Source organism: Trinickia fusca, assembly GCF_003628145.1.
GTDB lineage: Bacteria > Pseudomonadota > Gammaproteobacteria > Burkholderiales > Burkholderiaceae > Trinickia > Trinickia fusca.
In genome coordinates this window covers 79049-136719 of sequence record NZ_RBZV01000004.1, presented here as the reverse complement: position 1 = coordinate 136719, position 57671 = coordinate 79049, and the positions used below count along the sequence as shown (strand labels likewise).

The window sequence follows — 57671 nt, the reverse complement described above, 5'->3', positions numbered from 1 at the left end:
GGGCTGCCGCGTCAGCCGCTACGCGGTACGCGCGAAGTCGCCCTCGAGCGCTGGCGGCTGCCTGCCGAATCGAACCTCTTTCTGCAAGTGCTGGCGGGCGTGTCTCCCGATCAGGCGCAAATGGCCGTTTATGCCGCGATGAACAACGAGGCGCGCACGACCGGTATGCTGCGTGCCGTGCAACTGTTGCTGGTGCGACAGGCGTTGCAGCAGCCCTTGCTGGTTTGCATAGAGGATCTGCATTGGGGCGACCCGCCCCTGTTCACGGCGCTGTGCAGCCTGATGATGGGAACAGACGAAGCCCCCATCGTGTGGGTACTGACCTCGCGCAACGAAGACGATCCCCTGGAAACCGCGCTGCGGCCGCATTTCTCGAACCCGCTGAGCCTGCTGGACGTGGCGCCCATGCGTGCGCGCGAGGCCGCTGCGTTGGCGGAGCAGTATCCCGAAGTCGACCTCGCCTACCGAGCGCATTGCGTCGAGCGGGCGCAAGGCAACCCGCTCTACCTCACGCAGTTGCTGTCCAGCCCCGACGTTGCGGTCCCTGAAAGCCTGAAGCACTTGGTTCAGGCGCGCCTTGACAAGTTGGGGCCATCGCATCGACACGCACTGTCGGTGGCGGCCGTGATCGGCAACCGCTTCGCGCTGAACTTATTGACCCGAGCGGTGGGTCAACTGGATGCGGTCTCCATGCGCGCGGATTATCAGCACATCGTCCGCGAAATCGAGCCGGGCCTTTACGAGTTCGTGCACGACCTCGTCATGCACTGCATCTACGACGTCATTCCGCTGCCGCTGCGCAATCACTTGCATCGCATCGTGGCGAACCTGGTACGAGAGTCGGACCCAGCCCTTTACGCCAGGCACCTCGTGCGGGCCCATGATCCCGCCGCGTTCGACGCGCTGCTCGATGTCATGCAGGCAAAACTGTGCGCCTATCAATACGAAGACGTGCTGGAACTGGCGCAGCTGTGCGAATCGTTCCCCGAGCAGGCAGAGGCGAACTTTGTCCTGGCCTTGCTGCGTGCCCAAGCCGCTGCTGGCTTGGGGCAGACTGCGTCGGCCCGCGAGTGTTTCGAGCGCGCCGTGGCGCTCGCCCTGCGACCAGCCGACCACATCGAGGCGGCACTTGGCCTGGCTGCGGTGCTCAACACACTGGACAGCCTGACCGAAGAGGAACAGCTGCTGGAAGCGACGCTGCCGCTTGCCAGAAACCTGCAAGCCGATCATGCGCTGGCGCGCCTGTTCCACCTGCGCGGTAACCTCTATTTCCCGCGCGGCGACTATCTGCGTTGCCGTGGCTACCATGAGGAGGCGTTGCACTTTGCACGCATGAGCGGGCAGCTGGAGATCGAGGCTTGCGCGCTGAGCGGCATTGCTGATTCCTACTATGCGGAAGGGCGCATGCAAACGGCGCACGACGTATTCGACCAGTGCGTGCGAATTTGCGAGAAAAAGGGGCTGCCCGGCGTCGAGGCCGCCAACCGCAGTGCGCGTGGGTCTACGCTGATCTATCTGGGCCAGCCGACACAGGCTCTGCAAGATGCGCTGGATTCCGTGCAGCGCAGCCGCGCCGTCTGCAACCGGCGCGCTGAGATATTTTCCCGCTTGACCGCCGCTTGGGTCTTATTGGCCACGGCCGAGGACCGACGCGCCGCGCAAGAGCTCGACACGGCACTCGAACTGGCCCGTAGCATGGGGGCCAGCCGTTTCGAAGCGATACTGCTCGAAGGCAAAGCGCGCCTCGCCAGTCGCGAGGGCGACCAGACGGCGGCCCAATCGATGATTCTCGAAGCTGCCGATCTGGTCGAACGCTTGCAACTCCAAAGCTACGTCGGTCCCTGGATATGGGGCACCTTGGCGTTGATTACCGACGATGCGCCGTCGCGCGAGCGCGCGTTGCGGCTAGGCGAAGCGCAACTGGCAAGTGGGTGCCTCGCGCACAACGCGCTTCGTTTTCACGTGGCGGCCGCGGAAGCGAGCCTGGTGATGGGGGACTACGGCCGGGCCAATCGATACGCACAGCAATTGTCGGCGTTCGTTCAAGTCGAGCCGTGCAGCTGGGCGAAACATCACGCGCAGTTCATTTTGCTGTCGCGTGATTGGCTGCAAACGCGTGATGCGTCGATGGGGAACGCGCTGCAAATCATGAAGCGCGAAGCGGAGCAGTTGGGATTCTCGGCGACCATGCCGAAATTGATGGAGGTGCTGGCGTCGGTTCAGCCGTGAGTTGGAATGTTCATATGTTTCGCGGGTGGTTGCAGTTGTAAGCGAAAGTGTCACAGCTGGTTACACAAGCCACAGCGTAGTTTCACCTTCTCCGAACCCCAGGCGCTAGCATGCTCGCCGTGTATGAAGGCAGTCGGTCTTGGGGTCAATTTCCAATTTCTATAAGAGAAGAGGGGAGATCATGAAACGCAATATCACCTTATTGGCAGTAGCGATCGCTGCTGCTTGCGCCTCTCTTGACGCGTCCGCACACGCCAATGTGGGCATTTACTTAGGTATCCCTGCTCCGGTCTACGAAGCGCCGCCGGTCGTCTATGAGGCACCTCCGGTTGTGTACGCGCCGGCACCGGCTGTCTATGGATACCCCTACTACGACGGGGACTATGGGCATCGGGAATGGCACGACAACGGCTGGCACCACGGGTGGCATCATCATCACCACCACGATGACGATGATGATTGATCCAGGGCCAAGCCCGAGCACACCGCTCGGGCTCAGCGCTTTGTCTCCACAGCTTTAACCGCTCGTAGCGCAGGCCAGCATAGGCAGCACGATCAGATTCTGCGCGGTGAGCGACGGATCTTGCTCGATCAGTGCGCGGGCACAGGGTAATTTTCTTCAATACGGGTCACTCGATCGCTCGATACATTCCGGTTCGATGTTTACCGAAACACGTATCGAGCGAAAACATGAGTGCTTACCTTTCAATGGCTGCCTTCGCTTTGGCGGCATCGATCACCCCCGGGCCAGTCAACATCGTCGCGCTGACCGCTGGCGCCCGGCATGGGCTTGGCGCCAGCATGCGGCACGTCACGGGGGCCACCGTCGGCTTTTCCATGTTGCTGCTGCTAATCGGGTTGGGGCTGCATGAACTGCTCGGCCGATGGCCGAATTTGACGACGTTGATCCAATGGGCCGGGGTAGCGTTTTTGCTTTATATGGCCTACAAGCTGGCCGTCGACAATGGGCAGCTCGGCGCCGACGACGCAACGCGCGGCCCGTCGATGCTCTCCGGAGCCACGATGCAATGGCTCAATCCGAAAGCGTGGCTTGCCTGTCTGGCCGGCATGGGTGCCTACGCGGCAAACGGCGATAGCCGGTTGGTCTGGCAGTTTGCGGCGATCTACTTCGTGATTTGCTATGCGTCGATTGGCTGCTGGGCTTACGTCGGAACGTTCTTGAATCAACACTTGCGCAACCCTGGGCGCGTGCGGCTATTCAATCGACTGATGGCCTTGCTGCTGGCTGGCAGCGCGGTCTATCTGGTGAAGGTGTAGCGAGTTTAGATGCCACTGCGGTATTGCCCTGGCGTGGCCGCCACGAGTTGCCTGAAGGCTCGCTGCAGGTGCGCCTGATCGGAGAATCCTGCCTCGATGGCCACGTCGGCGATCGCACGTCCACGCTTCAGCTGCGATCGGCTGTATTCGATGCGGCGATTGATCAGGTATGCGTGGGGCGTCATGCCGTAGTGCTCCTTGAACGCACGGATGAGGTGAGACGCTGAGAGCTCCGCCGCTGCGCAGATGTCTTCCAGTCGCAGCGCCTGCGTGCAGTTCTCCCGGATGTATTCGGCCGCGCGGACAACTTTCTGATTGGCCTCTCGTGCCGGCTTTGGCACGGGATTGAGCGTCCGGTGCGCCTCTGAAAAGAAGGTCACTGCCGCGCTGTGCTTGCGAAGATGATCTTCGTTCGGGTCCGTCAGTACCGTGTAGAGCTTATTCAGGTCGGTATGTAACGCAGGCTCGTTGACGGCTCTGGTCGAAAAGCCTCGATATCCCAGGTTCTGGCTAAAACCTAAGTCATGCTGAAGATCGGTGAGCCATGCGGCATCGACATAGAGCATGCGATATGCCCACGGCTGATCGCCGATCGGGTTGCATGCGTGGGTTTCCTCCGGGTTCATGACAACCACTGTCCCCGCGCCGACCTGTTCCGACGACTGTCCGTTGAGATAGGTGCTACGACCGCCCGTGATCGCGCCGATCGAGAACGTATCGTGCGTGTGCTTGCCGTAACTGACTTTACGGCCATCTTGAACGGAACGGGCTTCGACGAACGGCAACGTTTCATCGCGCCAGAACCTTGGGGCCGTCGCCGCTTCCACCAGCAATGTTCCGTTATTCGCTTTCGTCATCATGGAGGGTCGTCGTGACCGGCTGTCGCGGTACTTGACCGGGCGCAGGGGCGTCGGCCATTCTACGCAATTTCCTGCGTAGACGGAGTGCATTCAGTGATTCAACCCACCAGCGTATTCAAGGATAACCTCGCTCAGTTGCCAGCCATCGATGGCATCGAGCGTATCGATCTGATCGACGGAAAGGGCGCCGTGGTCGCAAGCATCGAGAACAAGCCGGGCAAGCAGGGCTCGCTGGCCGTGTATCACTATCTACAGCAAGCGTTCGGCACGCTCGACGCCGAGGCCGCCGAGCACGGCCTCGCGGTGTTCGCCGAGCACACGGCCGATGCGCGCAACCGTCCGGGGGCGCATCCGAACGTCGATCGTCTGCTCGAGATTGCGGCCGGTGGGGAAGCGTTGCGTATCGAGGTCGTTGCCAAGGTCTGAGCGTCTGCGCCGACGTCATTGCCGGCAAGCCTACAGTCGGGGGCAATAACAGGGAAGGCACGAGCCTGACGCGCCCCTACCGCCCGCCGACCATCGTCAAATGCTCGGCGACGGGCCCGAGCGCAAGTGCTGGCATGTAGGTAAGCAGCGTGACGAGCAGGATCGTGGCGATCAGCAGGATCACGAAGATCGGGCCGTGCGTGGGCAACGTGCCCGTTCCCGGCGCACGCCTGACCTTCGGCGCGAGCGAGCCGGCGATCGCGAGCACCGGCACGATTACGGCGAAGCGCCCGAACCACATCGCCACAGCGAGCATCCAGTTGTAATACGGCGTATTCGCCGATAGCCCCGCGAACGCGCTGCCGTTGTTGTTGGCTGCCGAGGTAAAGGCGTAGAGGATCTCGCTGAGCCCGTGCGCGCCCGGATTCGCGATTCCGGCCAGCCCGGCCGGCACGAGCACCGATGCGGCCGTGCCCAAGAGCACGAGCAGCGGCGTCACGAGCACTACGACGGCGACCATCTTCATTTCGAATGCGTCGATCTTCTTGCCGAGGTACTCGGGTGCCCGGCCGATCATCAATGCTGCGATGAACACCACGAGCATCGCGTGCACGAGCATGCTGAAGAGCCCTGAACCCGGTCCGCCGAACACCACTTCACCCGTTTGCATCAGCAGCAGCGGTGCCATGCCGCCGAGCGGCGTGAACGAATCGTGCATCGAATCGACGGCACCGTCTCCGCTCGCCGTCGAAACAGCCGCATAGAGCGCCGACGAGGTGACGCCGAAGCGCGTTTCCTTGCCTTCCATGTTGCCGCCCGGCGCGAGCGCCGAGATCTTCGTATCGACGCTGGCCGTGGCGAGCTGCATGCTGCCGGCCTGCTCCTCATGAATCGTGATGGCCGACATGACGACGAACATCAAGGTCATCGCCGCGTAGAGTGCCCACCCTTGCCGGCGATCGCCGGCCATCACGCCGAACGTGTAGCAAAGCCCCGCGGGGATCGACAGGATCGCGATCATCTGGAGGAAGTTGCAGAACGGCGTGGGGTTTTCGTACGGATGGGCAGAGTTGGCGTTGAAGAAGCCGCCCCCGTCGCCCGACATCAGCTTGATCGATTCCTGCGAAGCGACCGGACCCATCGCCAGCACCTGCTTTGTCGTGGTCTGCGTTTGCTGAACCACATTGCCGGCCGCATCCTTGACCGGGTTGCCGTGGGCGTCGAGCATCGGCTGTTGCCACGTGACGGGCTGCATGGTCGACACTTCGCGATAGCTGTCGAAGTTCTGGATCACGCCTTGGCCGATGAACGCGAGCGAGAACAGTATCGCCATCGGCACGAGCACATAGAGCGTGGCGCGCGTGAGGTCGACCCAGGCGTTGCCGATCGAGAGCGTACCTGCCGAGGCATTCTCCTTGGGCACCGCACCGCGTCTTGCGAGCGCGCGTATCAACGCGTACATGACCGCCATGCCGCTTGCCGCGGACAAAAAGCTTTGTGTCGTGATGCCGAGCATCTGGCTCAGATAGCTCAGTGTGGTTTCGCCGGCGTAGCCTTGCCAGCTCGTATTCGAAGCGAAGCTGACGGCCGTGTTCAGTGCGGAATCGGGGCTGACAGCCGGCAGGTGCTGGGGATTGAGCGGCAACCAAGCTTGAACGCGTTGCAGCGCATAGAGCCCGAGCGTACCGGCGAGGTTGAACAGGATCATGGCGACCGCGTAGGTCTTCCAATTCATGTCTTTCGCCGGGTCCACGCCCGCGAGCCGATAGATCGCCATTTCCAGAGGCCGCACCACGCGCGAGACGAACGGTATCTTGCCGTCGGCGGCACGCGCCATATAGAGCCCGAGCGGTTTTGTCAGCGCGGTCAATACGGCAAGAAAAAGCGCGATCTGAAGAGCTGAATTGGCGAACATGGTTTCTCCCGCGGCCGCCGCATCGAGGCTTGCGCCTCTTCTCCATGCGTTCTTGTCCGTATTGAAGACCATGCAAGGTCAATTCAACGACAAGAGACGTTGCAGCCGCGTAAAAATCGGGTTAACGCCGCGGGGGGCGTGGCGCGCGTTTTCGGTCGAGTCGGAGGGCTGGCGCTTGTCGCCGTGCGTCATGCAGTGCAGGCGGTAGACGGAAGGGCGTAGCGAGGTCGGGTATCGCTCGCGATTTCGGCGAGCGGGGCGGAGGCTATCGATGGCTTGCTGAGGACTGCGCTCTCGTAGCATCGTCCCGCAAAGCGCACGACGTCGACGAGGCGAAAGCCGCGCCGCAAATAGAAGGAAACCAGATGAGCTGCCGAATGGGGCGTATCGAGTGCGAGCCGTGCGAAACCGTGCATCGCGGCCCAGCGTTCGGCGAACGCTAGCAGGGCTTTGCCGATGCCGCGGCTCTGCCAGCGCGGATCGATGCCGAATTGGTGGATCGTTGCAACGTCGGAATTGCGGTAGTACGTACAAGGGGAGTCGGGCTTGCGCGCACAGAGCGTCAGGGTGCCGACTACCTGGCCATCGCAGACGGCGACGAAGCATTCGCCGGCTTGCGCGCGCGCTTGTGTCACGTCCGGAGGCTGACTCGCGCTCTTGCAGTTGAAACCCATCGCGACGAGCGGCGCGAACGCCCGATGCAGCAGCGTAGTCAGGCGATCGTATGAATCGCGTGCGGGATCGAAGCGCCTCAACACCACGCGGCTGACAGCGCGACGATGCGTCGCCTCGCGTGCGCATCGAGCGGTTCTCGAGACTTGTTTCGGCATGGCTTTCTCCAGACCTCGTCAGTTGCCCGCAGTCTAGAGGTGGGCCGTCGCGCGTCGCAAGGAAAAATGTCGTAAAAAAAACTCTGCTTTTGATGCCGCGCGAAAAGAGTCGTGCACCGTTCGACGCGCTTTCATAAGGGGAGGGCCGGGAAGCGTCGCGCACTGAGGTCGCGGCGAAAGGGGGCGTCGGCTTGTACGCCCCCGCACCCGGCTTCAAAAGATTTTCTTTACCCTTCGGCAAGTAATCGTCGTTTGTCAGTGATTTGAGATAGGGGGATATTCCGTCCCTACTCCGATCAACCGACATCTACAGAAGGGAATCCAAAAAGTGAAGCGTGGAACCAGACGCCTTATCACGACCGCTCTGTTTGCCGCATGCGTGGCCACGACGGCCAGCTGTGCGGCCGACGACCGGCAAGCCGACCTCAGACAAGCCGTAGACGCCACGATCCAGCCGGTGATCGCAAAGAACAGCATTGCGGGCATGGCGGTCGGCATCGTCGTGGGGGACAAGCATTACGTCTTCAACTACGGTGTGGCATCGACGGAAACGAAACAGCCGGTCACGGACGACACGCTGTTCGAACTCGGTTCCGTCAGCAAGACGCTGACGGCGACGCTCGCGTCGTATGCGCAGGTAAGCGGTGATCTTTCGCTATCGGACCCGACCGGCAAATATGTGCCGGCGCTGCGTGAGTCGAAGTTCGGTGCGGTCAGCTTGCTCGAGCTGGGCACGCACACGCCCGGAGGGTTTCCGCTGCAAGTACCCGATGACGTCAAGGATAACGAACAGCTGATCGGTTATCTCAAGCAGTGGCAGCCGACCTATGAGCCGGGAACGTATCGAACCTACTCGAACCTCGGAATCGGGATGCTCGGTTCGGTTACGGCGCGGAGCATGGGGCGCGACTTTACGTCGTCGATGGAACAACAACTGTTTCCGGCGCTCGGCATGAGGCACACCTATATCGACATCCCCGCGGCGAGGAAGCCTGATTACGCGCAAGGCTATACGAAGCAAGGCGCGCCGGTCCGCATGTCGCCGGGTGTTCTGTCGGCCGAAGCCTACGGCGTCAAAACGACGGCCGCCGACATGATCCGTTTCATGCAAGCGAACATGAGCATGATCGAGCTGGACGCGAAGCTTCAGCGTGCGGTCACGGCTACGCACACCGGCTACTTCACGGCGGGACCGATGACGCAGGACTTGATATGGGAGCAATACCCGTATCCGGTGGCGTTGAAGACGCTGCTTGAAGGAAATTCGCCGCACGTGATTTTCAACGCGATTCCTGCGACGCGAATCACACCGCCCAAGGCTCCAAGCAGCGATGCGTGGATCAACAAGACCGGCTCGACCAACGGTTTCGGGGCGTATGTCGCATTCGTTCCAGAAAAGCGGCTGGGCATCGTCATCCTCGCCAACAAGAATTTTCCGATCGAAGAACGCGTTGCCATGGCATACAAGATTCTTACCAACCTTACCGCAGGCGAACGGTAAAAGGAGGAAGAGTAGATATGAATCGTTATCGTAGCGTTGTTATTGGCTTGTTCGCCGCCCTGGTCGCGCACTCGGTCCAGGCTGCAGGAAAAGTGCCGGATGCCAAGGAGACCGTCGTTCTGCAAAGAGTTGCGGTACCAGGAGCGGGCCGGGAGATGGGCATGGGTATATCCGAATTTCCCCCTAATGCCGTAAAGCCCAAGCATAAGGCAACCGGCCCTGAGGTTTGCTATGTGCTCGAAGGCGAACTGAGCGTGCAGATAGAGGGGCAACCAGTGAAAGTCGTTCACGCAGGCGAGACGTACCAAATTCCGGCGAACGTCGTCCATGTCACGAGTGCAGGGCCTGCCGGGGCGAAAGTTGTTGCTTCCTGGGTGTGGGTGCCAGGGACGCAATTCAATATCGCCGTGCCGGGCTGACGCTAGAGAAAGATTTATCTGTGCGACGAGGCGCCCTGTATCTGAGCAAAGAAGGCTTGCGCAGTATGGAGTTCGCGGCCACGGCTTGGGGAGGGAGAGGTGGAGCGGCGTGAATTTTTGGACGACCTGCCGTTTGACGGCAGGTCGATTGCGTGATTGCCTACGAAGTAGGCGTGCCACTTACAGCTTTGCGCTGACGCGCACCCACGCGGTACGTCCCGGCTCGGTCACCGGCGTGTTCGCCGAGTAGCCGAAGCCGGCGTTGCCGGCGAGGTTCAAGTGCTCCGTATAGGCCTTGTTGAGCACGTTGTCGACGCCGACGGAAATCTGCACGGCCTTGCTGACGTTGTACTGCGCATGCAGCGACAGCACGCCGAAGCCCGCGCTCGAACCGAAGTCCTTGCCGACCACGTTGCCTTCGTTCAGCGCATAGCGATGCTGGGGCGCAACGACTCGCCATAGGCTGCCAGCCGACCATGCACCGCGCGTGTACTCGAGTCCGAAACGCGCTTCGAGCGGCGGGATTTGCGGTAGCGGATCACCGGTCGCCGTGTTGCGTCCCCACGCATAGGCAATCGATGTCTCGACGCGCAGCGGCGCGGCCGGCCGCCATGCCACACCAGCCTCCCCGCCCATGATCTGCGCGTTGACGTTGGTCGCCTGCGTCGTCTGGCCCATCATGCCGTTCATGTAGTTGAACAGAATGAAGTCCTGCACGTAGCCTGCATACGCCGAGACCCATGCATCGAGCTTGTCGGTCTTGTACTGCGCGCCGATGTCGAGCTGTGTGGTCTTCTCCGGCTGGAGCGCCGAAAACGCGTTGACCGATCCGGCCGGGCCACTGTCGGCCGAGAACAACTCCCAGTAATCGGGATAGCGCTCCGCATGACCGATACCAGCGTACCACGTGACCGGCAACGATGCGAGGTCATGCTCATAGCGGACGAAGCCGCTCGGCAGCACGCGCGAGCGGTCGTTATCGAACGTCGGATTCGTCCCGCCCATCATGTCGTCGGTCGTCTCCCGTTTGTCACGTGCACTCGCATAGTCGACGCGCGCGCCGCCGATCACGCGCGACGCTTCGGTCGCATACCAGGTCAACTCGCCGAACATGCCCATGTTCCACATCGTCGCCCGCGGATCCCAAGGCAGGTCCGCATAGTTCTGCGACCCCATCGCCGAGCGCGAAGCAAGCTGGTTCGATTGCGCGTCGACGCCTGCAACGAACTTGAAATCGTTGCCGAAGCGCAGCGTGGCCGCCGTGCGTGCGCCGAACGTTCGGCGGCGGACGTCCGACGCCATCGGCATCGGCATATCGCTCGTCGGATCGGGCTGCCTCAGCGTGTAGTTGTCCATCACATGATCGGCTTCGTTGTAGTACACGCGTGCCTCGATCCGGTCGAGGATCTTGCCGATGTGCTGCTTGTCGAACGACAGGCCGAAGGTTTCGCGGCGGAAGTGCACGCCGTCCATGCCGCGACCCGCGTAGCGCGCGTAGCCGTCGCCGGTACCGGCCGTCAATTCGACACGTGTGTTGGCGTCCGGCGTCCAACCCAATGCGGTGTCGGCGTTCCATTTGTCCCACTGTGACGGCACCGTGTGGCCGTTGCCGTCCTTGTAGTCCTGCTCGTGCGCATGATTCGCGGTTACGCGGCCGTAGAAGTCCGGCGTGCCGGCCGTCACGTCGACGTTCTGGTCGTTGCGGCCGAACGAGCCGCCGACGAGGCTTCCGTCGAAGCGCATGCCGGACTTGTCGAAGCGCTTCGTGTCGCGCTCGAAGAGAATCGTGCCCGCGGACGTGCCGGGCCCGTACAACACCGTTTGCGGCCCCTTGATGACGGTGACCTTGTCATAGCTTTCAGGTGCGATGTACGACGTCGGCGCGTCCATCCGGCCCGGACACGCGCCGAGCGTCGGCGCGCCGTTCGCGAGAATGTTCAGCCGCGAGCCGAACATGCCACGCAGTACCAGATCGCCATTCGTGCCGCCGCTGCGGATCGCCGCAAAACCGGGGATCGTCTTCAGATAGTCCGCGCCGTCGCTGGCGGGCAGCGGCTGGCGCGGTGTCTTCGGATCGGTGACGACGACGAGCGGCGTCCTCAGCGGCGACGCGACGACTTCGATCGGCGGCAGCGTCGTCACCGCGCCGGTTTGCGCTGCTGGCTCCGCATCGGCTGCGCGTGCAGCCTCTGGAGCGACACCGGCTGCGGTCAGCGCGCTCGCGGCCAACGTATGCACCGTCAGTTTCAACATTAGAAGCACACGCTTCTTGCTGTCATTGCGACGGGCGGAGCGTGCGTGCAGTTGGAGAGAATTCATGATTGATAGCCCGAGAAACGCCCTCCACGCGATCGACGGTGGATCGCACGGATAGGAGGCGAAAGACGAAACAGAGGAAAACGCGTCAGGCGTTTCCGGGCGGCGCGCGCGGATAGGCGCGCGTATAGCGTTCGACGCTCGCCGTAATGCCGGCAGGCATGACGGACGACGCGATCGGGAGTGACGCGGTGAGCTCCGGCACGGCGGACAAGCCGCCGATCGCCGGGCTGTGCGTGAAGAGGTTGCAGTAACCGCACGCGTCGAGATGCAGTGCGTGATGCCCGCTGCCTGAAGTGGGTGAGGTGGTCTCAGGCTCGCCGTGCTCTGCACTGCAGACGGCCGTATCGGGTGCGGCTGCCTGGGCGACCCGCCATTGCGACGCCACCGGCCCGACGATCGCGAGCCAGATCGCCAGCAGGCCCAGCCAGGCGGTCAGGGAGCGATGTCGATACAGCATGCGCGGCGTAGAGTAAGCGGAATGAAAACCAGGCCGAATGTTATAGAATATTTAGCGCAATAACCAGCTAGCTAACACCAGGAATTACGTGTGCGGCGATTTGAAGCAGCGAATTAGGCGTTGTCCGAATTTGCGCCGCCACTTCTCCGCGGCCGCCTTTTTCGAATTGAGCCAAGTACGATCGTCAATTTGAGGGAGACAACCAGCTAATGAAGAAGGCTTATATGTACAGCGCCGTCGGCGCACTCTTCGCTATTACCGCATCGTCCGCATTCGCACAAAGTTCAGTCACGCTGTACGGCATCATGGATACCGCAATCCGATACCAAACGAATGCCGGCCCGGATGGCAAAGACGTCCTCGGCATGACGAGCGGCCCGGTAACGACCAGCCGCTGGGGTCTGAAGGGCCAAGAAGATCTCGGTGGCGGACTGTCCGCGGTATTCCAGCTCGAAAACGGCTTCAACGTCAGCAATGGGAAAATGAGTTCTCCTAACACGCTGTTCAACCGAACGGCGTTCGTCGGTCTTTCGAGCAATCGATACGGCACGTTGACGTTCGGCAACAATCAGGCGCCGCTCCTTGACACGATGGGTAACGTGTTCGACCCGATGATGGTCGGCAACTACTGGCAGGACAGCTGGATGTGGAACGGCGTCGGCCAGTTCCTGTACGTCGACAACTCGGTCAAGTACAACGCGACATTCGGTGGGTTGAACATCGATGCCATGTACGGCTTCGGAAATCAGGCTGGCGCGCTGGGCCTCGGTTCGATGTACGCCGTACAGCTCACCTATGTGTACGGACCGGCCAGCATCAATGCCGGCTTTCAACAGAACGACGTAGCGTCCACCACGAGCGGCAGCCCGGTGAACGGAGCGAAGTTCAATCTGCTGAACATCAGCGGCAAGTATCAGCTCACCCCTACTGTGAGCCTCTTGGCCGGCTGGGTGCACTCGCAGGATCAGACCGGCATGACCGATGCCAACATGCAGCAGGCTGGCGCGCCGACATTGCCGGGGAGGAGTCCTAATCGAATCGACGATACCTTTTACGTGGGCACCCACTGGCAAGCGACCAACCCCCTGTTGATCACGGTGGCCGGTTACTACGGTCACACTCGCAACGCCGAACGGCTGGACGGCACGCTCGGCTCAGGGATCAACTACTCCGCTACCGTTCTGGCCGAATACTCGCTGTCCAAGCGCACGGAGATCTACGGCACGGCGGATTTCGCGCATGGCAATGGCGCATTTGCGGCAGACTACCCGGGTGTGACCAATCGAAACACCGGCGCGATCGACACGGTCGGTCGTACCAATAACGTCGGTGTCGCCATTGGTCTGCGCAACATGTTCTGATGCTCGGTGGGGCGAGGGTAGCGTAGAAGTCGGACGCTGCGGTCGCCCCGCGCCGCCCGGGCATGAGTTTCGGAAACGGCGTCTCGCCTGATCACGTGAGGCAATCGCGCGTCAGAGATCCGGCCGGATCTGCAATGCTTGCGCGTGCGACAGCGGATACGCGGTAATGACCATGCCGTTGTGGCCGAGCACGATCCTCACGTTGGAGATGACATAGTCGGCGTCGTCGCTGCGATAGATGAAGCGGCGATAAGTGCGCACGACATTGCCGTTGCGGGAGCGTTCCTGCCGGTACTCGGCATGGGCATCGGTCAAGGCCGCCATGATGACCCGGGCAAGCACATCCTGCGACGAGACCGACAAGCCCCGCAGGTGGAGCCAGTCGCCGCGATGGCCTGCGTTATCGCCGCCACCGGCCCCAGGCGCCAGGATATGGCTGACGCCGTAGGGGAAACGCCGTGTGCGAGCGCGATCGTCAGGATCGTTCAGATAGACGATGCCGAGATTGTCGCCCGACATCGCCCCGTCGTGCGCGATCGCATAGGTGAGATTCGCGAACTCCGCGGACGACATGCCGGGCGGCAAGCTCAGGCCGGCATTCCTCCACGCTCTGACGAGCCGATCGAACTCGAGCCCGCTGCCGCGCAAGGCATAAACACCGCCCCGCTGAAGCTGCGGCGTTACGGCAATGCGAGGGGTCGTGATGCCTCGCTTCGCTTTCGCCTTTTGTACGCACTCCCATCCTTCATCGATGGAATCGAGATGGACCTTGTACTCCGCGCAGCTCGCTTTGATCACTTTGTCGCGCCGCTTGCGCAGGTTGAGCGGCTCGCTCGGCTGCATCCTCGTGTCGGAGGCGCGAGCGATGGCGGCGGCGCTATCGAGCGCGTTACGCGCACGTTCGGGGCTTTCGTTGAGCCACGTGTCGAGCGTCGCGTTACCTGTGGTCAGCCGCAGTGCCGAGCCCGATGGCTGCGTGCCGCTGTCGTAGGTGTCGATACGTTCGATAAGCGAAGCCAGCGTGAGCGGGGACAACTCCCCGATCGCCTCGATGGCTTCGCGGTCGCGCAGCGTGCAAGCGTCGGGAGAAGTCGACGGAAGCGGCGACATGCCGCAGAACGTGAGGCCCATCGCGAGCTCGAAGTCGGCGATGTCCGTCCCGCCGATCTCGGTGCTTTCATAGACGGTCAGATCGACGTTGGGCGGCGGCTCGGGCGTGGGCGTGATCGGGATCTGCGGCGCGCTCAGTGCGTGGGCAGGCCCGCTTGCGCAAGCGCTCGGCGAGCCGTGCAGCCTTTCAAGGGCCCAGGCGCCGAGGCTGTACACACTTTGCAGCCAATCCTCGAAGCAGCGCCGCTCGCGGTGTTTATTCAGGTCCGACTCGTCGAACGCGATCGAGTGTTGCTCCGCGAGCGCAAGCTTGTCAGTGATTGGCTCGCCGCGATCGTCGCCGGTGACGAGAATGGGTGCAGTCTTCCATCGTGCCATCGCGGACGCGCTTATTTTGAGGGTGAACGGGCGGGCCAGCATCTTTCCGGCGACGATGTGTTGATCCAGCACTTGCGCTTCTGACACTGAGATGACGATGTCGTCATAGGACTTGCGAACCGGATCGTCGGCAACACGCGGCACGATAAAGGCCGTGACGAGCAGATACCCCGTCTTGGGGACCGGGTGCACCAGCGGCACGGCGTATGCCCAGTTCCGCGTCGGCCGGCTGCCAATGACGCCGAGGTCCGTTATTTTCAGCGCGTCGGCGTGTGGCGTGTCGTGGGGGAACGGGCCCCGATAGTTGAGTCGCAGTAGGTCACCATCGATCGCTCCATCGATCATGTAATTGGGGCCGGCGTCGAAGACGAAGAAGCCGTTGCTGTCGTTGTCGATCTTGACGAGCTCCCTGACGACGCGAAACGATGCCAGCTGGACGGGTGTCAGCGCCAATTTGGCCGAGCTCGGCGGTGTGCCTTCGAACTTGGGGAACACAGTCGTGCTGGCGATTTGCTCGACGACGTCCCCGCCTTCGCTCGTCTCGCTGCTAGCGAGAAATGTGGCTGCATGCGCGCTCGATAGGGACATCAGGCACGACACGACAGAAATGAGCCATATGACAGGCCTCTGTCGGAGACGGATATAGGTCGGCATTGATCCTTTCCAAGGAATGCTGAAACTGCGTGGATAGGCGTGCTCGTCGGCCGTGATCGAATTGCTCTCGGCTTCACGAAGCCGGCGACGACTCTATCGGTCGGTATGCCGAGTGAATTGGCTGCAGTCAGTATTGGGACCGAGTTACGCTTGCGTAGCTGTTAGCGGCGGCGGTGGGCAGCGAAAAAATGAAACATGTTTAATGTTTCGCACACCTGCACATAGGTGCTCGCTCGCTATCCTCGAAGGCATCTTCAACCCCCGATGCCTATAGCGAGCGCTAGATGAACCATGTCATTCGATTCGTGGCCGGGGTTGGCTTCGTGCTCGCAAGCGCCGGTGTATTCGCCACCCCGAAGCTGACGCCGCAGCAGTGTAACGACTACCCGTTCGTCAAGCCTCGCGGCTCACCGACGCACGACCAGGTCGTGAACGAGCAGGTGGAGTTGCAGGCATTCGGCTACGACTCCGATGAGGATCCGTATCCGAGCAATTTCGAAGCGGCTCGGCGCCGGCTATGGCAAGCCTACGCGGTCGATTGCAAGCCGTCCGCATCGTCCAGGCCTGCGGCCGAAGCACACTGAAACGTGCGGCAGCCGCCGCGCGTTTCGCTTTCATCCCACGTTGGCGCACCGCGATGCCGAAGGTGTTGCGGACATCACCGGCTCCCGCTCAAGAAATTCGTTCCGCCTCGTCCGCGCGGACTTTCGCTTCCGGGCATGGGCACGCCATGCCCGCGTGGATCGCCCAGCATCTCCGACTGGAACCCCAACATGCAGAAATTAGTCCGGTTAGCCCTGATCCGGCCCTACACCTTCATCGTGCTGGCGATGTTGATCGTCATCGCCGGCTTGCTTGCGATCCTGCGTGCGCCGACGGACATCTTCCCCGACATCCGCATTCCCGTCGTCAGCGTCGTGTGGAGCTATACGGGCCTCGAACCCGAGAGCATGTCGGGGCGCATCGTGACGTACTACGAGCGCGTGCTCGGCACGACGGTCAACGACGTGCAGCACATCGAATCGCAATCGTTCCGCGGCAGCGGGGTCGTCAAGATCTTCTTTCAGCCGACCGTCGATATCCGCACGGCAACCGCCCAGGTCACGTCCATTTCGCAGACCGTGCTGAAGCAAATGCCGCCCGGTACGACACCGCCGATGATTCTGAACTACAGCGCGTCGACCGTGCCGGTATTGCAGCTGGCCGTGACCAGCGACACGCTCGACGAGCAGAAGCTCGGCGACTACGCGACGAATTTCATCCGGCCGGCGTTGCTCAGCGTGCCGGGGGTCGGCATACCGTTCCCTTACGGCGGCAAGAACCGGCAGATCCAGATGGATCTGGATCCGCAGGCCTTGCAGGAGAAAGGCCTTTCCGCCCAGGACGTCGCGCAAGCGCTGGCCGCACAGAATCAGATCATTCCCGCGGGCACGCAGAAAATCGGCCGCTTCGAATACAACGTCGAGCTCAACAACAGCCCTCGCGCCGTCGAGGAGTTCAACGCGCTGCCGATCAAGACGGTCAACGGCGCGACCATTTACATGCGCGATGTTGCGCACGTGCGCGACGGCTATCCGCCGCAAATGAACGTCGTGCGCGTGGATGGTCACCGCGCCGTGCTCATGACCATTTTGAAGACCGGCTCGGCCTCGACGCTCGACATCATCAATGGCGTGAAGGCGCGGCTGCCGCGCATTCAGGAAACGCTGCCGCCGAGCGTCAAGATCGTCACGATGGGCGATCAGTCGACGTTCGTCAAAGGCGCCGTCAGCGGTGTCGCGCGCGAAGGCATCATCGCGGCCGCGCTCACATCGTTGATGATTTTGCTGTTTCTCGGCAGTGCGCGCTCGACGCTGATCATCGCATCGTCGATTCCCCTTGCGGTGCTCGCCGCGATTGCCGCGCTGGCGGCTCAGGGGGAGACGCTCAACGTGATGACGCTCGGCGGGCTCGCGCTGGCGGTCGGCATTCTCGTCGACGACGCGACCGTCACGATCGAGAACATCAATTGGCACCTCGAGCACGGTAAAGACGTGCATAGCGCGATCATCGACGGCGCGAAGCAGATCGTCATGCCGGCCTTCGTTTCGCTGCTGTGTATTTGCATCGTGTTCGTGCCCATGCTGTTCCTGCACGGTATCGCGAACTTTTTGTTCGTGCCGATGGCCAAGGCGGTCATCTACGCGATGGTGGCATCGTTCCTCCTGTCGCGCACGTTCGTGCCGATGATGGCGCATTACCTGCTGCGTCCGCACGTTCACCACGATCGCGCGCCGGGCGCGCCAGCGCCCTCGCGCAATCCGCTCGTGCGTTTTCAGCGAGCTTTCGAGGCGCGCTTCGAGCGTCTGCGACATGCCTACGTCGCGACGCTCTCGCATGCGCTCGCGCGTCGCAAGCCCGTCGTCACCGGCTTCATCATCGTCGTCGCGCTTTCGTCCTTGCTCGTGCCCTGGCTGGGCCAGGACTTCTTTCCGCAAATCGATGCCGGGGCCATCGTGATGCACGTGCGTGCGCCGATCGGTACGCGCATCGAGGAGACGGCCGCGCTGTTCGATCAGATCGAGCAGACGGTGCGACAGACGATCCCGCGTCAGCAGCTGGCGAGCATCGTCGACAACATCGGTCTGCCTTTCAGCGCTATCAACCAGAGCTACAACAACAGCGGCACCACCGGTGCGCAAGACGGCGACGTGACGATCTCGCTGACGCGCGATCACGCGCCGACGGCCGACTACGTGAGCCGGCTGCGGGAGACGCTGACGCGCGCGTTTCCGGGCGTCACGTTCGCCTTCCTGCCGGCGGACATGGTCAGTCAGATTCTGAATTTCGGTGCGCCCGCCCCGATCGATATTCAGGTTGCGGGCCCCGACCAAGGCGGCAACCGCCGGTACGCCACTGAGCTCCTGCGACGCATCAAGAGCGTGCCCGGTATCGCGGATGCGCGCATTCAACAGGTGCCCGCCTACCCGAACCTGACGGTCTCCGTAGACAGGTCCCGTGCCGATCAGCTCGGCATCACGGAGCAAGACGTCACCAACGCGCTCGTCGCGAGCCTGTCGGGCACGAGCCAGGTGTCGCCGACATTCTGGCTCGATCCCAAATCCGGCGTGTCGTATCCGGTCGTCGCGCAAACGCCGGAACACCGCGTGACGACGCTCTCCGAACTGCGCAATTTGCCCGTGACGGCCAAGAGCGGCGCGCGCCAGGTTCTTGGCGGCATTGCCTCCATCGAGCGGGGCGTCGGCAGCAACGTCATCTCGCACTACGACATCGCACCCGTCATCGACGTGTTCGCCACGACGCAAGGCCGCGATCTCGGCGCCGTTTCTGCCGATATCGAGCGTGCCATCCATGCGATGGCCAAGCAGGTGCCGAATGGGTCGACCGTGACCCTGCGCGGGCAAGTGCAAACGATGAACGACGCCTTCACCGGACTGCTGCTCGGCATCGTCGCCGCGATCGTGCTCGTCTACCTGCTGATCGTCGTCAACTTCCATTCCTGGGCGGATGCGTTCGTCATCGTCAGCGCGCTGCCCGCCGCGCTGGCGGGGATCGTCTGGATGCTGTTCACGACCCAGACGCCGCTTTCCGTTCCCGCGTTGACGGGCGCGATCCTGTGCATGGGCGTGGCCACGGCGAACAGCATCCTCGTCGTCAGCTTCGCGCGCGAACGGCTCGCCGTCACCTGCGACGCGTTGCAGGCCGCCATGGAAGCGGGCGCGACACGCTTTCGCCCGGTCTTGATGACCGCGCTCGCGATGATCATCGGCATGGCGCCGATGGCGCTCGGCCTCGGCGAAGGCGGCGAACAGAATGCGCCGCTCGGACGCGCCGTGATCGGCGGTCTCGTCTGCGCCACGATCGCCACGCTCGTCCTCGTTCCGATCGTCTTCAGCCTCGTGCATCGCAAGAGCGACGCCTCCCACTCATCGCCCGTTTCCGAACCAGGAGCTACTCATGTCCTCTGAAATCGACTTCGCTGCGCGCAAGCATCCTGCTCGCTTCAAGTACACCACCATCAGCGTCGTGGTCGTAGCTGCATTGATCGTTACCACAGGCATCGCTAGCCGGGTCCACGCCAAGAGCACACTCGCGGCCGCCGCCGCCGAGCTGGCCATTCCCACGGTCGCCGCGCACGTGCCCGTGCGCTCGGGCGCAGCGCAGCCGCTCGAATTGCCCGGACGGCTCGAAGCGTTCGTCAATGCGGCGATCTATGCGCGCGTGCCCGGCTATCTGAAGACGTGGTACGCCGATATCGGCGCGTCGGTGAAGCAAGGCCAGCTGCTCGCCGTCATCGACACGCCGGAGCTCGACCAGCAGTTCCAACAAGCCAGGGCCGATCTGCGCAACGCGGTTGCCAACGAGCAGCTTGCGGAGACGACGGCGCGGCGCTGGAAGCAACTGCTCGACACCGATTCGGTTTCGAAGCAAGAGGCTGACGAGAAGTGCGCAGACCTCGTCGCCAAGCGGGCGAACGTCGCAGCCAACGAGGCCAACGTGCGACGCCTCGAAGCGCTCGAGTCGTTCAAGCGCATCACCGCGCCGTTCGATGGCACGGTGACGGCTCGGCGAACCGATGTCGGCGCACTCATCGATACCGGCGCCGACCAAGGGCGTGAGCTGTTCACGGTATCCGACTCGCGTCGGCTGCGTCTCTATGTGAACGTGCCTCAGCAGCTCGCCACGTCGATCAAGCCGGGCATGACCGTGACGCTGACCGTGCCCGAGCGCCCCGGCAAGACATTCTCGGCGACGTTGACGTCCACCGATGGATCGATCGCTTCGTCATCGGGCACCTTGCTCGCCCAATTGCTCGTCGACAATGCCGCCGGCGAACTGCTGCCAGGCGAATACGCGAGCGTGCGCTTCTCGCTGCCGTCCGATGCGAACGCCATGCGTATTCCGGCGAGCGCGCTGATCTTCCGCAAAGCCGGCTTGCAAGTGGCGGTCGTCGGTAGCGACGACCGTGTCACGCTCAAGCCCGTCACCGTGGCCACCGACTTCGGCTCCCAGGTGGAAATCGCCTCCGGCCTCGATGCGCAGGACCGGGTCATCGACAACCCACCCGACTCGCTCGCGTCCGGCGATCGCGTGCAACTGGCGACGAAGGAGGAACGGGCTCATGTCTGATCCCCGCGCTCGTCTCGCGCTCGCTGTCCTGACGGTCTTCAGCTTGAGTGCGTGCTCATGGGCACCCACCTATCGGGTGCCGGACGTCTCGGTGCCCGCCACTTTCAAGGAGGGCGGTCAATGGCAAACGGCTCGGCCGGCGGACCGCATTGCGCGCGATGCCTGGTGGTCGATCTACGAGGACCCGGTGCTCGATGGCCTCGAAACTCGCGTTGGGACGGCCAACCCCGATCTGGCCGCGGCCCTCGCACGCCACGACGAGGCGCTGGCTTATTTGGCACAAGCTCGCTCAGGCTGGTATCCGAAGCTTGGCTCGGGCGCCGACGTGACGCTCAATCGTCAGTCCGCGGGTAAGCCGTTGCGCGGCACGGGCCAGCCGAATGTCTACGGCTCTCACACACTTGGGCTCGCGCTCTCCTATGACCTCGATCTGTGGGGCAAGGTGCGTAACGAAGTCGCGGCGGGGCGGGCAGACGCGGACGCGGCCGCCGCCGATCTTGCCTCGGTGCGGCTCAGCCTCCAGGCTACGCTGGCGAAGACGTATTTCACGCTGCGCGGGCTCGACGAGCAACAGTCCCTGCTCGAGGATACGGTCGCCGCATACGAGCGAGCGCTTCGATTGACGATGAACCGTCATGCTGCCGGCATCGACTCGGCACTGGACGTCTCTCGCGCCCAGGCACAGCTGGCATCGGCACGCGCGGCGGACGACGATCTGAAGGCCCGCCGTGCGCTCAGCGAGCACGCAATCGCTGCGCTCGTCGGCGAGACGGCTTCGACCTTCGCGGTCGAGCGCGCGGCCATCGAGGCTCGTTTGCCCGCGATTCCAGTCGGTGTCCCGGCCGCACTGCTCGAGCGACGGCCCGACATCGCCGCAGCCGAGCGTCGCGTCGCGGCCGCAAACGCACAGATCGGCGTCGCGCGGGCCGCGTTCTTTCCCGACCTGACGCTGGGCATCGCAGGCGGATTCCAAAGCGCCACGCTGTCTCCCTGGCTTGCGGCGCCCAACGAGCTGTGGTCGCTTGGGCCGCAGCTGGCGCTGACGTTGTTCGACGGCGGCCTGCGCAGCGCAGTCACGGATCGTGCGCGCGCCGAGCTCGCGGAGAATGGTGCCAAGTACAAGGCGACCGTCCTGAACGCATTCCGGGAAGTCGAAGACAACCTCGCGCTCGGGCAGCATCTCGGCGACGAGGCGCAACGCGAGCAGGAAGCGCTCGATGCCTCGAACCAGGCATTGCGACTGTCGATGTCGCGCTACCGTGACGGCGCGGTCAGCTATCTCGACGTCGTGACGGCACAAACCACCCAACTGCAAGCCCAGACGGTAACCGTCGAATTGAAGACACGCCGTCTGCTCGCCTCGGTTGGCCTGATCGAGGCACTCGGAGGTGGCTGGTCGGCCCCTCGTACCGAACCGGCGAGTGCTTCGTCACCCACCCTCTAAATTTTTTTTAATGTTCGGCTCACGTGCCCGCAGCGGGCCGACGCTTATTCTCACTATCAACCGAATCGGGAAGCCGATCTTCCTGCTCTCGAATCCGGTTATTTCTTCAACTAACGTTTAGGATTCCATATCATGAAAAAGATGATGATCGCCCTGTCCGTCATTGCTGCCGCTACGTCGACCGCCGCGTTCGCTCAATCGGAGGGCGGCCTCTATCAAGCGCCCCAGGCAGCCGTCCAAGGCACCGCCGTGACGAAGGCGCAAGCTGACGCCGCGGCGGTCCCGTATGGCGATACGTTGAAGGGGAAGACGCGTGCCGAAGTCTATCAAGAGCTCGTTCAAGCCGAACAGGACGGTTCGCTCGAGCGTCTGAACACCACCCTCTACAAGAATCCGTAAGGCGGGGCTCACGCATGCGTGGGCTGCCGATATTCCGAGCGCCGTGTGGCGGGAGGCGGCGGCAGCAGCACGATGCGGTACCCGTGATGGCTGACCGTGTCGATCCTCACCCGCGGCAGGTCGCGCGCGAGCTTGCGACGCAGCCGGGACACGATGAAATTGACGCTGGCCGGGTCCGCATCGTCCGATTCGGGCCATGCGTAACCGATCAACTGCGCGCGCGACACGGGGACACCCGGCTCGCGCAACAGGCATTCGATCACCATGAATTCGCGCTGCGTCAGTGCGATACGCCGGTCATCAGACCGGAGCTCGCGCGTCTTCGCATCGAGTTCGAGCAAATCGTGTTGCGCGATGCCGGCGTCACGATTCTGCGCGAGGCGCAGGCGGCGCAGTGCTTGCAGGTGCTCGTGCAACTCGAGAAACGAATGCGGCTGGCTGAAGCAGGCATCCGCGCCCGCACGCAGTATGCGTGAGCGATCACGAGCGGTGGAGGGCCCCAGCAGGGCAACCAGTATGGCGCCGCGACCGGCGACCGACAGCGGCTCCACGGCGGCAAGCAGAGACGGATACGTGGACGGCTCGAGCGCCATCACGATGAGGAAATTGAAATATTCCTGCCCGGCGAGAAAAACGCCGTCACGGATTTCTTCGATGCGTTGTACGCTGTGCGCGCTTTCACGCAGTGCGTGTTCGAGCCAGTCGGACTCTGGCTGCCGGCGGGAGATGAACAGTGTGCGCATTCGAAGGTGTTCCTGCTATCGTCAAGTGGTTCAGTCGCTCGGGAGGTCGCGGTTACGCGAGCGTGTGGCACCACGATTCGACCGTCACGCGCGTACCGGGTGCCGCGTCCTCGATACGGATCGAAAAGTCGTGCAGTCTCGCTACGGCGGATACGACGCTGAGCCCCAGCCCCGAACCCGCGATGTGGCGCGCGCTGTCGGCCCGATAGAAGCGTTGCAGGACGGCCTCGCGTTCGTGCGGCGCGATGCCGATGCCGCTGTCGATCACGTCGACGCGGGCCCCCGCGGGCGTGTGCTTGAGTACCACGCGCACCGTGCCGCCGTCGGGCGTGAACTTGATGGCGTTATCGATCAAATTGACGAACATTTCGAACAACAGAGCACGATCGCCGTGAACCGGCTCTACCCGCTCCTGTTCGATCGCAAAGCCGATTGACCGGTTTTCCGCGACCGGCTCGTAGAGTTCGCCTACCTCCGCGAGGATCGTGTCGAGCTGCACGGATGCAAACCCGCCCTGACGTTGCAACGCGCCGATCTCCGAGATACGCAGCATCGCTTGAAAGCGGGCCAGCAGACTGTCTGTTTCGACGCTTGCCCGGGCGATGAGCGTCGACATCGCCTCGTCGCCGATCACATTCGATCGCTCGGTGGCGCGTGCGAGCACGCCGTGCAGGTGTGCAAGCGGCGTGCGCAAGTCGTGAGCGATACCGTCGCATGCCACCTTGACCTCGTTCATCAGCCGCTCCACTTCGTCGAGCATGTGATTGACGAGCTGCGCCAGCATGTCGAGTTCGTCCCGGCCGCCGACGGGCAAGCGTTGCGCGAGATCGCCGTGCGAAATGCGCTTGGTCACGCGCCTGAGTTCTTTCACTCGACGGAGCAAACGTAAACTCAACGCGTAGCCGCCGGCCACACCCGCGAGCAGACACAACAGCCCGCCGCCAATCAGCGATTCGATGACCGTTTTACGAAATTCCCGTACGGCGGCCAGGCTGCGGGCGATGACGAGCATGCTTCCGTCCGCGCGTTTGCGCGCCATGGCGCGTACGACGGGCGGCTGATCTTCAGGCATCACCGACAGTGTCCGATCGAGCGTCTCGCCCGACGCAACGGCGGCTACGTCCGACGGAAGCGTCGTGATGTCGCCGGCGAGATGCCGGCCGTCCGGCCCAAACAGGCCGTAGTAGTTCATGTGCAAGCGGGTGCCCGCGTATGACGGTCGCGTATGCTCGCGCTCGAGTCGGGCGGCAATCGCGTCTCGCAGCGCGCTGTCCGGCAGCGCGTCGAAGTAAAGGAACTGCCAACCGAGTACCGCGTCCGTCTTGCTCTGCATATCGGTCACCACGGCCCCGCCGATGAAGCCGAGCAGCAGCAGCACCGACAGCGAGAAGATGACGGCGTACAGCGACAGCAGCCATGACGTCGTCGAGTGCCAGCGACCAAGCCGCGGAGCCTTGGCAGGTGAGGTGGCGAGCGCTTTCATTCGAGCCTCAGGCAAGACGGTAACCGGAGCCGCGCACGGTCTGGATCAGCGGCGCGCTACCCGTGGGCTCGATCTTCGCCCGCAGTCTGCGCATATGAACGTCGATCACGTTCGTGCCAGGATCGAAGCGATAGCCCCATACCGCCTCGAACAACATGCTGCGTGTAATCGTCTGGTGCGCGTTGCGCATCATGAATTCGAGCACGCGATACTCGGTGGGCAGCAACGTGATTTCCTTGCCGTCGCGCCGCGCTTGGCGCGTGATCAGATCGAGCGCGAGCGGCCCCACCTGCAATGCCGTCTCGGTAGGGGCGGGCGACGATTGCGTGCGGCGCAACAGTACCTCGATGCGCGCCATCAGCTCGTCGGGATCGAACGGCTTGGTCAGGTAGTCGTCGCCACCTGCGCGCAGGCCACGCACACGGTTGTCGACGTCGCTGAGCGCACTCACCATCAGGACAGGCGTTTGGACACCGATGCCGCGCATCGCCGTCACGATCATGAGCCCGTCGATTCCCGGCAGCATCCGGTCGAGCGTGACGATGTCGTATTCGTCCTTGATTGCCCGCGCCAGTCCCTCCCGGCCATCGGGACACCATACGGTGCTGAAGCCTCGATCCGTCAATGGCGCGGCAATATCGGCGGCGGCAATTTCGTCGTCTTCTATGATCAGTACACGGGACATGGGTTGCTTTGCAGGCAAAAAGCGGTGGGTGGCACCGCATCTTCGTGATTGCGGCGCACTCGTCCATCGGCAGATTCGGACAACGGGAATTGTCACAAAATAACCCTTTGCGCGTAACGTCCCAGGCGACGATTGGGTAAGGTCGGGTCGCAATTGGGAAGTTTCCGATGAAGACCTCGCTCGCGTTGCTCGACGTCTTGGCTTCTAACCCTGCTACTGTCTCGATGCACGATGGGGCGGTACGAGTTTTGGGACGAGGTCACGGCTCGTCTGACGCGTGCGCTATCGTAAAATGACGGCTCTACCGTTCCGCGAACGTCTTCATCATCACCGGCGCGGGGCCGCTCGAGTCGTTCTCTTGCAAAGGAGTTGTCAATGCATCGTGTCGTGCTCGTCGACGACCACCCCGCCATGGTCTTCGCGCTGACCAGTATTCTCGAGCGTGAGCCCGACATGAAAGTCGTCGGTTCCGCCAACGACGGCAGCGAGGGCTTGAAGTGCTATCGGGAATTGCGGCCGGATCTGTTGATCATCGATCTCGACATTCCCGGTCTCAACGGCTTCGATCTGATCCGGCGCGTGCGAGCCACCGACGACGTCGTCAAGATTCTCGTCATGTCTTCCTATCCGCCCGAGTTGCACGCGGTGCGCTGCCAGGCGGTCGGCGCGAACGGCTACGTGAGCAAGAGCGAGGATGCGTCGCACATCGCCAGCGCGGCCAGAGCGGCGGTAGCGGGATTCAATTGCTTTCCGGCGATCGTCAACGCGGCCGCCGCGGGCGAGTCTGCCGAGGGGCCGCTCGCCATGCTGACGGAGCGCGAACGCGCCGTGCTGCGCTACCTCGCGCAAGGCCGCAGCAACAAGGAAATCGGCGAAACGCTCTCGCTGAGCAACAAAACCATCAGCACGCACAAGAGCAATATTCTGGCGAAGCTCGGCTTGACGAACGTCGTCGATCTGGCGGCTTTCGCCAAGGCGCATCACCTCATTTAGCGAACGAGCGAACGTTGATGATTCGTTGCCGATCGAGCTTGCTTGCGTGGATCTGGGTCGTCGCGTCGGCGCTTTGCCTACCGGGCGAGGCGTGGCCGGCGCCGGCCATACAGCTGGTCTCGCATTGGCACGACGAAGTGCCTGCACTGCGTCTGTCGAACACGCAGCGCGAATGGCTGGCGCGGCATCATGGCGTGCTGCGCGTAGGCGTGGTAGCGACCGACGAGGCCGGGCCGCTCGACATGATCGACGGCGCGGGCAATTACGAGGGCATTTCTGCCGAGTATCTGGGCATCGTCGAAGCGGCGCTGCGTGTGCGCGTCGAAGTGGCCGCTTTTGCCGACCGTCGCGCATTGATCGAGGCGCTGCAACAGGGCCGAATCGACATCGCGACCGCGGCACGGCGCTCGCGTGACGGCCCACGTCTGAGCTATAGCGAGCCGTATTTGGGCAACAAGTTCGTCGTTGCGACACGGGCGGACAATCCGAACTATGCGATTCGCGCTGATGCTGGCGATCATGTACTCGCGTACGAAAAAGGTTCGGTGAACGAAGCTTTTCTCGAACGCGCCTACCCCGATATGCGCTTGCTGGCGCTGCCGTCATTGTCGGCCGCGCTCGACGCGGTGGCATTCGGGCAGGCACAGGCCTGCTTGGGTAACGCGACGATCATCAGCTATCTGATCGAGCAGCGCCAGCTGTTGAACGTCAGTGTGACGAATTTTGCGCCCGTTCATGTCGATGAGTTCCGCTTTGCGTCCGCAAGCGGCAACGAGGCGTTGGTGCAATTGCTGGACAACGCGCTGAGCGGAATATCGAGCGAAGTCAAGGCCGTGATCCGCACGCGTTGGGAGGGGCTCGGCGCACATTACGCGTTCAAGGGAACGTTGGTTCTGACACCCGCCGAACGCGCATGGATCGCGCAGCACCCGGTCGTCAAGTACCAGGTGACCCACGACCATCCGCCGTTCGTCATCGACAACGAAGATGGCACGGTGATGGGGTTCGGCGTCGATCTGCTGGACCTGATCGCCGCGCAAACGGGCCTGCGATTCCAGCCTGTCCTCGCCGACATCGATATCGATGCTTCGCGCGCGAACCGGGGCGACACGACGATGCTGATCGCTTCCGTGCCCGGCGAAGCGGCACTGCGTGACTGGCGATGGTCGCAGCCTTATTCGTCGACGCCCGACGTGATCGTTGCGCGCCCGGGGCGCGAGTACCGCGACCTGGCGTCGCTGCGGGGCATGAAGATTGCATTGGGGCCGCACCTGACGAAGCGCAACACGGCGTTGGAAGGGCTCGGGGTCTCGGTGGTTGCCGCGCACGACATTTGGTCCGCGGCCAGTCTCGTCGCGGCGGGCAAGGCCGACGCGCTGGTCACGAACCTTGCTACCGCCAATTACATCATCAGCACGCAGTTTCGCTCGAGCCTGGCCATCGTCGGCCGCACGGGCATGCCGAATGCCGGTGTGGCCTTTGCTGTCCGGCCTGGGGACGCCGCGCTCGTCGCGATTCTCGACAAGGCGTTGGCCGCGATTCCGCTGACGCGCATGGACCAGTTGCATAACCGGTGGCAGTTCTCGCGTCACGCGCTGACGACGTGGGACCGGCGGCGGCCTCTCATTTTGATGCTCATACTGGGCGCGGTGTCGCTGGCTGCGCTGTTCTTCGTTTGGAATCACGCGCTACGCAGGCAGATCAGGCGGCGAAAGGCGGCGGAGGCCGACATGCGGGCTGCGATGCGGTCCGCCGAAGATGCGAACCGGGCCAAGTCGACGTTTCTCGCCACGATGAGCCACGAAATCCGCACGCCGATGAATGCGGTGCTCGGCGTGCTGGAGCTGCTCAGAGAGACGCGCGGAACGGTTGACGCGCAGTCCGAGTCGATCGACGCGGCGCATGATTCGGCGCGCGCGCTGCTGTCGCTGATCGAGGACATTCTCGATTTGTCCAAGATCGAGTCGGGCAAGCTCGAATTATCAGCTGAGCCGACCGATTGCGACGCGCTCGTGCGCAGCGTCGCGACGGTGTTCGGCGGACTTGCGCGGCAGAAGCACCTTCGCTTGAACGTGCACGTCGACAGTCCGCAACGTCTCGGCGCGCTGATCGACCCCGTGCGCTTGCGTCAGATTCTGAGCAACCTGCTGTCGAATGCCGTGAAGTTCACCGAGGCTGGGGAGGTTTCGCTGATCGCCACGATCCGGCAAGACGAGCGCGAGCATGAGCAGGTTCGCATCGATCTTCGCATCTCCGATACCGGCATCGGCATTTCGACGGAAGACCAGGCGAAGCTGTTCCAGCCGTTTGCCCAGGCTGACGCGACGGTCGCCGTGCGATTCGGCGGCAGCGGCCTGGGCCTGTCGATTTGCCGGCGGCTCGTCGAGCTGATGGGCGGCACGTTGACGTTGGCGAGCGCACCGGGCGAGGGGACGACCATCGACATTGCGTTGCGCGTGCCTCACGCCATGCTTGGCAAGGCACAAGAGTTGAACGCCGAGCCCGTCGGTAGCTTGCGTGACGCATTCTCCTCCCGCTCGGCGTTGATCGTCGACGACCATCCGGCCAATCGATTCGTGCTGTCGCGTCAGCTCGCGTATCTGGGTTTCGGCGTGACCTGCGCGGAAGGTGCGCGCGAGGCTTTGGCACGTTGGTCATCCGGGCAGTTCGACGTCGTCATGACCGATTGCTTCATGCCGGACATGACCGGTTATGAGCTGACGCGCGAGCTTCGCGCCGCGGAGGCCGCATCGGGCCGTGATAGGACCATCGTGATCGGCTGCACCGCCAACGTGCAACAGGAAACCTTGCACGCGGGGCTCGACGCCGGCATGGACCTGTGCGTCACGAAGCCCTTGGGGCTCGCCATGCTTGCCAACCAGTTGTCGGCCTTGCTCGGTCATCCGTCGCCGCTGCGGCCGTCGCCAGGAGAAGAACAGCAGCCTGCGCACCTGCAACATCCGATCGATGCACGGGCAACGATCGAGGGCTGGATCGATTCCTCGGCGATCGAGCGGATCGTGGGCGGCGATACGTCGTCGGAGATCAAGCTGCTCAGCATGATTGCGAAAGCGAACCGCGACGATCTCGTCGTGTTGCGGCAGGCGGTTGCCGACGACGATCGCTCGCGTTTCAGCGCCGCGTTGCATCACCTGCGCGGCGGGATTCGGCTGATCGGCGCATCGGTGCTCGAAGGAGCATGCCGCGAAGCGGAGCATCGGGAGCGGGACGGCCTGCCGCTGCAGGCGCTGGCGCAAGCGATCGTCGCCGATGTCGAGCGGCTCGACGACATGCTCGAGAGGCGGATGGCGGCATTGCGTCCGGGTGCATGCGGGAAGCAGCAGCCCGCGGGCACTGTCTGAAATGATCGCGCGCGGGTCGTCTGCGTGGGCAATCTCCAACTGGGCGGCTCAGTAGCCATTTAGAATCCAGATTCCCTCCACCGTGCTTCTTCGCGGCCGGCATATCAATCAAAACCACAGGAGACGCGAACCCTATGGCTTCGACCCAACCTCTCCCGCAAACCTCCGCGGCGATGCTGCCCGACGCCACGCTCGATGCCGGCTCCATTGGGGCGAGGCTCGATCGTTTGCCCGCCACGCGGAGTATCTGGAAATACGTCGTACTGCTGAGTCTGGGTTTTTTCTTCGAGCTGTACGACCTGCTCTATAGCGGCTATATCGCTCCAGGCCTCGTCAAGAGCGGCGTGCTGACGGTGACGACGCACGGCCTGTTCGGCACGACCGGCGTGGCCAGTTTCATCGCCGCATTGTTCGCGGGCCTATTCATCGGAACGATCGCATGCGGCTTTCTTGCCGATCGATTCGGGCGCCGCGCGATTTTCACGTGGTCGCTGCTGTGGTACACGGCCGCCAACGTCGTGATGGCATTCCAGGACACCGCGGGTGCGCTCAATTTCTGGCGTTTCGTCGTGGGGCTGGGGCTTGGCGTGGAGATGGTGACGATCGGCACATACATCTCCGAGCTCGTGCCGAAGCGCATTCGTGGGCGTGCGTTTGCGTGCGAGCAGGCGGTCGGTTTTTCCGCCGTGCCGGTGGTCGCGTTTCTCGCCTATCTGCTCGTGCCGCACTCGCCGCTTGGGCTCGACGGTTGGCGTTGGGTCGTGTTGATCGGTGCGCACGGTGCGATCTTCGTCTGGTGGATTCGCCGCGCGCTGCCGGAGAGTCCGCGTTGGCTGGCGCAGCAAGGCCGCGTCGAGGAAGCGGACCGCGTGCTGCGTATGCTCGAGGCCAAGGTCGAGGCCGAGTACGGTCGTCCGTTGCCGCTTCCCGCACCCGCTGAGCCGGTGGCCGGGCACGGCGGCTTCAAGGACATGTGGGTGCCGCCGTATCGGACGCGCACGCTGATGCTGACCATCTTCAATGTGTTTCAGACGGTCGGGTTCTACGGGTTCGCGAACTGGGTGCCGACACTGCTGATCAAACAAGGCATCACGATTACGACGAGCCTCATGTACTCGAGCCTGATCGCGCTGGCCGCGCCGGTTGGGCCGCTGATCGGGCTCTTGATCGCCGACCGGTTCGAGCGCAAGTCCGTCATCGTGGCGATGTCGGGCACAGCGATCGTCTGTGGGCTGCTGTTCAGTCACAGCTTCGCGGCATGGGCACTCGTGGCGCTCGGCATCGGGCTCACGCTCGCGAACAACATCATGTCGTACAGCTTCCACGCCTATCAGGCCGAACTGTTTCCGACGGCGCTGCGCGCACGGGCGGTCGGCTTCGTCTACTCATGGAGCCGATTCTCGGCGATCTTCACGTCGTTTGCGATTGCTGCGGTATTGAAGGGCTTCGGGACGGCCGGCGTGTTCGTGTTCGTTGCCGGCGCAATGGCGATCGTCATGGCGGTGATCGGGTTCCTCGGGCCGAGAACCAAGGGCTTGGCGCTGGAGCGGATTTCGCGTTGAGCGGCGCGGGGCTTGGGCGGCATGCGCCGCCCTTTCGTTTGGTGGCTCGGCGCGGCCGCCCCACCTTGGCGAGCAACGTTCGCCTATTGCATCGTGCGGCGCTCACCGCCTCGTGCCGGCTCGCAACGGATTGTCTTCCTGCTGAACGCGCAATGCGTTCAGGGCGCCTCAGCGGCGTGCAATAGCAGGACTGAGCGTGTCCCGGGTTGCCGCCAGCGCCAGCGGCCGGCGAGTATCAGCTCCAGCGCCGGCTGCCGGCCTGACGCCCGAACCTCTCTTTCAGGAACAGCGCCAGACTGAGGTCGTCGGGCAGATGCAGTTTGCGCATCGCGCTGCGCTTGTGCGTGCTGATCGTTCTTCTGCTGCGATTGAGCCGATCCGCCGTTTGCGTGACGGTGAGGCCCGTCGCCATGTGCCGGAGCACTTCCATTTCGTTGGGGGACAGCCGCTCGTCGTCGACCCATGGCTCGGCGGCCTGGACGGCACCGTTGCGCACGACCAGAAAATCCTTCGGTGAACTCATGGAACGGCGGACCGCCTCCGCAATCATCGACAAGTCGACGGACTTTTCGACGAACGCGTTCGCTCCCGCCCGGTAACACACGCTTTCGAAGTCGTTCGCCGGAGCGGCGGAAAACACGATGATCGCGAGTGAAGGTGCGTGCAAGCGCAATCGCTTGACGAACGACGCACCGTCGAGGCGGTCGTTCGGCATATGAAAATCGACCAGCGCCGCATCGCACGCGCCGCGACCGACGACATCGAAGAGTTCGTCGGCAGTCGATGTACTGGCCACGATCTCCAGATCGGTAGCGCCGCGGAAATAGCTGGAGATGCTGAATGCGACGACGGGATGATCATCGAGCAGCGCGACCCGGATGCGATGCTTGGGGCGGGACATCAAGAGGATTTGATGGTTCGTCATATAGGGCGCTAGCGTGCCTTTTTGAAAGTCCTATCTTTTCACACCTTAAAACGGCTTTCTTCGATTCGCCGTTCAAACCAACGTTTTCCTCGTTCGTCTGGGAAAGTTCCCATTCCGATTGACCTAGTCTTAGTGAGCTATTAATGATGAAATGCATTCCAAGCGACTACCTACATCCTTCACCTACATGACATTCTGGTTCCCCGTCTTCCTCGTCCTGTTCGAATTCGCCACCTACGTTTCCAACGACATGTCGCTGCCCGCGATGCCGACCGTGGTCCGCGAGTTCGGCGCGGGGCCGGGCCAGATCACCTTGGCGCTTACCGTATCGCTGCTTGGCAATGTCGCGCTGCAGTGGCTGCTCGGCCCGTTGTCGGACCACAAGGGACGGCGCATCGTCATGCTCTCCGGTGTGGCCTTGTTCGTGCTGTCTTGCTCGGCCATGTACTGGTCCGAGTCGATGCCCTCGTTCATTGCGCTGCGCTTCGTGCAGGGCATGGGGGTGGCATTCGTGGCGGCGGTTGGCTATCCCGCCGTTCATGAGGCGTTCGACGAGGTGAAGGCAGTCGAGACCATCGCCTTGATGGCGAGCGTCGCGTTGTTTGCTCCGCTGATCGGCCCTGTTCTCGGCGCGCTCGTACTCGAAGTCGCGCCCTGGCGGACGATCTTCGCGCTGATCGCCGTGGTCGGCGCGGTGGCTGGGTTGGGCATGGCGAAGCACATGCCCGAAACGGCCTCGGTGACGAGCGAGCGCCTATCGTTGTGCACGATTGCGCGGACTTACCGGCGCCTGCTCGGCGAAACGGCGTTGATCCGCGCCGCGTTCGCCATCGGTGCGCTTGCTATTCCGTTCATGACGTGGATCGCGCTGGGGCCTGTCATTTTCATGACGAATCGACATCTCGGGCCGCTTGCCTATGCGTGGCGACAATTGCCCGTCATCGGCGCGATGAGTGTGAGTTGCCTGATCGCCGGGCAACTGGCCAGCCGCATTTCGTTGGGTCGTCTCGCCGCGGGTGGGCTCACGGTCGTCGGCGCAGGTGCCGGCGTCATGGTGGCGGGCCGCCTGCTCGGTGAGGGTTTTACGAGTGCGGTGCCGGGCTTCGTCGTCTACGCGGCAGGGCTCGGTGCGAGCTATACGGCACTCTATCGATTGGCATTGTTCTCGAGCGATGCGCCGAAAGGCGGGGTTGCCGCGATGATCAACTCGATTTTATTGCTGACGATGGTGGTGGGCGTGGAAAGTTTGAAGCGGGTCTATCTTTGCTATGGCGACTGGCCGTTGGTCGTTGCCTGCGCGGGGATCATCGCTTTCGGTTGCTATGTCGGCGCGGCGTTTCTGATGAAGCGGTTGGATATTGTGCCGAAGCAAGCGGTCTTGGATTACTGAGTTCGTCGTTCAGGATTGCTTCAAATACTGGTCCTCGACCTCGACACTTCGACGTGCCGACCTAGGGTACGAGAGCGGTCGCGCCTTTGCGGCAGAATCAGCCATCCGATGCTGCGATGATGTCTCTCGCCAATGGGGACGCGCGCCCAATGGAAGATGCGGTCATCACCGTCAGCGTTGCTAAGGCGGACAGGGCGAGGATATGCTTCGAGCGTTAATCAACATAGATAGGGCTGCTTTTCTTATGGAATTTTCCCGGATTCACCAGGAAGCGGCTGGCCTCGAATTGGGCCGCGCGTAACGTAGCATTCAAGGGTTATCGATTTTGCAGACGCATTAAAGTCGGACCCGATAACGGTTCGCATCGATGCCCCGCAGTGCTGCAGCGCACCGCCAGTCCCGCCATTGCGCGCCTCACCCCTCCCCCCAAAAACACTTGGGGCGCTTTGCGCATTCAGCAGGAACGACCATCCGGCAGTCCGCTGTGTCCCAAGCATTTTCAGTGCATAAAGCGACTGTCTGCGCCAGCTCCCAGCATTGCCGAGCACCAGGGGGACCATTCGACCGGAGATTCGCCAGTAGTTGGCATTGAAATTAGGCGAACTCAATGCGAGAACTCATGTCGTCATTCAGTCTGAATTGTCGACATCAGCTGCGATTAATTGGCAGGTTGGGATCAACAATTCGCGTCTCCAAAATCTATTGTCAATGTAGCCGTCTTTCGAGGCCAGCCCGATAGATAGCGGCTGGCCTTCGAAAACGGCTCGTCGCCCGTTACTCGACGGCTCGCAGCCGTTAAGGAAACTCCTCAAATGTCGAATGCCTGCCGTTCCCCAAGATTACATGCCATCTCATGCTTCATTTTGATGGCAATTATTCGCACCGGATGGGCTATGCAGCCACAACCGTTGCCGCCCGATCCGCCTGCAGTGCTCTATCGTTACGACGACCGCGGCCCGGACATCGTCTTCGACCAAGGGTTCTCATCGGTCGGTCGCGATATGAATCTCCTCAACCACGTCCTGGGGGTGGGCATGTACAGGGCTGCAAGCAGTGAAGCTGAGGCCCGACGCTCAAGCGCGTTCGTCGCCACCACCGCCAGAGAATCGGTCGTGCGACGTATGGCGCGGGGGCGGTTGCAACCCACGCCCGGAGATATTGGGGAGCGGCGGGTGTGGATTTATGTGATACGCGCAACCAATCGCTTCTTTGGCGTAATCAGGAGCCTGCAACGTGCGATGGATCGCATGGAAGATTGCGAGCTCACAGGACAGCTTCAGGCAAGAGTATTGACGCTCGATGGCGCCATGAATACCGCGAGGGGAGAATCGGAATGGGTTGCGTATCGATACATTCCGCCGACCCTCATTAGTCACGCAACACAATATCGGCTCGCCGCCGACGGACATGAGATTGAAGCGGTGCCGAATACTCGTGTCGACAACCCGAGATACATCCCGGCCGATACGCATGGCAACACCACGCCATGGTTCATCGACGCGCTTCCCAACCCCGCCACAACCGTCGCATACCGCGTCTACAATCAAGCCCGGGCAGCCGCTATGAGCCTCCAGGACAGATTGCGCAACGCTACTTTTGGTGCTCAATTCTGTGGGATTCCGGCAAGTTCGAGCCGGTCGGAACGTTCCGTAAGCGAGGCTCCACCGGATAGCGAAATCGACGCGGAAATCGATCGTGTTACCGAGATCGTGCTCGGTGATGAACTGCATGATCGAGCCAACTCCAGAGTCTGTGCAATTCTTCCATTTCAAACCTCCACGTTACCGGACTCGTCGCCGGGAAGCGGCACTTGCGAGGATCCGGAGGCCATCGGCTTATCCAAGCTGCCGGTCGGCTACGCATGGGTAGACGATCAAATCGTCCCCACGACAGTACCGTGGGCATCGTGGAACGTGGATGACGCTCATGGCATAAAGAACCGTCCAATATTTTGCAAGATCGATCCGGGTCTCGCGAAACACAATGTGCTGAATGTAATGTGCGAGAAAAACGAGCAATTCACCGATTTTGTCATTCAATTAAAGGCGACATCGGGGTGGGATGTGATCAACATAGATTTCCGCGGTAAGACGGGGTCTCCTGGAGTCGAGCTCGATCCGACGCAAATCCCGCTTGGGGAGTTCGGTGGCGGTTGGCAACCTCGGATGCTGGCCGACGTTGCGCATGGCAATCCAAGAAGGCAAGATCAGATGATTCAGGAGGTTTTCAATACGCGAGATTGGAATGCCTCTATAATCGTCGCGCCCGTTTATACCCCGGAAGGGGATGCCCACCCCGCACCTTGGATACATGATGAGTTGCGGTTTTGATTGATTCTTTTCCGCTTCGCTACGCAAACCGCTCCCGATATGCCTGCGGGGGCACGGAATACGTTCGCAGAAAAGTGCGCCTCATCGTCTCTTCACTGCCGAATCCGCATTTCATAGCGATGCGCTTGACGGACCACGACGTCTCGACGAGCAATCGGCTCGCCGCTTCGATTCGAATGCGCGCGACGGCCTGAGCAGGCGTGGTTCCCGTTGCCGACCGATAGTGGCGCATGAAACTCCTTTCGCTCATCTCGAGTCGAGCGGCCAGTCGTGTCACGGACAGGTCCCCCGATAGATGTTCCGCGATCCATGCATGCAGGTCGCCGAAGCGGTCTTCCTCATGCTGTAGCGACAGCGTCGTGCTGAATTGGGCTTGTCCACCAGGCCGCTTGAGGAAGACCACGAGATGCCGGGCGACGTCGAGCGCCACGGCGCGCCCGAGGTCTGCTTCGACCAGCGCGAGCGCGAGGTCGATGCCGGCCGTGACGCCGGCCGAGGTCCAGATCGGACCGTCGTTGATGAAGATGGGGTCGCGCTCGATATGCAGCGCGGGATAGCGCCCGGCGAGCTCGTCGCAGTGTGCCCAATGCGTCGCCACACGGTGCCCGTCGAGCAATCCCGCCGCAGCGAGCAGAAACGCCCCCGTGCACACGGACGCCACGCGCCGTGATGTTGCTGCGCGCCTGCGTATCCAGTTCGTCAATCGTGCATCCTCGCTTGCTGCCCGGACGCCTCTGCCTCCGGCGACGATCAACGTGTCGCAGCGCTTGCCTGCTGCCGGCAAACGCGATGTGGCGAGCCCCAGGCCGGCCGTCGACATCACCTGTCGCGACTCCGCCGAGACGACATGAAGGGCATACCGAACATCTTGTCCGTGCAGAGGCGCGACCTCGTTCGCGGTGGCGAAAACTTGCAACGGCCCCGACACGTCGAGCAGTTGAACGTCCGGGAACGCGAGCACGTAGATCGGGAGTCGATTGGCGGAACGCATAGCGAAGTGGCAGGAAACGAGGGGTGTTTGGCAATTCTGCCACACGATGCAGGCGTACACTTTCGTCAATACACGCCCTTGTCGGAGGAGTGCTTCATGACGATCCACGTCGGTTTTCTGTTGTTTCCCCAGGTTCAAGCGCTCGACCTCACGGGGCCGCTTGATGTATTCGCGTCGTTGTCGGACGTGTCGATACACCTCGTTTGGAAGACGCTGGAGCCGATCAAGGCCAGCAGCGGCCTCGTGATGACGCCCGATACGACATTTGCCGATTGTCCGCAGCTCGACGTGCTGTGCGTGCCGGGGGGCTACGGGGTCGGCAAACTCATGGAGGATGCGCAGACGCTTGATTTCATTCGAGCTCACGCCCGGCAGGCGAGGTTCGTCACGTCGGTCTGCACGGGCTCGCTTGTGCTCGGTGCAGCCGGTTTGCTGCAAGGCCGCCGCGCGACGACGCATTGGGCCTACCACGACATGCTCGCGCCGTTTGGCGCGATTGCCGTTCACGATCGTGTGGTCCGTGACGGCAACTTGTTCACGGGCGGCGGAGTGACGGCAGGTATCGACTTTGCGTTGACGCTCGTGAGCGAACTGTTTGATGCAGAGCAGGCGCAGGCGGCGCAATTGGCGATCGAATATGCGCCGCATCCGCCGTTCGATGCGGGCAGTCCTGATACGGCGCCGGCGTCGGTCGTCGAGCTGGTGCGCACACGGTCGGCCAACGTTCGGGCGGAACGCGAGGCGATTGTCGAGCGCGTGAGGACGGTGCGCTAATCGATAACCGTTAATCGGTTCATAGGGGCAGTGGCCTGTTCGCCGGCTTATGGCAGCACGGAGAACAGGCGCGCAGAAGCGAGAACGAAAGAAGCCCGCTCAATGTGGGCTTCTTTCGTCAGGCCTTTAGAACGTCAACACCGTCCGTACGCCCGCGACCGCTTCGTTGCCGATGCGCTGGCCGTTGTCCGGGTTGGCGATGCCGCCGCCCGGGCGGAAGAAGTACTGGAAGTCCGCTTGCATGAGCCACCACGGCGTGACTTGATACTGATACGTCGCTTCGACCACCGTTTCGGCGGAGCGCACAATGGCGCCGCTGTCGCGATCGGCCGCACTGGCGCTCGAGCTGACGTTCGCATAGCCGACCGCAAGCCCAACGGAATCGTTGTCGCGCCCCTTGAACGGCGCTTTCAACACGACGCCCGCATCGACGTGGAAGTCGATCGGGTTACGGTTGCTCGGTGCACCCATCACGCGCGCGAATACGCCGATCGATTGCGGGCTGTCGGCGGCCGGGCGCCACACCATCTGGTCGGCCACGGCATAGATGCTGTAGTTGCCGCGATGCATGGCGGGCGTGCCGGTGGTCGAGCTCGCGAGCGGCACGCCGTTCTGATCGAAACGCTGGTCGGCGAAACGGTTGTTGTTGTACCAGAAGCCGAGCTTGTAGGTGCCCGGCAGGCCGCTCGACTTGTCGGGCGTGCCGCTTGCGGGCGGCTGATTGATCGCGTATTGCACTTCGCCGATCAGCAGCGTGCCGTTGTGCAGATTGAACCGCGTGCCGTCGGCGTTGAGCTTCTGGACATCGCCGTCGCCAGGCGCCGGGTTGCCGTCGAAGATGCCGCCCAGAACCGTGAGCGAATCGGTGGGCTTGACGCGCAGGCGCACGCCCAGCGACGACAGCGGATAGGCGGGGCCGCCAGCGGGCAGGTCGGCGGACGGCAAAACCGGCCAGCCGAACGTGGCGTTCACGAAGGTGCCCGCGTACTGGCTGACGATGAACTCCTGATCGAGGCTTTGCTGGCCGACCTTCACGTCGAACTTGTCGCCGAACGATTGCTGGTACCACATTTCCCACAGGCGCGTCGTCGGTTCGGCCTCGACGCCGCTCACCGTTTGCAGCGTGTTGAGTCGAGCGGCCGTGATGCCGTGCCCGTGGATCTGCAGGGCGTCGATGAAGAATTGGCCGCCTTTGAGGCCGAACGCCTTGTCGGTATCGACGCTGAAGCCGAATTGCGTGGCGCCGTTATAGGAAGCACCCTTGCTTAGGCCGCCCGAGAAGTTGCCGTACAGCTCGCTCGTTTCCTGAAGATTCAGCGTGACGCCGTGATTCCCGAGCAGCGTACGCAGCCCACCGATATCGCCGAGCAGGTTCGAACGTTCCCAGAAGCCGGTCGGCGCGGCGGGCTGCGCATCCGCTTGTGCGGGCTTCGCGCCGGCGTCGGCTGCCGCGGGGGCGGCGGATGCGGCCGGTGCTGCGTCCGTTGCCGTCTGTGCTTGCGCGGGTGCGGCGAGGGCGGCCATGGCGATGGCGAGCGCAGCGGCTGCACAGGTCGGCTTCAGGCTCGTGAGCGGGGCGATCAGGCGCGACGGACGGCCTTCGATATCTTGAGTGAGCGTGCTAACGGAGGTCATTTTGCTTTCTTCTAAACGGATTGATCGATGAGCTGAGCCAACCGCGCGTTCGCGCGTCGGCACCGCTCGTTACTGCGGGGTCCAACAACGGCTTGAGAAAACGACTGAATGGCTGTGCCGAAACGATCAGGAGTGCAGAGCAATGGTCTGCGCTAGAGAATCGGCAAGCGAAAATGAGGGCGGCGGATCGTACGATCCGAGCACGCGTAAAGGTACTCGCGCTGGAAGCGCGACGTAGGTGCGATGCTCGATACACATGGCTCTACTCCCGTTGGGCCTGGCCGAGCCAGGCAACGTTCGACAGACGACACGCCGCAGCGCTTTGCGCGCACGGCGGGCGTTCGTTTCAAGGGGAGCGTGCTGCTGCTGAGGCCGACTCTATCGGCCTGGGGAGAAGCGCGCTGACCCGGGCAATCCGAGTCAGCGGCAACAGAAGAGATCTGGGACGCTAACGCGAGATTGCAGTGACGGTTCCGGCACAGGCCGGCATGCAAGATCGACTACTAGGGCTTGCGTCCACGAAGGACTCTCCTGAATTCAAAACAGGCGGATTCTATGCTCAGCATTCGACGATGTGCAAGCGAAAGCTGCACTGACACGTTCGAACAAGTTGGCGCGTTCCCGTGACGCTTGGATGACGGGGCCACGATAGGCGATTGCTCTGCGGGATCGTGCGCAACACGACCATGGAAAGTTGCAAATAGGGGTTGACGAGTACGTGCGCCGATGCCTACACTCGCCGAGTTTTCGTCAATGGGGCAAATGCCTTGGACAGTTGCAGTAGTCGATCTTCGAACAGTTTTTCGGCCTGACTGGCACGACGCCCGCTGATTTCCTTAGCCGCCGTCTCGCCAGCAGGCAGACGGTGCGCGCCGCAGTAGTTCTCTCTGTAGATTCCCGCGCATCTTTTCGATAGCAGCCGTTTCGACGGTGCACGCTTGGCGTGCGCGCGTCCGCACGGCACAACGCTACGAGCCATTTGGCTCGCGGCGTGGCTTGGTCACGTCACTTCTTTGTGTTCAGCTTTCATCGCTGTGCATAGGACGGCGTGCGGTTAAACACGCATGTACTTAGTAGTGCAGAGCAATCGATACGGGAGAAAAATCATGCCTGACCCCGAGCCTGGTCGATCTTGGATCGATCAAGCGTTCATGCCGAACGCACCTCAATCTGCTTGAGTTCCAGGTCTTATCCGTTCCTCCCGCGTGCCCGATCCTGAGGGCTGCGCACGATGAGCAGAAAGTGGCCGCGTCTCAGGCGCCACGTTTCGCATTCTCGTATTTCGGAGGAATCGCCATGCAATTGGCTCTGCTCGTTTCCCAACTGCCTCACGTTTCGGAGGCTCGCGCTTACTACGATGGGTTGCTCACGCTTACGGGCGGCCCGCGTGTCGCAGCGCGTCTCGTACGCATGGTCGCCTCGCTCCAGGCGGCCCTCAGCAAACCCGGTCACTGACGACGCGTCGCGGTTCGCTGCATCGATGCGCGTGTGCATCGCTGTGCGGCGGCGGACCGCGACGCCTTCGTCTCGCTGTCACGCGTCAAATAAGGAAGTGCGTCGTGGCGCATGCCGCCGCTCGATTTGCTGCCGCCGCCGAATCTGACGCTTTCGAATCGCATCTGGATGGGTGTATTGCGCGGCTATCTTTTGATCGCTGTTGCGTTGGTGGTCGTCAAGGTCGTGCAGTCGGCGCTGGCGTAGGGTTGGCGCGACGGTTTGCCCGGCCGCGCAGGCGGCCGGACACGTGTTCGGGAAGTATGACTGACACGTCGACGTGGCACACTATGGCGCTTCGAGGTGGCGGGCTGTGGCCCGCCATTTTTTCTCAACCTGTACGTGAGCCGTGAATCGACATGACTTTGGAATTCGTTTGGCGTCTGCTTGCCGCTTTTGCGTGCGGTGTCGCGATCGGTATCGAGCGGCAGATGAGGCAGCGCACGGCCGGGTTGCGCACGATCACACTCGTCGCGAGTGGAGCATGTCTATTCGTGTCGCTAGGCATGTTGCTGGGGACCGGCGTCACGCAGATCGCCGCCTATGTCGTGTCGGGCGTGGGCTTTCTGGGCGGTGGCGTGATCATGCGCGACCAAGGCTCGATACAAGGCATCAACACGGCGGCGACGCTGTGGTGTGCCGCGGCAGTCGGCGTACTGTGCGGCACGGGCTTTTACGGTCCGGCGATCGCCGGCACCTTGGTCGTCCTGGCCTCCAACACCGTGCTGCGAGAGGTCAGTCGTGCCATCAATTCCGCGCCCATGAAGAATGCCGACATGGTGCGCGAATATCAGCTGCAGATCGTTTGCCGTACCGAGGACGAGGTGCACATCCGTGCGGTCTTGTCGAATGCGATGCACTCGGCGCCGCTGCAGTTCCAGAGTCTCACGAGCCGGGACTGCGAAGGCGAGCCGCCGCGCCTCGAGGTAACGGCGAAGTGCCGTAGCCATCCGAAAGATCAGGCCAGGCTCGAGCAGATCGCGAGCCGTCTCAGTATGGAGATCGGGGTGTCCAGCGTCAGCTGGTCGGCCAACGAAGCGGAGCTGACGCCGGAGTAGCGTTCGCGATGGCCAGGCCCTGCGAGGGCCCGATGCGGCATAAAAAACGTCGATGGTAGTATCGGCCACGTACAACTACGATTCGGCCACCCATGCCTCTGATCCGGATTTGGGCAGTCGAGCATGCGCTCGCATCGGGGATCGCGGCTCCCGTCGACATCCTGATGGCAGCCAATCGCCTCGCCGCCGGCTCGCTCTCTCCAAGCGAGCGTTGTGAGAAGCCGTTCACCTGGCGCGTCGAATCGATCGACGGCAAGCCTGTGCGTACGGCGTCGGGGCAGATCGTCGAGGTCGATGGTCGCATCGACGGCAAGAGTATCGCCGACGCCATCTGGCTTGCCGGACCGTTCGTGTCCGACATCGAAAAGCTGCTGAGCGATCCCAAGCTGCTCACGCCGCTGCTCGAAGCGCTACGGCACCAGCATGCGCGCGGCACGTTGATCGCGGCCTATTGCACGGGCGCGTTCCTGCTCGCCGAGGCGGGATTGCTCGATGGCCGGCTCGCCACCACGCATTGGTCGAAGTCGACGAGCTTTCAGGCGCGCTACCCGGATGTCCAGTTGCGCGCATCGGATGTCGTGACGGAGCAAGACGGCGTGCTTTGTGGCGGCGCGGTCACCTCCTACCAGAATCTTGCGCTGCGTATCGTGGAGAAACTCGGTACGGCGAAGCTCGCGGCGGCAACCGCGAAGGTCATGCTGATCGACATCAATCGTGTGTCGCAGGATTCGTTCATCGACTTCAGCCGAACAGACAGACTCGAGCATGACGACCCGGTGGTCGCACGAGCACAGCGCTGGATGGAGCGACACCTGCGCGAGCGTTTCGATCTGACTCGGCTCAGCGATCACCTGGCGGTCAGCGAGCGCACGATCAATCGTCGCTTCAAACAGGCAGTCGGCGCACCGCCGCTCAGGTATTTGCAGACGCTCCGGATAGAAGTCGCCAAGCGGCTGCTCGAGGAGAAGCGGCTCAGCCTCGACGCTGTCTGTGAGCGGGTCGGCTATACGGACATCAGCGGTTTCCGGCAGTTGTTCAAGCGCGTGACAGGCGTGTCCCCCGGCGAATATCGGCGTCGCTTCGCTCGTTGAGCCTGTGCTTAGTAGAGAGGCGATGTCCGAAATGGCATCGTCGAATGGCAATTCGGTCACTTCCAGATCAGTGTTGGCGATTTTTACACTGGCATCGTGGTGCTTCGACGTTCGAGCCCACTGACCATTCCCTGGAACTGGAAGAAGGAATTCACCATGCCGATGATCGATGCATTCATTCCGGAGGGCGCGCTTGCCCCGGACGCCGAGGCGCAGTTGATGCGCGAACTGACGGACATCCTGATCCGACACGAGGGCCTCGACCCGGAGGAGCCGCGCGTGCGGGACGTCACGTGGATCTTCGTGCATCGGCCAGCAGCCCTATACCGGGCCGGCGCGCTGGCCGCCGCGCCGATCTACCGCATCGTGCCGTCGGTGCCGGAGGGCCAATACACGGATGCCGCGCGCGCGGGCTTGGTGAGCGCGGTAACCGAAGCGGTCGCGCGCGCTGAAGGGGCGTCGGTGGACGACGTCGGCCAACGGCTCTGGGTTTTCCCGACGGAGTTGAACGACGGATGCTGGGGCAGTCGCGGCGTTGTGCGCCGGTTGCCGGACATCATGGAGTATTTCGGCGGCCCCGAGTGTCGAACGCTTGGAGAAAGGCGCCTTGCGGCCCAGCGGCGAGCGGATGCCGCCAAGATGATCGAAGCGATATCGCAATCGTTGCGCGTCGGCGCGCCGGGCCTGTAGCAGCAAGGGGGAGCAGGGGGTAGGCAATGCCTATTGCTTAGATAAAAACTATCAAATATACTAGGCAATAGCTAGTCGGTAGGATTGAGCCTGTCCGAACGACGAAGCCCCTTGAAACTCCCTTACACAGGACCACCTCATGTCGCTGATCAACACGCAAGTCCAGCCTTTCAAAGCAGAAGCTTTCCGTAGCGGTGAATTCATCAAAGTCACCGAAGCATCGTTCAAAGGTAAGTGGTCGGTCGTGATCTTCATGCCGGCTGCGTTCACGTTCAACTGCCCGACCGAAGTCGAAGACGCTGCTGAACACTACGCCGAATTCCAAAAGGCAGGTGCCGAGGTCTACATCGTGACGACCGACACGCACTTCGCACACAAGGTGTGGCATGAGACGTCGCCGGCTGTAGGCAAGGCGAAGTTCCCGCTGGTCGGCGACCCGACCCACGTCCTGACGCAAGCTTTCGGCGTGCACATCGCCGAAGAAGGCCTGGCACTGCGTGGCACGTTCGTGATCAACCCGGAAGGCGTGATCAAGACGATGGAAGTGCACGACAACGCCATCGCTCGCGACGTGCAAGAAACGCTGCGCAAGCTCAAGGCAGCGCAGTTCATCGCGGCCAACCCGGGTCAAGTTTGCCCGGCCAAGTGGCGCGAAGGCGCGAAGACGCTGACCCCGTCGCTGGACCTGGTCGGCAAGATCTAAGCGTCAGCTTCCAAGTATCAGCGTAGTTTGAAGTTCCGGCCGGGATGCCCCGGCCGGGATCGACGTCGCACGACCCTCTTACCTCAAGCACCGGGACCATCATGTTGGACGACAGCCTCAAAGCCCAGTTGCAGGCCTACTTGCAGCGCGTGGTTCAGCCCTTCGAAATCGTGGCATCGCTGAACGAGCAACCGAGCTCGCGCGAACTCGAGCAATTGCTGCAGACGATCGCGGGGTTGTCGGACAAGATCACGCTGCGCACCGACGGCGACGATGCCAGAAAGCCTTCGTTCAGTTTGCGTCGTGCAGATAGTCAGCAATCGTTGCGATTTGCCGCTATCCCGCTGGGCCACGAATTCACCTCGCTCGTGCTGGCGCTGCTGTGGACCGGCGGTCATCCGCCGAAGGTCGAGCCCGAGGTGATCGAGCAAATCAAGGCGCTCGATGGCGACTATCGGTTCGAGGTGTACATGTCGCTGTCGTGCCACAACTGCCCCGACGTCGTACAGGCGCTGAGCCTGATGGCCGTGTTGAACCCGCGTGTGCAGACCGTGGTCGTCGATGGCGCGTTGTTCCAGGAAGAGGTCGAATCGCGTCAGATCATGGCGGTGCCCGCCGTCTACCTGAACGGCGAGATGTTCGGCGCGGGACGCATGGCGCTCGAGGAAATCGTCGCCAAGCTCGATACCGGCGCGGCCGAGCGCGAGGCCGCCAAGCTCAACGCGAAGGATGCGTTCGACGTACTCGTGGTCGGTGGTGGCCCCGCTGGCTCCGCTGCAGCCGTTTATGCCGCCCGCAAGGGGATCAATACCGGCGTGGCCGTGGAGCGCATGGGCGGGCAGGTCAACGACACGATGTCGATCGAAAACTATATTTCCGTGCTCGAGACCGATGGGCCGAAGTTCGCCGCGGCGCTCGAAGCGCAGGTGCGCCACTATGGCGTCGACGTGATGACGCAGCAACGTGCCGTCGAGCTCGTTCCGGCTGAAGAGCCGGGGGGCCTGGTCGGCGTTCGCATGGAAAACGGCGCGCTGTTGCGCAGCCGTAGCGTGATCCTGTCGACGGGCGCGCGTTGGCGCAACGTCAATGTGCCCGGCGAGCAGGAGTACAAGAACAAGGGCGTGGCCTATTGCCCGCACTGCGACGGACCGCTGTTCAAGGGCAAGCGCGTGGCGGTGATCGGTGGCGGCAACTCGGGTGTCGAGGCCGCAATCGATTTGGCAGGGCTCGTGTCGCATGTGACGCTGATCGAATTCAGCGACCAGCTCAAGGCTGACGCGGTGCTCGTGACCAAGCTCAATAGCTTGCCGAATGTGACGATCCACGTGAATGCGCAGACAACCGAGATTACCGGTGACGGGAGCAAGGTCAACGGGCTGCGTTTCAAGGAGCGCGTCAGCGGTACCGAGCAACTGATCGAGCTTGAAGGCGTATTCGTCCAGATCGGTCTCGTGCCGAATACCGAGTGGCTCAAGGGCACGCTCGAACTGAGCCGCTTCGGCGAGATCGTCGTCGACGCCAAGGGGCAGACCAGCGTACCCGGCGTGTTTGCCGCAGGGGATTGCACGGGCGTGCCCTACAAGCAGATCGTCATCGCCGCCGGCGAGGGCGCCAAGGCTGCGTTGAGCGCGTTTGACTACCTGATTCGGACTCCTTTGGCTGAGGAGCGGAGGATGGCGGCGGAGGTGGTCGCTGCTTGAGCGTATAGATCGCCTGAATCGGCGTTCCTGCTGATGAGCGCCCTGACGGTTACCGTTTCGGTATCCGTCAGGGCGCTTTTTCTTTTTGCCTTGATCTAGCCGTCATTGGCCGGACACGGAATACCTGCGCCGGAGATTTCCCAAAGTAGATGCAACTCGGCTTAACTGCCGGGAAGGTGGTTATATCGGCGCCGCGGATTCTGCACAATTCGCTCACCGGAGAGCGACTGCGACGGCGGAGGCACGCATGTCGATCGGCGCGAACGCAGTAACGCGCCCTATGAGGATGCAAGGTTCAGTCGGTCAAGGATAATTGATTTGGACTCCGAATGAAGCGTTCGATCCCGGTCCCGAGGCCAACAGCATCGAGGGATGCACCTCGCCGGCTTCGCGCAGGTGGTGGTAGCGCAAGCGGCGACTTCAATTCATAACGAGGAAAAAGAATGACGCGAACTCCAATCAAGGCCTTAGTGGCATCGTTGCTGTCGGTAGGTGCGCTGACGTCGCACGCGAGCAGCATTTACGCACCGTTCGTCGATATGGGTGCGTATCCTACGCCGCTCATCGATCAGATTGGCGTGCAGCAGGGCATCCAGCAGTTCGAGCTGGGCTTCGTCGTCGCAGACGCGACGAACGGCTGTGTGCCGTCGTGGGGCGGGCTCAGCGCGCTGGACATCGTCGCGGGCAATACACAGGATCAGATGGTGGCGATCTCCACGGGCATCACGCAGTATCGGGCCAAAGGCGGAGAGGTGTCCGTCTCGTTCGGCGGCGAGAACGGCACGCCGTTGATGACGGCATGCAAGGACGTCCCCTCGTTGCAGCGAGCGTATCAAACGGTCATCGATACCTACGGCTTGACGCATATCGACTTCGACATCGAGGGCAACGCCCAGGAGGACCAGGCTGGGTTGACGCGTAATTTCCAGGCGGTCTCGAACTTGCAGAAGGCCATGGCGGCCAAGAACAAGCTGCTGCATGTCACGCTGACGTTGCCGACCCTGCAGTCGGGACTGACCCAGGATGGCATCAACATCGTCGAGACCGCCATTCGCAATCAGGTCGATTTCGACGCGGTCAACGTCATGGCGATGAACTATGGTCCCGCCGTCAGCGATATGGGTAAGGCCGCGATTCAGGCGGCACAGTCGCTCTATTCGCAACTCGACACGGCGTACAAGTCCTGGGGCGCGCCGATGAGCAGCGAGCAGCTCTGGCAGATGGTCGGCGTGACGCCGATGATCGGCACCAACTATTCGGCTGGCGAGACGTTCACGACCCTTGACACGCAGAACCTGGCGGCGGCGGCGCGCACGAACGGTTACGGCATGTTAAGCGACTGGTCGTTGAACCGGGATCAGTCATGCCCGGGCGGCAGCACAGCGGTGTCGACGAGCTGCTCGGGTGTTCAGCAGGTGCCCTATGAATTCGCGGGGATGTTCCTCAAACAGTTCGGTGACCATTGGGGCACGGGCGTGAAGAAGGATCCCAACTACGGTGGCGGTGGCGGCGACGGGTCGTGGTCGCCCTCGCAGGTTTATACGAATCCCATGACCGTCAAGTATCAGGGCGCGACCTATGAGGCGCAGTGGTGGACGAAAGGCGACGTGCCGGGGCAATCGCCGGTGTGGAAACAACTCGATGGGCCCACGCCCACGTGGTCGCCGACCGCGGCTTACTCGGGCAAGGACTACGTGATGTATCAAGGCGCCGAGTATCAGGCGAAATGGTGGACGCAAGGTGAGGTGCCGAGCGCTGGCGGCGTGTGGGTGAAACAGTAGTGTTCAGGATGTAGGACCTGGCGCGGCCGCTCTCCGGCCGCGCTTCGCTCATCTAACGTCGCCGTGCCCTCAGTACCCGAGATTGCTCAACGCACTCGGCCCGCTACGCTGGCACAACTGTGCCAGATAAAGGCTCTTCGGTGCGACCGGCACGTTGAGCGAGTCGACGTCGCCCGGTGTCGCCGTCGTTTGCTGCATGACCGGCCCTGTGCTGCCGATCAACCAGTTCATCGATCCCGGCGGAGCCTGGATGTTGAACGAGCCGACCGAATTCCACACGACACCCCAGCCGATCGACCAGCCTTGGCCCGAGCCGGCCGTGCCGCGGTTGGACAGGTCGACCGAGTAAGCCTTGCTGCTGACCGGATCGGGTGCCAGCGTCGCGCCGTCGATCAGCAGGCCCGTTGCCCAGCGCTGGTGCGGTTGAATCGAGCTCGATCCGCACACGTTGTCGGGCGTGCCCGTGAAGTTCAGCAGCACGTTGGGGCCGGGTACGCGCGCAGCCGTCGCGTAGTAGAACGAAGCCGCGGAGCCCGTCGACGAGCTGCGATCGACGAGCACCTGCGAGCCGCCCACCGAAATCTCCGCGAACTTGGCGCCCGTGCACGGCACATCGTCACCGTTGTTCTCGTGCGTCAGTGCGACCTGCGTGACGGTCACACGCGACGCCTTGCCACCCAGGATCAGGCCCGACGTGAAGTTGTCGCCGACCACGTCGCTGACCCAAGCGTCGGAGGTGTTGTCCATCGCGAGCATGTTGTTGTTCGTATAGCTCGTGCGCGGTACCCCAACCAAGCGCAGGTGCTCGATCCCGACTTGCTGGATTTGTCCGCCGATCGTGTAACTGCTGACCTTCGTGCCCGGCGGGTTCAGATAGGTGGAGTCCAGCGAATCGGACATGGGCGAGTCGAGCGTGATCGTGTTGCCCGTGATGGCCGCGATTCTGCGCGGCGTGTTGAGCGTCGAGCCGACCGCGATCCAGCCCTTGCCCGGCCCGAGGTTCGACATCTGCATGAAATCGAGCCAGGCTTGCGTCACGGGACGCTGGATCAGCACCGAATCACCGACGTGAAAGCCGCTGGTGCTCGTGAGCGTCAGTGTCGATGCCCCGGCCGGCGCATAGCTGTCGGTGACGGAGGCCGTCGTTGACATCGCGTAGCGGCCGCCGCTACCTCCGACCTGGAGCAGCGTCTGCCCCGTGACTGCGCCCGGCGAGGGCACCGCGGGCGAGCTGCCGTTCTGCGAGGCGCTCGTATCGTTGACCGTCGTGCCGCCGATGCCGGAACCGCTGCCGCGCAGGATGACGCCGGAGGTCGAGATCGTCAGGGTGTTCTGAACCGAGAACGTGCCCGCCGCGAGCAGTACGACGCCGCGCAGGCCATTGCCGTCGGCCGGCAGGCTCGACACCTGGTTGATTGCAGCTTGGATATTCGATGTGTCGTCCTGACCGTTGCCGAGCGGCGTGACGGTCACGGTGGCGGGTGGGGTCGGGAATGCGACGCCGCCCCCCATGTAGCCCGCGGACGAGTAATCCATGATGGTGTCGCCGTTCGCATTGAGCGTCTGGTAGGCGAGCTGGTCGTTCGAGGGGTACACCCAGGCGCTATGGGCCGTACTGCTGCCCCAGGCGTTCGGCGTCGAGCAGACTTGAACGCCGTATTGCGTACCCGTTGCAGCATGGCTTACGGCTGCGGCAGGCGATGCTGCATGGTTGGCCACCGCATCGGCGACCGCGCTGCCGCCGCCACCGCCGCATGCGGCGAGGCTCGAGAACATGACGATGGACGTCGCGAGCCGGTAGGGCATGGTGCTGCGATGATGCACGTTTTTCATGGGTGTCCTCTGTTTGTTGTTGATCGATGTCGGAGGAGGGCCATCGCTCCGTTTTCAGGAACCGGTTCCTGAAAGGCTAGGAGCTTACGTCATACTATTGGTCATCTTTATGACGTAGTGCGAAGACTCAACGTGCATTGCGCATGCATAGGGCTATCCGCCGCACGGCGGGCGGCGGATGATCAGGTCTCCGGATCAATTACGGGCGCAGCCAGCCGCTGCGGATCGGGTGCGCGAGCAGCGCTCGGTATAGCGACACGACGAGGCGCGTCACGGCTTGCCCGCTGAGCGTCCAGAGTGGCGCCAGGACGCCATAGATGAGGCACACGACGGCAACGGCGCCGAGCATGTCGAGCGGAAAATGGACGCCGAGAAATACGCGTGCCCAGGCCACCGCGAGTCCAACGATCAGCGCGGCGCCACCGAGCCGCTTCATGCCGCCGACCAGCAGCGTCAGCGTGACGGCTGCAAATATCGTCCCGTGGTCGCTCGGAAACGACGAGTCCGGCGCATGTTGCAAGAACGTATGTCCGAGCCCGATCATGAAGGGCCGCGGATGCTGCCACACGAGGCCGATCAACTGATTCAGGCCCAGTGCGATCGCCGTGACCAGGCATGAACGGATCGCCAACTCACGCCGACGGTCGCCCCCGGTCAACCACATGCCGATCAATGCGAGCGGGATCAGCCAAATCAAGTCGTTTGCGATGAACGACGCGGTGCGGATCAGCCAGGTCGGAGTCAAGGGCGTGGCGTTCATCGTGAGGAACAGCGCCTGGTTCAGTGCTTCGATTTTTTGCATCGAGGATCTTGTTGTGGTTGCTCGTGCTCAGACGAATGTCGATAGTTTGGCAGAGTCACCTTAAGGGACTGTTAACAACAAACAACGACAGATAGCGCACGATCACCTTATGGAATTCAGCAAACGCTGCGCTCATCATCGCGACGAGCGCGCGGGCGCATGCACTGTTTGGGCAAGCGACACAAGCCAGGAAAACCGAGCGTCAAGATTTGCACGCGGGTGCCGACAAACAGACATCGCCGCGCTTTCGGCGGCGATTCGTAAGACGGTACTGGAGAAAACATGTCGCACGCGGACGTCCTTCAAGACGAGCGCACCAAGCTCACGAGTCGAAACAAGTTCGAACTCCTTCTTTTTCGACTCGGGGTCGCGCGGCCCGGCACGGAGCCTGGGCTTTACGGAATCAACGTTTTCAAGGTACGCGAGATCATCACCAATCGGTCGGTGACGCCGATCGCGGGCGCGGCCGGGGCGATTTCGGGCGCGCTCGAAATCCGCGGGCAGATCGTGCCCGTCATCGACTTGTGCCGGCTGACGGGCAATACGCCGACGCGGGAGCCGTCGATTTTGCTGATCACCGAGTTCGCGCGCACGACGCAGGCGTTCGCCGTCGAGGACGTCGACGACATCGTCAGACTCGACTGGAATCAGGTGCATCCGGCCGAGTGCGCGGGTGCCAATACGTACGTGATGAGCATTGCCCGCTTCAACGGCGATTCCGGCGAGCTGCGGCTTGCTCAAGTGCTGGACGTCGAGCAGGTCATGCGCGATGTCTTCCCGGAGCAGCACCCGGACATCGATCAGAGCGCCGTGAAGGCGGCGATGAAATATGCCGGCGGGGGCAAGATCATCGCGGCCGACGATTCCGCCTTCGCACGCACGTTGCTGGGCCAGGCGTTGACGGCCATCGGCGCCGCGCACACGCTGGCGAACACGGGCGAGGAAGCTTGGCAACTGCTGCTGCGTTACGCCGACGAAGCGGCGAAGGAGAACGTGCCGGTCCGGGAAAAGGTGCCGCTCGTGATCACCGATCTCGAGATGCCGGAGATGGACGGCTTCATGCTGACCCGGAAAATCAAGGCGGATCAACGGTTCCGGCACATTCCCGTGCTAATTCATTCGTCGCTGACGGGCGCGGCGAACGAAGCTCACGTGCGCAATGCCGGGGCAGACGGCTATATCGCGAAGTTTGATCCGGAAGAGTTGTGCTCGGCGATTTGCGAGGCGCTGGCTTCTTGATTCTTGATGATTGGTGCTCTGACGTCTTTGTCGTTTATGGCAGGGCGTCGAGCTCGATTGCATCGCCGACCGCGCCACTGTTAGCCGATTGCGAATAGTCGCGCCGAAGCTTGAACCGGCCATGCCGAGTACTCTATGCTGCGCTGTTGGCATGCGAGGGGAACGCAATGGACCGGATTCAGGCAATGGAAGTGTTCACACGTGTGGTGGACGCGAACAGCTTCACGCGGGCGGCCGACACGCTCGGGATGCCGCGCGCATCGGTGACGACGATCATCCAGAACCTGGAGGCGTTGCTCGGCGTGCGCTTGATGCACCGGACCACGCGCCGCCTGTCGCTGACGCCCGACGGCGCGGCGTACTACGAGCATTGCATCAAGATCCTCACGGAGATCGCGGAAACCGATGCGAGTTTCCAGGTGGGCAACAGCAGGCCGAGTGGCGCGCTGCGTGTGCACATGCCGTGCGCGGTCGGGCGCCAGCTCGTACTACCCGCATTGCCGATGTTTCATCAGCGCTACCCGGACATCAAGCTGGATCTGGGGCTATCCGATCGGCCCGTCGATCCGGTCGAGGAGGGTTTCGATTGCATGATCCGGGTCGGCCCACTCGAAGATTCCTCGATGGTTGCACGCCGCATCGGCATGCTCAGGCGCGTCACGTGCGCATCGCCCGCGTATTTGAAGCGATATGGCGAACCGAAAGCGATCGAGGATCTGGCCACCCATCATGCGGTGAATTTCCGGGCGAGCCACGGAGGTCGTCCTGTGCCATGGGTTTTTCTGATCGACGGCAAACCTGTCGAAGTGCAGATGAAGGGCATCGTCACGGTCAACGATTCGGATGCCTACGTCACGTGCGGGCTCGAAGGATTCGGGCTCATTCAGCCGACGCTGTTCACGGTGCTTCCGCACTTGCTCGATGGGACGTTGACAGAGGTGTTGCTGGGTTTCAATCCGAAGCCCAAGCCGATCTCGATCGTTTATCCGCACAACCGGCATCTTTCGGCGAAGGTCAGAGTGTTTGCCGAGTGGGTCGCCGAACTGTTCGATTCGATTCCGGCGCTCGAAGGCGGGGAGGCGTGGCGTCGGAGCGGGACTGGGGCTGGGGCTGATAAGGCACAGCGGCAGCGCGGCAAGGCGGTGGCGGTGTGAGAGCCCCATCGCCGTCGTGACGATGGGGTTCCGATCGACCCTGTGGTCCTATCACTGCCGCACATCTCCTCCCCGATAGGCGACAAGCCCAGGCGAGCGTTCGGCAGACGGAACGACTATCTGCCCGCCAATCGCAGCCGCAAGGCGCGGGCCGATTTCCTTCAGTGGCTCAGTGCGCATCATCGTTTCATGCAGACACGCCACGTCGTGGACGACGATTTTGCCCTCGACATAAGGTTGCCATGCGCCGGGCTTGCGCCATGGATACTCGTCAGACTGGCTCAGGGCGGCCCGGAAGAACAGCACGTCGCCGCGGAAGACCTTCGGCGAGAAACTGCACGCGAGCGCCGGTGCCTGCTTGAACTGCTCGAACACCGCTTCGAGGGTCCGTTCTCGAGGGCTCGACAGCAACGGATGGCTGTGTCCGAGGCCCGCTTTGAGCGTCTCGATCGTCAGCGTGCCGTCGCCGAGTTCGGTCTGTGGCGACTCCGTCAGCGCGCGGACGAGGACTTCCATCACTTGTTCGTCGGTCGGTTCCGAAAACGCCTCGGTACGCGATAGCGGATAGCCGTCGAGCATGATGAGCTGTTCGACTTCCTCTCCGTCTGCCTGCAACTGCGTGGCGATAGCATGCCCGATATGGCAACCCAACGACCAGCCCAGCAGGCGATAGGGGCCGCCGGGCTGCACGCTGCGAATCTGCTCGAGGTAGTCGCGCGCCATCTCGTCGATGGTCGGCGTGCGGTCGCTCGCCTCGGTGAGGGCGCGTGCCTGCAAGCCGAACAGCGGACGATCGGGCAGATACGGAATCAGGCCGGCGTAGGGCCAACTGAAGCCCCCGCCCGGGTGAATGCAGAACAACGGCGTACCCGCGCCGCGCGGTTGGATCGGTAGCAGCACGGCCAGTGCGTCCGATGAGCTTGCCGTGCTCAGTCGGGTCGCCAGCTGCGCGATCGTGGGTGCTTCGAACAGCGTGCGAATCGATACCTCGTGGCCGAGTGTCGTTCGAAGTTGGGTCAACATGCGGGCCGCAAGCAGCGAGTGTCCGCCGAGGGAGAAGAAGTTGTCGTGTCGGCCGACGCGGTCCAGGGTCAGTAGTTCGCACCAGAGGGTGGCGAGGGCTGTTTCGATTTCGCCTTGCGGCGCTTCGTAATGCGTGTGTGCTTGGGCGAAGGCGTGATCGTCGGGCTCGGGCAGCGCGCGCCGATCGAGCTTGCCGTTGGCCGTCAGCGGCATGGCCTCGAGTACGACGAAGGCAGCCGGCAGCATGTATTCGGGCAGGCGGTCGGCAAGATGGGCGCGCAGGTGCTGGGCGAGGTCGGCATCGGATGCGCTCGTGCGTGCGTCTTCCCGCACGGTGACGTAAGCGAGCAGACGTGCTTGGCCGCCTGCGTCGTGGCGTGCGACGAGGACTGCTTCACGAACGGCCTCATGCGTGGCGAGCTGCGCTTCGATCTCACCCAGCTCGATGCGAAAGCCGCGGATCTTCACCTGGTCGTCGTTGCGGCCGAGGAACAGCAGGTTGCCGTCAGGTAGGTAGCGGGCCAGGTCGCCCGTGCGGTACATGCGGGCCTCGGCATCGGCATTGCCCGAGCCGGCCGCGCGTGCGAACGGATCAGGCAGGAAGCGTTGGGCCGTGAGCTCGGGGCGGTTCAGATAGCCGCGTGCGACGCCGGCTCCACCGATGTAAAGTTCGCCGACCGCGCCGATGGGCACCGGCGTGTGATGCTCGTCGAGCAGATAGAGGCGCGTGTTCGCGATTGGCTTGCCGATGGAATGCACGGCCTCGCACGGCGTGATCACCCCGGACGTTGCAACGACGGTCGTCTCCGTGGGACCGTAGTTGTTGACGATCTGCACGGAGGGCGGCAGGCCCGCGGGTAAGTTCGTTATGCGATCGCCGCCGATGAGCAAGTGCCGTAAGCCATCGGGTAGTCCAGCCTCCATCGCGAGCAAGGCCAGCGGCGTAACGAGGAACGCGGTCTCCATCGACTGGCTGCGCCACCATTGCAGCAAGGCGGAGGAGTCGAGTGCGCATTGAGCGGGAGCGAGCAGCAAGGTCGCCCCGCTGGTCAGCGCGGGCCAGATTTCCCAGGTGCAGGCGTCGAAGGCCAGGCCCGCTGCGGAAGGCACCTGGCACCCGGGACGCAAGTGAAAGCGCGTGATGTGCCAGGTCACGAGATTGGCGAGCTGGCGGTGCTCGACCATGACGCCCTTGGGGGTGCCGGTGGAGCCGGAGGTATAGATGACGTAGGCCAGGTGCTGGGAGGTGAGGCGCAACGTATGCGGCCCGATGTTGCTGGCAGGCTGTGCGGCCCAGACGCTCGCGTGGGCATCGAGGTCTATGAGCGTGAAGGTTGAGGGCGGGGCTTCGTCGCGCGGACTCAGTAGCTCGCCCAGAGCGTGGCGTCCGGCCTGATCGACGAAGACGACCGAAGGGGTGGCATCGACGAGGATGTGCGCCAGGCGTGCGCTCGGATAGGCGGGATCGAGCGGCACATAGGCGCCGCCGGCCTTAAGAATGGCCAGCAAGGCGATGATCATCGCGGGACTGCGTTCGAGGCAGACGGCCACGCGCGCATCGGGGATGATGCCAAGATCGAGCAAATGGCGAGCGAGGCGATTGGCTTGAGCATTGAGCTCGGCATAAGAAAGCCGCACATCCCCCGAGATCAGCGCGATCGCCTCGGGCGTGCGCTGAGCCTGCGCCTCGACGAGTTCATGGATGCACAGATGCTCGGGATAAGGCGCATCGGTCGCGTTCCAAGTCTCGATCAGCACACGACGCTCGTCGGCACCGAGCAGATCGATCTGACCAACAGGCCGCTGCATCTCACTGGCCATCGCTTGTAGTACCGCAAGCAGATACGCGCAATGGCGAGCGATCGTGCCGGCTTCGAACAACGCGCTCGTGTAACGCAGCGCGCCCGTGATCGTGCTGCCGTCGTCCGCCAGATCGAGCTCGAGATCGAACTTGGCACGATCGAGCGTGCCCGAGATCGGTTCGAGCCGGAGTCCCGGCAGATCGAGCGGTCCGATGTCGAGCTCCTGCCATGCCAGCATCACCTGAAACACCGGCGTGTGATCGAGTCGGCGCGGCGGTTGCACGATGTCCACCACTTGCTCGAACGGCAGATTCTGATGTTCGTGGGCGGCCAACACCGTCGTGCGTACGCGAGCGAGCAGCTGCGCCAAGCTGGGCTCGCCCGACAGATCGATGCGCAACGCGAGCGTGTTCAAGAACAGGCCCGCAAGCGGTTCGAGCTCGGGCCGCGGGCGATTGGCCGTCGGCGTGCCGATGACGAGATCGTCCTGGCCTGACAGACGTGCGAGCACTACGGCCCAGGCTGCTGCGAACACCATGAAGAGCGTCACGCCGTGCTGGGCGGCGAGGCGCCTGAGCGCTTGCGTGAGTGCTTGATCGATCTCGATCGCAAGCCGTGCCGCATCGAACGTTTGATGCGTGGGCCGTGGGCGATCGGTCGGCAACGTCAGCAGCGTCGGGATGCCGGCCAGCGCTTCCCGCCAGTAGCGTGCTTCGCTCGCGAGACGTTCCGCACTCAACCATTGCCGTTGCCAGGCCACATAGTCGGGATACTGGATGTCGAGATCAGGAAGCGCCGGCGCAAGGTCGTCGGTCAAGGCGCGGTAAAGCGTGCAGAGCTCCTTGATCAACACGCGGATCGACCACCCGTCGCAGACGATGTGGTGTTGAGTCAGCATGAAGACATGTTCGTCTTCCGTCACTCGAATGAGGTGTGCGCGAACGAGCGGCCCACGCGACAGCGCGAACGGTGCGGCCGCTTCTTCCTCGCACAGGTGTTGCAGGCGCTCGAGTGCATCGGGCAGCGACGATACGTCGTCGTGGCGCCACGGCATGCCGCGTTCGGCGGCAAGGAGATGGGCCAGCGGTGCACCGCTGCCGTCGGCGGCTGTGTGAAACACGGTACGCAATGCCTCATGCCTGGCCCACACCAAATCGAGCGCGCCACGCCACGCTGTAACGTCCAGTGCACCATGAAGCCGCAGCATGAGCGGCACGTGATAGGTCGTGCTCGCGCCTTCGAACTCGTTCAAGAACCACAGACGCTGCTGAGCGAACGACAGCTGTAACGGTTCGTCCCGGCTCGTGCGCGGGATCGGTGGCAAGGCGCTTGGTCCTTTGCTCGTACGTTGTTCGCCGATTGCCTGTGCGAGCGCGCCGATCGTCGGATGCTCGAACAATGCGGAGAGCGGCAGTTCGACGGCATGCGAGGCGCGCAAGCGATTCAACAGCCGAACGGCAAGCAGCGAGTGTCCGCCGAGGGAAAAGAAGTTGTCGTGTCGGCCGACGCGGTTCACGCCCAGCAATTCGCACCAGAGGCTGGCGAGAGCCGTTTCGATTTCGCCCTGAGGCACTTCGTATTGCGCTTGGGCGAAGGCCTGATCGTCGGGTTCGGGTAGCGCGCGGCGATCGAGCTTGCCGTTGGCCGTTAGCGGCATGGATTCGAGTACGACGAAGGCAGCTGGCAGCATGTACTCGGGCAGACGTTCGGCAAGATGC

Annotated in this window: 43 protein-coding genes (1 of these 43 cut by a window edge); 28 read left to right on the top strand and 15 right to left on the bottom strand. The window is 62.6% G+C overall.

Translation table 11 applies throughout. From position 1 onward, the window contains the following. The 3 genes from D7S89_RS12585 to D7S89_RS12575 form a co-directional block, all read left to right on the top strand. On the top strand, nucleotides 1-2229 hold the 3' portion of the coding sequence (locus tag D7S89_RS12585; RefSeq protein ID WP_220702143.1) for an AAA family ATPase. 1038 nt of this gene lie to the left of the window's left edge; only the last 2229 of its 3267 coding nucleotides appear in the window; its start codon lies beyond the left edge, outside the window; its stop codon occupies nucleotides 2227-2229. A gap of 181 nt (nucleotides 2230-2410) precedes the next feature. Next, on the top strand, nucleotides 2411-2692 hold the full coding sequence (locus tag D7S89_RS12580) for a hypothetical protein (RefSeq protein ID WP_183085175.1): 282 nt from the start codon (nucleotides 2411-2413) through the stop codon (nucleotides 2690-2692). Nucleotides 2693-2919: 227 nt separating this feature from the next. Then, on the top strand, nucleotides 2920-3507 hold the full coding sequence (locus tag D7S89_RS12575) for a LysE family translocator (protein WP_121278027.1): 588 nt from the start codon (nucleotides 2920-2922) through the stop codon (nucleotides 3505-3507). Nucleotides 3508-3512: 5 nt separating this feature from the next. On the opposite strand, the gene D7S89_RS12570 is transcribed toward D7S89_RS12575, so the two are convergent. Then, on the bottom strand, nucleotides 3513-4364 hold the full coding sequence (locus D7S89_RS12570) for an AraC family transcriptional regulator (protein ID WP_121278307.1): 852 nt from the start codon (nucleotides 4362-4364) through the stop codon (nucleotides 3513-3515). Between the two features lie 96 nt (nucleotides 4365-4460). Between D7S89_RS12570 and D7S89_RS12565 the strand changes: the two genes are divergently transcribed. Continuing rightward, nucleotides 4461-4793: a DUF2322 family protein gene (locus D7S89_RS12565; RefSeq protein WP_121278026.1), complete on the top strand. Its 333-nt coding sequence runs from the start codon at nucleotides 4461-4463 to the stop codon at nucleotides 4791-4793. Nucleotides 4794-4869: 76 nt separating this feature from the next. On the opposite strand, the gene kdpA is transcribed toward D7S89_RS12565, so the two are convergent. After that, nucleotides 4870-6708 carry a potassium-transporting ATPase subunit KdpA gene (kdpA, locus tag D7S89_RS12560; RefSeq protein WP_121278306.1) on the bottom strand — a complete coding sequence of 613 codons (1839 nt, stop codon included), beginning with the start codon at nucleotides 6706-6708 and terminating at the stop codon, nucleotides 4870-4872. A gap of 188 nt (nucleotides 6709-6896) precedes the next feature. After that, nucleotides 6897-7538, bottom strand: coding sequence for a GNAT family N-acetyltransferase (locus D7S89_RS12555; protein WP_121278025.1), 642 nt, complete (start codon nucleotides 7536-7538; stop codon nucleotides 6897-6899). 319 nt (nucleotides 7539-7857) lie between these two features. Here D7S89_RS12555 and ampC point away from each other — a divergent pair, with 319 nt between their 5' ends. Then, complete coding sequence (gene ampC / locus D7S89_RS12550; protein ID WP_425470807.1) at nucleotides 7858-9039, top strand: class C beta-lactamase; 1182 nt, start codon at nucleotides 7858-7860, stop codon at nucleotides 9037-9039. A gap of 17 nt (nucleotides 9040-9056) precedes the next feature. Further along, nucleotides 9057-9458, top strand: a complete 402-nt coding sequence (locus D7S89_RS12545) for a cupin domain-containing protein (RefSeq protein ID WP_121278023.1) — start codon at nucleotides 9057-9059, stop codon at nucleotides 9456-9458. A gap of 180 nt (nucleotides 9459-9638) precedes the next feature. Here D7S89_RS12545 and D7S89_RS12540 read toward each other — a convergent pair whose 3' ends face one another. Beyond that, complete coding sequence (locus tag D7S89_RS12540; RefSeq protein WP_425470792.1) at nucleotides 9639-11777, bottom strand: TonB-dependent copper receptor; 2139 nt, start codon at nucleotides 11775-11777, stop codon at nucleotides 9639-9641. An 85-nt stretch (nucleotides 11778-11862) separates the two neighbouring features. Then, nucleotides 11863-12234: a DUF2946 domain-containing protein gene (locus D7S89_RS12535; protein ID WP_121278021.1), complete on the bottom strand. Its 372-nt coding sequence runs from the start codon at nucleotides 12232-12234 to the stop codon at nucleotides 11863-11865. Between the two features lie 209 nt (nucleotides 12235-12443). On the opposite strand from D7S89_RS12535, the gene D7S89_RS12530 reads away from it, so the two are divergent. Next, entirely contained in the window at nucleotides 12444-13595 is a 1152-nt protein-coding gene (locus tag D7S89_RS12530; protein ID WP_121278020.1) for a porin, read from the top strand. A gap of 111 nt (nucleotides 13596-13706) precedes the next feature. On the opposite strand, the gene D7S89_RS12525 is transcribed toward D7S89_RS12530, so the two are convergent. Beyond that, nucleotides 13707-15671, bottom strand: coding sequence for a hypothetical protein (locus tag D7S89_RS12525; protein ID WP_121278019.1), 1965 nt, complete (start codon nucleotides 15669-15671; stop codon nucleotides 13707-13709). 350 nt (nucleotides 15672-16021) lie between these two features. On the opposite strand from D7S89_RS12525, the gene D7S89_RS12520 reads away from it, so the two are divergent. From D7S89_RS12520 to D7S89_RS12500, 5 genes are all read left to right on the top strand, one after another. Next, nucleotides 16022-16321, top strand: a complete 300-nt coding sequence (locus D7S89_RS12520) for a hypothetical protein (protein WP_121278018.1) — start codon at nucleotides 16022-16024, stop codon at nucleotides 16319-16321. A gap of 189 nt (nucleotides 16322-16510) precedes the next feature. After that, nucleotides 16511-19705 (top strand): efflux RND transporter permease subunit, encoded by a 3195-nt coding sequence (locus D7S89_RS12515; protein WP_121278017.1) that lies wholly within the window; start codon nucleotides 16511-16513, stop codon nucleotides 19703-19705. Then, on the top strand, nucleotides 19695-20867 hold the full coding sequence (locus tag D7S89_RS12510) for an efflux RND transporter periplasmic adaptor subunit (protein ID WP_121278016.1): 1173 nt from the start codon (nucleotides 19695-19697) through the stop codon (nucleotides 20865-20867). Before D7S89_RS12515 ends, D7S89_RS12510 begins: the two co-directional genes overlap by 11 nt. Continuing rightward, nucleotides 20860-22311 (top strand): efflux transporter outer membrane subunit, encoded by a 1452-nt coding sequence (locus D7S89_RS12505; protein WP_121278015.1) that lies wholly within the window; start codon nucleotides 20860-20862, stop codon nucleotides 22309-22311. The genes D7S89_RS12510 and D7S89_RS12505 overlap by 8 nt, the downstream gene beginning before the upstream one ends. 132 nt (nucleotides 22312-22443) lie before the next feature. Next, a complete protein-coding gene (locus tag D7S89_RS12500) occupies nucleotides 22444-22710 on the top strand; it encodes a DUF4148 domain-containing protein (protein ID WP_245982847.1) in 267 nt (88 codons plus the stop codon). A gap of 8 nt (nucleotides 22711-22718) precedes the next feature. Here D7S89_RS12500 and D7S89_RS12495 read toward each other — a convergent pair whose 3' ends face one another. From D7S89_RS12495 to D7S89_RS12485, 3 genes are read right to left on the bottom strand one after another with little or no spacing between them, the layout of a single operon-like run. Then, entirely contained in the window at nucleotides 22719-23453 is a 735-nt protein-coding gene (locus D7S89_RS12495; protein WP_121278014.1) for a winged helix-turn-helix domain-containing protein, read from the bottom strand. Nucleotides 23454-23505: 52 nt separating this feature from the next. Continuing rightward, nucleotides 23506-24936: a sensor histidine kinase gene (locus D7S89_RS12490; RefSeq protein WP_121278013.1), complete on the bottom strand. Its 1431-nt coding sequence runs from the start codon at nucleotides 24934-24936 to the stop codon at nucleotides 23506-23508. A gap of 7 nt (nucleotides 24937-24943) precedes the next feature. Beyond that, nucleotides 24944-25621: a response regulator transcription factor gene (locus D7S89_RS12485; protein ID WP_121278012.1), complete on the bottom strand. Its 678-nt coding sequence runs from the start codon at nucleotides 25619-25621 to the stop codon at nucleotides 24944-24946. A 375-nt stretch (nucleotides 25622-25996) separates the two neighbouring features. On the opposite strand from D7S89_RS12485, the gene D7S89_RS12480 reads away from it, so the two are divergent. From D7S89_RS12480 to D7S89_RS12470, 3 genes are all read left to right on the top strand, one after another. Continuing rightward, entirely contained in the window at nucleotides 25997-26614 is a 618-nt protein-coding gene (locus D7S89_RS12480) for a response regulator transcription factor (protein WP_121278011.1), read from the top strand. Between the two features lie 17 nt (nucleotides 26615-26631). Continuing rightward, nucleotides 26632-29976, top strand: a complete 3345-nt coding sequence (locus D7S89_RS12475) for an ATP-binding protein (RefSeq protein ID WP_121278010.1) — start codon at nucleotides 26632-26634, stop codon at nucleotides 29974-29976. Between the two features lie 134 nt (nucleotides 29977-30110). Further along, nucleotides 30111-31538 (top strand): MFS transporter, encoded by a 1428-nt coding sequence (locus D7S89_RS12470; RefSeq protein ID WP_121278009.1) that lies wholly within the window; start codon nucleotides 30111-30113, stop codon nucleotides 31536-31538. 235 nt (nucleotides 31539-31773) lie between these two features. On the opposite strand, the gene D7S89_RS12465 is transcribed toward D7S89_RS12470, so the two are convergent. After that, nucleotides 31774-32463, bottom strand: a complete 690-nt coding sequence (locus tag D7S89_RS12465; RefSeq protein WP_121278008.1) for a response regulator — start codon at nucleotides 32461-32463, stop codon at nucleotides 31774-31776. Between the two features lie 187 nt (nucleotides 32464-32650). Between D7S89_RS12465 and D7S89_RS12460 the strand changes: the two genes are divergently transcribed. Both D7S89_RS12460 and D7S89_RS12455 read left to right on the top strand, forming a co-directional pair. After that, nucleotides 32651-33853, top strand: coding sequence for an MFS transporter (locus D7S89_RS12460; RefSeq protein WP_183085174.1), 1203 nt, complete (start codon nucleotides 32651-32653; stop codon nucleotides 33851-33853). 812 nt (nucleotides 33854-34665) lie between these two features. Continuing rightward, nucleotides 34666-36183, top strand: coding sequence for a hypothetical protein (locus D7S89_RS12455; RefSeq protein WP_121278006.1), 1518 nt, complete (start codon nucleotides 34666-34668; stop codon nucleotides 36181-36183). Between the two features lie 19 nt (nucleotides 36184-36202). Here the strand turns inward: D7S89_RS12455 and D7S89_RS12450 are convergent, their stop codons facing one another. Next, nucleotides 36203-37174 (bottom strand): GlxA family transcriptional regulator, encoded by a 972-nt coding sequence (locus D7S89_RS12450; RefSeq protein WP_121278005.1) that lies wholly within the window; start codon nucleotides 37172-37174, stop codon nucleotides 36203-36205. Between the two features lie 96 nt (nucleotides 37175-37270). Between D7S89_RS12450 and D7S89_RS12445 the strand changes: the two genes are divergently transcribed. Further along, nucleotides 37271-37948: a DJ-1/PfpI family protein gene (locus D7S89_RS12445; RefSeq protein WP_121278004.1), complete on the top strand. Its 678-nt coding sequence runs from the start codon at nucleotides 37271-37273 to the stop codon at nucleotides 37946-37948. A 126-nt stretch (nucleotides 37949-38074) separates the two neighbouring features. On the opposite strand, the gene D7S89_RS12440 is transcribed toward D7S89_RS12445, so the two are convergent. After that, entirely contained in the window at nucleotides 38075-39472 is a 1398-nt protein-coding gene (locus tag D7S89_RS12440) for a carbohydrate porin (protein WP_121278304.1), read from the bottom strand. A gap of 1407 nt (nucleotides 39473-40879) precedes the next feature. On the opposite strand from D7S89_RS12440, the gene D7S89_RS27430 reads away from it, so the two are divergent. The 8 genes from D7S89_RS27430 to D7S89_RS12410 all read left to right on the top strand — a co-directional run bounded on the left by D7S89_RS27430 (nucleotide 40880) and on the right by D7S89_RS12410 (nucleotide 48100). Further along, nucleotides 40880-41038 (top strand): hypothetical protein, encoded by a 159-nt coding sequence (locus D7S89_RS27430; RefSeq protein ID WP_183085173.1) that lies wholly within the window; start codon nucleotides 40880-40882, stop codon nucleotides 41036-41038. A gap of 111 nt (nucleotides 41039-41149) precedes the next feature. Continuing rightward, nucleotides 41150-41284, top strand: a complete 135-nt coding sequence (locus D7S89_RS28140; protein ID WP_281273110.1) for a hypothetical protein — start codon at nucleotides 41150-41152, stop codon at nucleotides 41282-41284. Between the two features lie 152 nt (nucleotides 41285-41436). Further along, entirely contained in the window at nucleotides 41437-42135 is a 699-nt protein-coding gene (locus D7S89_RS12435) for an MgtC/SapB family protein (protein WP_121278003.1), read from the top strand. 92 nt (nucleotides 42136-42227) lie between these two features. Further along, a complete protein-coding gene (locus tag D7S89_RS12430; protein ID WP_121278002.1) occupies nucleotides 42228-43226 on the top strand; it encodes a GlxA family transcriptional regulator in 999 nt (332 codons plus the stop codon). Nucleotides 43227-43382: 156 nt separating this feature from the next. Further along, nucleotides 43383-43916, top strand: coding sequence for a tautomerase family protein (locus D7S89_RS12425; protein ID WP_121278001.1), 534 nt, complete (start codon nucleotides 43383-43385; stop codon nucleotides 43914-43916). 139 nt (nucleotides 43917-44055) lie between these two features. After that, on the top strand, nucleotides 44056-44619 hold the full coding sequence (ahpC, locus tag D7S89_RS12420; protein ID WP_121278000.1) for an alkyl hydroperoxide reductase subunit C: 564 nt from the start codon (nucleotides 44056-44058) through the stop codon (nucleotides 44617-44619). A 101-nt stretch (nucleotides 44620-44720) separates the two neighbouring features. After that, entirely contained in the window at nucleotides 44721-46319 is a 1599-nt protein-coding gene (ahpF, locus tag D7S89_RS12415; RefSeq protein WP_121277999.1) for an alkyl hydroperoxide reductase subunit F, read from the top strand. Nucleotides 46320-46762: 443 nt separating this feature from the next. Then, nucleotides 46763-48100, top strand: coding sequence for a chitinase (locus D7S89_RS12410; RefSeq protein WP_121277998.1), 1338 nt, complete (start codon nucleotides 46763-46765; stop codon nucleotides 48098-48100). A gap of 69 nt (nucleotides 48101-48169) precedes the next feature. Here D7S89_RS12410 and D7S89_RS12405 read toward each other — a convergent pair whose 3' ends face one another. Both D7S89_RS12405 and D7S89_RS12400 read right to left on the bottom strand, forming a co-directional pair. Continuing rightward, nucleotides 48170-49933: a hypothetical protein gene (locus D7S89_RS12405; protein ID WP_183085172.1), complete on the bottom strand. Its 1764-nt coding sequence runs from the start codon at nucleotides 49931-49933 to the stop codon at nucleotides 48170-48172. Between the two features lie 199 nt (nucleotides 49934-50132). Beyond that, nucleotides 50133-50735, bottom strand: coding sequence for a phosphatase PAP2 family protein (locus D7S89_RS12400; protein WP_121277997.1), 603 nt, complete (start codon nucleotides 50733-50735; stop codon nucleotides 50133-50135). 282 nt (nucleotides 50736-51017) lie between these two features. Between D7S89_RS12400 and D7S89_RS12395 the strand changes: the two genes are divergently transcribed. Together D7S89_RS12395 and D7S89_RS12390 are read left to right on the top strand one after the other, a co-directional pair. After that, nucleotides 51018-51974 carry a chemotaxis protein gene (locus D7S89_RS12395; RefSeq protein ID WP_121277996.1) on the top strand — a complete coding sequence of 319 codons (957 nt, stop codon included), beginning with the start codon at nucleotides 51018-51020 and terminating at the stop codon, nucleotides 51972-51974. Between the two features lie 167 nt (nucleotides 51975-52141). After that, the gene (locus D7S89_RS12390) at nucleotides 52142-53128 is read left to right on the top strand and encodes a LysR family transcriptional regulator (RefSeq protein WP_147426639.1); all 987 of its coding nucleotides are present in this window, start codon (nucleotides 52142-52144) and stop codon (nucleotides 53126-53128) included. Between the two features lie 51 nt (nucleotides 53129-53179). Here D7S89_RS12390 and D7S89_RS27425 read toward each other — a convergent pair. Next, nucleotides 53180-57671: amino acid adenylation domain-containing protein (locus tag D7S89_RS27425; protein WP_183085171.1), on the bottom strand; the 4492-nt coding region annotated here is incomplete at its 5' end.

Coding starts and splice junctions, on each gene's coding strand:
- D7S89_RS12490 (WP_121278013.1), bottom strand. CDS start 24,936: ATGAAAGCGCTCGCCACCTCACCTGCCAAGGCTCCGCGGCTTGGTCGC.
- D7S89_RS12495 (WP_121278014.1), bottom strand. CDS start 23,453: ATGCGCACACTGTTCATCTCCCGCCGGCAGCCAGAGTCCGACTGGCTC.
- D7S89_RS12520 (WP_121278018.1), top strand. CDS start 16,022: ATGAACCATGTCATTCGATTCGTGGCCGGGGTTGGCTTCGTGCTCGCA.
- ahpC (WP_121278000.1), top strand. CDS start 44,056: ATGTCGCTGATCAACACGCAAGTCCAGCCTTTCAAAGCAGAAGCTTTC.
- D7S89_RS12535 (WP_121278021.1), bottom strand. CDS start 12,234: ATGCTGTATCGACATCGCTCCCTGACCGCCTGGCTGGGCCTGCTGGCG.
- D7S89_RS12505 (WP_121278015.1), top strand. CDS start 20,860: ATGTCTGATCCCCGCGCTCGTCTCGCGCTCGCTGTCCTGACGGTCTTC.
- D7S89_RS12515 (WP_121278017.1), top strand. CDS start 16,511: ATGCAGAAATTAGTCCGGTTAGCCCTGATCCGGCCCTACACCTTCATC.
- D7S89_RS12465 (WP_121278008.1), bottom strand. CDS start 32,463: ATGACGAACCATCAAATCCTCTTGATGTCCCGCCCCAAGCATCGCATC.
- ahpF (WP_121277999.1), top strand. CDS start 44,721: ATGTTGGACGACAGCCTCAAAGCCCAGTTGCAGGCCTACTTGCAGCGC.
- D7S89_RS12430 (WP_121278002.1), top strand. CDS start 42,228: ATGCCTCTGATCCGGATTTGGGCAGTCGAGCATGCGCTCGCATCGGGG.
- D7S89_RS12460 (WP_183085174.1), top strand. CDS start 32,651: ATGACATTCTGGTTCCCCGTCTTCCTCGTCCTGTTCGAATTCGCCACC.
- D7S89_RS12455 (WP_121278006.1), top strand. CDS start 34,666: ATGTCGAATGCCTGCCGTTCCCCAAGATTACATGCCATCTCATGCTTC.
- D7S89_RS12485 (WP_121278012.1), bottom strand. CDS start 25,621: ATGTCCCGTGTACTGATCATAGAAGACGACGAAATTGCCGCCGCCGAT.
- D7S89_RS12435 (WP_121278003.1), top strand. CDS start 41,437: ATGACTTTGGAATTCGTTTGGCGTCTGCTTGCCGCTTTTGCGTGCGGT.
- D7S89_RS12570 (WP_121278307.1), bottom strand. CDS start 4,364: ATGACGAAAGCGAATAACGGAACATTGCTGGTGGAAGCGGCGACGGCC.
- D7S89_RS12480 (WP_121278011.1), top strand. CDS start 25,997: ATGCATCGTGTCGTGCTCGTCGACGACCACCCCGCCATGGTCTTCGCG.
- D7S89_RS12555 (WP_121278025.1), bottom strand. CDS start 7,538: ATGCCGAAACAAGTCTCGAGAACCGCTCGATGCGCACGCGAGGCGACG.
- D7S89_RS27430 (WP_183085173.1), top strand. CDS start 40,880: ATGCAATTGGCTCTGCTCGTTTCCCAACTGCCTCACGTTTCGGAGGCT.
- D7S89_RS12425 (WP_121278001.1), top strand. CDS start 43,383: ATGCCGATGATCGATGCATTCATTCCGGAGGGCGCGCTTGCCCCGGAC.
- D7S89_RS12530 (WP_121278020.1), top strand. CDS start 12,444: ATGAAGAAGGCTTATATGTACAGCGCCGTCGGCGCACTCTTCGCTATT.
- D7S89_RS12500 (WP_245982847.1), top strand. CDS start 22,444: ATGAAAAAGATGATGATCGCCCTGTCCGTCATTGCTGCCGCTACGTCG.
- D7S89_RS12395 (WP_121277996.1), top strand. CDS start 51,018: ATGTCGCACGCGGACGTCCTTCAAGACGAGCGCACCAAGCTCACGAGT.
- D7S89_RS12510 (WP_121278016.1), top strand. CDS start 19,695: ATGTCCTCTGAAATCGACTTCGCTGCGCGCAAGCATCCTGCTCGCTTC.
- D7S89_RS12580 (WP_183085175.1), top strand. CDS start 2,411: ATGAAACGCAATATCACCTTATTGGCAGTAGCGATCGCTGCTGCTTGC.
- D7S89_RS12410 (WP_121277998.1), top strand. CDS start 46,763: ATGACGCGAACTCCAATCAAGGCCTTAGTGGCATCGTTGCTGTCGGTA.
- D7S89_RS12475 (WP_121278010.1), top strand. CDS start 26,632: ATGATTCGTTGCCGATCGAGCTTGCTTGCGTGGATCTGGGTCGTCGCG.
- D7S89_RS12450 (WP_121278005.1), bottom strand. CDS start 37,174: ATGCGTTCCGCCAATCGACTCCCGATCTACGTGCTCGCGTTCCCGGAC.
- kdpA (WP_121278306.1), bottom strand. CDS start 6,708: ATGTTCGCCAATTCAGCTCTTCAGATCGCGCTTTTTCTTGCCGTATTG.
- D7S89_RS12525 (WP_121278019.1), bottom strand. CDS start 15,671: ATGTCCCTATCGAGCGCGCATGCAGCCACATTTCTCGCTAGCAGCGAG.
- D7S89_RS12545 (WP_121278023.1), top strand. CDS start 9,057: ATGAATCGTTATCGTAGCGTTGTTATTGGCTTGTTCGCCGCCCTGGTC.
- D7S89_RS12440 (WP_121278304.1), bottom strand. CDS start 39,472: ATGGCCGCCCTCGCCGCACCCGCGCAAGCACAGACGGCAACGGACGCA.
- D7S89_RS12400 (WP_121277997.1), bottom strand. CDS start 50,735: ATGCAAAAAATCGAAGCACTGAACCAGGCGCTGTTCCTCACGATGAAC.
- D7S89_RS12390 (WP_147426639.1), top strand. CDS start 52,142: ATGGACCGGATTCAGGCAATGGAAGTGTTCACACGTGTGGTGGACGCG.
- D7S89_RS12575 (WP_121278027.1), top strand. CDS start 2,920: ATGAGTGCTTACCTTTCAATGGCTGCCTTCGCTTTGGCGGCATCGATC.
- D7S89_RS12540 (WP_425470792.1), bottom strand. CDS start 11,777: ATGAATTCTCTCCAACTGCACGCACGCTCCGCCCGTCGCAATGACAGC.
- D7S89_RS12470 (WP_121278009.1), top strand. CDS start 30,111: ATGGCTTCGACCCAACCTCTCCCGCAAACCTCCGCGGCGATGCTGCCC.
- D7S89_RS12405 (WP_183085172.1), bottom strand. CDS start 49,933: ATGAAAAACGTGCATCATCGCAGCACCATGCCCTACCGGCTCGCGACG.
- D7S89_RS12445 (WP_121278004.1), top strand. CDS start 37,271: ATGACGATCCACGTCGGTTTTCTGTTGTTTCCCCAGGTTCAAGCGCTC.
- D7S89_RS28140 (WP_281273110.1), top strand. CDS start 41,150: ATGCCGCCGCTCGATTTGCTGCCGCCGCCGAATCTGACGCTTTCGAAT.